Origin of the sequence: Lysinibacillus sp. SGAir0095, assembly GCF_005491425.1 — a bacterium.
Taxonomy (GTDB): domain Bacteria; phylum Bacillota; class Bacilli; order Bacillales_A; family Planococcaceae; genus Ureibacillus.
Map to the genome: position 1 here is coordinate 1,564,389 of NZ_CP028083.1, position 57,671 is coordinate 1,622,059.

The window sequence follows — 57,671 nt, forward strand, 5'->3', positions numbered from 1 at the left end:
ATCTTTTATGTAAATTTGGACGATATTTCTTGTAACGAATATGGGAGATTAAAATAATGCTCCATACCCAGATGAAGCAGATCGCACTAATCGTTGTCACTATACTGAAAGCAGAGTCAGGAATCGCATAGCTTAGCAATGCACCGATTGATACTACTATTGTAGAAACAAAAAGGGCATTTGCCGGAACTGCATTTTTATTTAATTTCCCAAATGATTTTGCACCTTGCTTATTTTTACTTAAGTTGAACATAATTCGACTCGTCGAAAATAAACCGCTATTACCAGCTGAGGCTGCTGAGGTTAACACAACAAAGTTAATGATTCCCGCGGCAATTGGAATACCAACAAGTGCAAATACCTGTACAAATGGACTGTTTTCTGCGCTTAAAACTGTCCATGGATTAATACATAAAATGACAAATAAAGCACCAACGTAGAACAGTAAAATTCGCACAGGAATCTTATTGATGGCAGATGGAATATTTTTTCTTGGATTAGCGGTTTCAGCAGCTGATACACCGACTAATTCAACTCCTACAAAGGAAAAGACGACCATTTGGAAGGAGAATAAAAATCCTGATATGCCGTTAGGGAAGATGCCACCATATTCCCATAGGTTTCTTACCGACACAACGCCGGACTCTGTTTCAAATCCAATCATTAATAGAACAATCCCGATGACGATAAGAGCGATAATGGTGATGATTTTTATTAAGGCAAACCAAAATTCTAATTCACCAAAAAGCTTTACAGTTAATAAATTCAAACCTAGTAAAATAACTAAACATGCTATAGCTGGCATCCACTGAGGAATATCAAACCAATATTTTACATAGTGGCCAACAGCTATAATGTCGGCCATGGCCGTCATAATCCAACAGAACCAGTAAGTCCAACCAGTTACATAACCAGCCCAAGGACCAACATAGTCTGATGCAAAATCAGTAAAAGACTGATAGCCTGAGTTTGAGAGAAGTAACTCTCCAAGAGCTCGCATGACGAAAAATACTGCCGTTCCGATAATCAAGTAAACAAACAGTATGGAAGGTCCAGCTTTTTCTATCGCCGCACCAGATCCTAAGAATAGTCCAGTACCAATCGTTCCACCGATGGCAATTAATTGAACGTGCCGGTTTTTTAAGTCTCTTTTTAATTCACGATGTTCCATATATATGCCCCCTGATAGTAAGCGGCCTGCTTTTGTTTTAAGTTGGGAGGGGATACGAGGCTATAAACTAGTATAATGCTGACACTTTTGAGTTTATTCCCGACACTTTAGTAAAAAATCTCGACAGTATCAGCAATATTCTCGGACAGAATTTAATAGACCGACTTTTTCCATATTATCTGTCAATCCGATAAACCATTTGTTGAATTGTAGCCTAAATCCGCCTAACCAATTATTAAAACTAGCAACAATACCTGAAAATAAAAAATGAGATAGGAAGCATTCCTATCTCATGACGTAAAAAATAACAAAAAGAAAATAGCAAAAACTATGATTCCATTAATGACTATATGACAAAAAATAGAATGATCTGTTTTTCTAAGTTGAAGTTGTTACTTTTCTGTACTTTTGCCTGAGATTGTGAACCCTTCGGCGTCGCAAACAGCGATCTCTCCAGAAATTGCTCCTGCTATAGTCATCCCATAGCAATCACCGCTATAAAATTTTTCACTTTAGAACACTTTTCTCATAAAAGTAAAAAAACGTTCTTTAAATAAGTGACCAGCAGTTAATCGGATTTTGCGTCTGTTAATCTGCTAATATGTGTCATTATATCAAAAAAATGATTCAAGTCTATGGATTTATGAAAAATAAAATTGTTATGAAAAATGACAGAAAATGATAGTGATCAAAAAAGAGAACATAACATCGAAATGTTACATTCTCTATTCACTCGCACTATTTGGACTTAATGAGGGTCTTCTTATTTTTTGATAGAGAACAAATCCAATCTTAAAGACAATGATAAAAGTGATTGCTCCTGATGTATCAAGGATGACATCATCAAAAATACCCGTTCTGCCAACAACAAAGGTTTGACGAAATTCATCTAGTGAAGCTACCACAAAAGTCGTAAGGATTGCAAAGACAACAGCAAACTTTACTTTAAACTTGCGATACATCAAGTAAAACAAAATTGCAATGAATCCATAGCCGACAAAATGCAATCCTTTTCGAACTAAGAATTCAATGAAATAATAATAGCCGCGAGTTTCGACTGAGATGGTTTGCCCCCAATAAGTTACTTCAATTTTGCTTAATAAGTTATAGAAAGGTTGATCTCCCAACGTTTCCTTTAATGTAGGTACAATTGTTTGCTGTTCGTAGGTCATACTTGAAACACAAAATAATAAAACTAAAACGGTAATGAGCAAGAAAATATATTTTTTCATCGGTGCTCGGTATAAATTTCTTTCTTCGTAATTTGTTCGATTGGTGTGAAGTCATGAATAGCTTGTGATTTTTCGTATGCCTTTAAATTTTCTAGTAATTGTTGCATTGAGCTTGCTCCAATAACAGTGGAGGCAATAACTGGATGACTTAAATTATACGCAAGGCTTAAAGCGTGAATATCCTCATAGCAAATCTGCAGGCTATTGAGTGTTTCTATTAATTGTTCTTTTGAATAAGTTAAGTAGCCATTCGAACTTTCTACACGTTTTTGCCATTCGTTTGTTAAAAGTCCTTTAGCAATGGAGCCACGTGTGACCACGGAAGCATTCGTGTCTGAAATTTCATCAAACCATTCTTCTGAGCGTCGGTCTAATAGACTGTATTGCATCATATTGGAGATACCATGACTTCGTTCTAAAAAGGATCTAAATACATTGGGTCTAATAGACGAAATGCCGTATTCTCGAATATAGCCTTCTTTTTTCAACTGTTCAAAGGTTGAAATAATTTCATCCCAAGGATCATCAATAGTCCCGCCATGTAGTTGATAGACATCGATATAATCCGTTTGGAGACGCTTTAAGCTCATCTTAAGAGCATTTTCGATGTGTGATGGGGAAGGGTCCCAATGCCAGCCATCTTCACCAGGCTCCCAACGGTTTCCAACTTTCGTAGCAAGGACTATATCGTGTCGATGCGGTTTTAATAGTTCTCCCACGATTTCTTCATTTATCCCTTTATCGTAAAGGTCTGCTGTATCAAAATAGTTAACCCCAGACTCAAGAGCTGTTTCAACAATTGGTTTTGCATCCGTTAATGATGTTGGAAGAGACATGCAGCCTAAACTAATCTCCGAAATTTCAATTTCGCTTTTTCCAAGTTTTCTTTTTTTCATTTCACAACCCTCTTTCCTTCAAAGCAATTCATCATTAATGGTACAATGAAAACAATAAATACGACAAGTGAGGGCATTTGAAATGAATAAATTTGAGGAAAAATCACTACGTTCTAATCCGATATATAAGGGTAAAGTTATTTCATTGAAGGTTGATGATGTATTGTTGCCGAATGGGAAAGAATCGAAAAGGGAAATTGTTAACCATCCTGGAGCAGTTGCCATCATTTCTATTACAGCTGAGGGTAAGCTTATTCTTGTTGAACAATATCGAAAAGCTCTTGAAAGATCGATTATTGAAATTCCAGCTGGGAAATTAGAGCCCGGTGAGAGTCCAGCGCTTACTGCAAGACGAGAATTAGAAGAAGAAACAGGCTATGGATGTCATGAGCTTCAATATTTACAAACCTTCGCAACATCTCCCGGTTTTGCAGATGAAGTGATTCATTTGTTTGTTGCGAAAGATTTATATAAAATAGAGGAAAAAGCTGATCTCGATGAGGATGAATTTGTAGAACTATTAGAAGTGACTATAGAAGCAGCAGAAGAAATGGTAAAAGAGCAAAGAATTTTTGATGCAAAAACAGCTTTTGCTGTACTTTGGTTAAAAGCCAATCAGTAAAAAATTGATTTTTTATAACCATAAGGAAATATAAGATTTACGGCAAAAAATGATAGATTTTACGAAAAATCTGAACTAGTTTAAGAGTAATAATGATAGAGAACGAGCATAAGATGTATCATCGAAAGGAGAATGCTTATGTTTCGTTCGGTCTTATTTATCCAATATGCTATTATTCTTGCAATTAGCTTTGTCAGTGGTGTTATCTGTTTTCAAGTTTTTCCATTGGACAAGTCCATGAAATTAATAAGCTATATTGATCCAAGAGTGCTTGATATTACAGATATTTCAGTTTGGGGAACAATTCTTCCGCTAATTGCTTGGATGGTCTTGGTGTTGTTTTTTGCAACCCATCCTTATTTACACGTGTTAGCGAAGTTAGTTGTTGGTATAAAAATTACATTCTTTGGCTTTAGTTCCGTGTTTCTGTTAACGCAACAAGAATCTTTGCTTGTTTATAGTGTCTGGTGGTTTCCATTTCAATTAATTTATTGTTTCCTTCTTTTTATGCTTTGTTCTGTTTACTCAGCAAAAAAAGTCGGTCCCAATAAGAAATTCGTCTTTTCTCAAAGACTATTTGTAACACTTTTGATTGCATTATCTGTCATTTGTGTGGGTGAAATTGTGTCAATTTCGTATATTCTGCCTCGACTTTAACGTGTACCATAAGCCATTTTCTAGTATTTATTATCATATATGGATGCTTTTAGTGAACGAAAATGCTCGTTAGTGTATTTCGATGAATAATTCATCCCTCTCTTGTAATAGCTTTTACTCATTTGTTATAATAGAATGAGTTTAGGAGGGCGTCGTATGGAAAGCCGTATTGATCGTATAAAAAAGCAATTGCATAGTGCTGGCTATAAACTGACGCCACAGCGTGAAGCGACAGTTGCAGTGCTATTAGAACATGAAGAAGACCATTTAAGTGCTGAAGATGTCTATTTATTAGTAAAAGATAAAGCACCAGAAATCGGGCTGGCAACAGTTTATCGAACTTTGGAATTATTAACTGAGTTGAAGATTGTCGATAAAATTAATTTTGGCGATGGCGTATCCCGTTATGACCTTCGACAAGAAGGGGCAAAGCACTTCCATCATCACCTAGTCTGTATTGAATGTGGAGCAGTAGACGAAATTCAAGAGGATCTGCTTGAAGATGTAGAAGGTATTGTCGAAAAACGTTGGAACTTTATAATCAAAGACCACCGTCTGACATTCCATGGCATTTGCCACAGATGTCATGATAAAACAGAAGAAAACTGATAAAAGGATGTACAATTCGTATCTATGAGCCGAATGTACATCCTTTTATTTTGTGTGAATTGTGTGTGTACCAGGTACACACACAATTCACATTATTCGTACTATTCAAAATCGTTCCTGTACCTGGTCCCGATGAACGATTGCTTGTAGACGATTCCAAAAAAAATTATAGTAAAGGTAGAAGGATAGGTGATTGTTATGAAAGATGCAAAAGAAGCGATTTTAGATTATCTTCATTTTTTACAGGTAGAACGTCAGTTGTCAACAAACACGTTATCATCTTATCGCCGTGATCTTGAAGGTTATATCGAGCATTTACATAAAGAGCTAGGTTTATCAACTTTAAAAGAAATTGAACGTACACATATTTTACTTCGTCTTGAGGCATTAAGAACTGGAGGGATATCTGCTAGAACGATTGCCCGTCATATTTCCTCGATTCGGTCTTTCCACCAATTTTTATTGCGTGAAAAACTAACAGATACTGATCCAACCATCCATTTGGAGATGCCCCAAATCGAACAAAAGCTGCCAAAGGTATTATCTATCGAAGAAATTGATTTGTTAATTGCAGCACCCAATCGCAATAAGCCACAGGGTGTGAGGGATGTAGCGATGCTGGAACTGTTATACGGTACAGGTATGCGCATCAGCGAGCTCATCGGACTAAATCTTGAGGATGTTCATTTAACAATGGGATTTGTTCGCATATTCGGTAAAGGTGGGAAGGAACGAATTGTTCCACTAGGAAAAAGTGCGGTTTTGGCAATAGATGCCTATTTACAAAATGCGCGCTCAAAACTACAGGGAACTTACCCAAAATCGGAAGCTTTTTTTATTAATCAGCGAGGAAAACGTTTAACAAGACAGGGATGTTGGAAATTATTAAAAGAGCATGCTGCAAAAGCGGAAATTAAAAAAGAAATTACTCCACATACATTAAGACATAGTTTTGCGACACATTTGATTGAAAATGGTGCAGATTTACGTGCTGTACAGGAAATGCTAGGGCATGCGGATATTTCGACAACTCAAATCTATACACATATTAGTAAATCGAGGCTTTCAGAAGTTTATAAGCAATTTCATCCTAGGGCTTAAAAAAGGAAGTCAAGCTTATTCAATTGTTTAGGTAATTGGATTTTAGCAAAATGGAAAAATATATTTGTAAGATGTCTGACCTTTGTTTAATATATAAGGTGTGGAAATTTAATTGAAGACGTTCATAAGAAGCTTTTATTTAATGAATAGTTGTTGAACTGAACTTATTGGGGATAGGAGTTGGCAAAATACTCCCCATCCCTTTAGGCCTGAGTTAGTTGAAAGAGGAGGACATATTTATGAAACCGTTTAAAAAAATACATGTAGTTGTAATGGACTCTGTTGGTATTGGTGAAGCCCCTGATGCTCAAAAATTTGGAGACGAAGGTGCAGATACTCTTGGTCACATTGCTGAAGAAATGAAAGGGCTAACAATGCCAAATATGGGGTCTTTAGGACTTTCAAATATTCGTGAATTAAAGGGCATTGAAAAAGCCACTCAACCAATAGGCTACTACGGCATGATGCAAGAAGCTTCTGTTGGGAAGGATACGATGACGGGTCATTGGGAAATCATGGGCTTAAATATCGACAAACCATTTAAAGTATATCCAGAGGGATTCCCAGCTGAACTAATAGAAAAGTTAGAAGAAAAAATCGGACGTAAAGTGATTGGAAATATCCCGGCAAGCGGTACAGGAATAATTGATGAATTAGGACCGGAGCACATGGAAACAGGGGCAATTATCGTATACACATCTGCTGATCCAGTGCTTCAAATTGCAGCACATGAAGAAATCATACCGCTGGAAGAGCTATACAAAATTTGTGAAATTGCACGTGAACTTACCCTTGAACCTGAATTCTTGGTAGGTCGAGTTATTGCCCGCCCATTTGTTGGAACACCGGGTAACTTTACTCGTACTTCGAACCGTCATGACTACGCACTTAAGCCATTTGGTCGTACAACAATGAACGAATTACAGGATGCCAACCTTGATGTGATTGCTATTGGGAAAATTTCAGATATTTTCAACGGTGAAGGGGTTACAGAAAGTATCCGTACGAAAGATAATACAGATGGAATGGATAAATTAGCACAAGTAGTTCGACGCGATTTCCAGGGTATCAGTTTCTTAAATCTTGTAGATTTTGATGCAAACTTTGGGCACCGCCGTGATCCACTTGGCTACGGGGAAGCTTTAGAGGAGTTTGACCGTCGTTTGCCTGAAGTATTAAATGCTTTAAATGAAGATGATTTATTAATCATTACAGCGGACCACGGAAATGATCCGACTTTCCCTGGAACAGATCATACACGTGAATATGTACCGTTAATTGTATATTCACCTCGATTCGAAATGGTGAGCGAGCTGCCTTTACGTAAAACTTTTGCAGATATCGCCGCTACAATTGCTGACAACTTTAAAGTCGAAGCACCACAATTTGGCACAAGTTTCTTATCAAATTTAAAGTAGGGGGCACATTCAAATGAGAATGGTCGATATTATTGAAAAAAAACGTAATGGGGAAGAGCTAACAACTGAAGAAATTGGGTTCTTTATTCAAGGCTATACGGAAGGCTCAATTCCTGATTATCAAGTAAGCAGCTTAATGATGGCTATTTATTTCCAGGATATGAACAATCGTGAAAGAGCAGATCTAACAATGGCAATGGTCGAGTCAGGCGATCAAATCGATTTATCTGGAATTGAAGGCATTAAAGTAGATAAACACTCTACTGGCGGTGTTGGCGATACAACTACTCTTTCTTTAGCAGCGATGGTTGCGGCATGTGGTGTACCAGTTGCTAAAATGAGTGGGCGCGGACTTGGCCATACAGGTGGAACGATCGATAAGTTGGAAGCTATTCAGGGCTTCCATGTGGAATTAACGACTGAACAATTTATGAAACAGGTAAATGATATCGGTACAGCCGTTGTCGGTCAAAGTGGTAATCTAACACCAGCTGATAAGAAGCTATATGCTTTACGTGATGTTACTGGAACTGTAGCGAGTATTCCATTGATCGCAAGTTCGATTATGTCTAAAAAAATTGCAGCTGGAGCAGATGCAATCGTACTGGATGTGAAAACGGGCGATGGTGCATTTATGAAATCTTTTGAAGATGCACAAAGCTTGGCTCATGCAATGGTTCAGATTGGAAACAATGTAGGAAGAAATACAATGGCCATTATCTCAGATATGAGTCAGCCACTAGGCTTTGCAATTGGGAACGCTTTAGAGGTAAAAGAAGCGATTGATACTTTAAATGGTCAAGGCCCTGAAGATTTAATGGAATTATGTTATACGCTTGGATCTCAAATGGTCGTACTTGGTGGTAAAGCAAATACGATTGAAGAAGCACGAAAACTGCTTCAAGAAGTGATTGCAAACGGCCAAGCACTAGAAGTATTTAAGAAATTCATCGTAGCGCAAGGAGGAGATGCTTCAGTTGTTGATAACCCATCTTTATTGCCTAAAGCAAAATATCAAATTGAACTGCCAGCACTCGAATCGGGGTATGTTGCAAAGATAGAAGCCGATGATGTAGGTGTTGCCGCAATGCTGTTGGGTGCAGGACGTGCAACGAAAGAATCAACAATTGACTTATCAGTTGGTCTTGTCCTACAGAAAAAAGTAGGGGATCAAATTGAAGAGGGTGAATCTCTCGTAACGATTCACACAAATACCGAAGATATCTCAGAAGTAAAAGAAAAGTTATATCAACATATTTTAATTTCAAAAGAAAAAGTAGAAGCGCCATCATTAATCAAACAAGTCATCACAAATTAATGATTTGATCTACAAATGAAGGCTAACTCCTTTGGGAAGAAAGTTAGTAGCATAACTGTGCTGCTAACTTTTTTTGGTTGTGATGCTTTTTTATTCATTGATGTTCTTGGATTGTAGGTGGTGTCTCAAAACTAGTTCTATTTGCATTAAAGTGCCTCATCACCCTATGGATATCACAACTATCAACCCGCCTCCCCAAATCACATTATCCTTCGAATAAATATGAAAATAATCTCAAAAGACACTTCTTCCTCCTGAGAGGACTACATAATTCAAGTAATACAATCACCCAAACTGAGCATCCACTTAAATGTATAATTCTTCATTCATTTGGCCAAATTGGCTTCATGTGATTTTTATGCCTGTATTAGAAGAAATCGTATTGAATCGGCAACTGTCATAGCATCAAAAAGCCACAATAAGGATTTGCTGTAACAAAAGATGGGGTCGCAGCCAATTTTTACGTTTAAAAAGCAATTTTTTTAACCATACTTAATTTTGGTAGAGCAATGCTTTTTTGAAAAAGAAAAAGTAATGCTTTCTTATTTACGTTGAAGCAGCTGAGGCTAATTGTTACAAAATCAGACAATCAGCTAAGTTCCTTTAAATTTATTAGTACAACACCTTGAATTCCACTGAAAGCTTGCGAGATATACCTCCATTTAGCATCTAGAAAGAGCGTACTTATTAGCCGAACGAAGCCGATTGTAACATCTGGTGAAAAAGATTAATCAAATATCAATCGATACTGCTTTTCAATTTTGTCGTATTTTCGCTAGTTTCAGCGAAATTCTTCTAGTCTTGTCAATGAAGAAGGAGATGACAAGGAAATGTGGAATTTAGCTTTCTTAAGAGGAGGCGAATTAACAATATGAACTACGAAATTAATATGCACTTAAATGATATTGCAGTCATCAGACTCTTTGGTGAACTGGATCACCATGAAACAGAAAAAATTCGCACGCATATTTCTAAGACGATTTTACAGGGAAATTTGAGTACGATTATTTGGAATCTAGAAAGACTGAACTTTATGGATAGCTCCGGGATAGGGTTAATATTAGGGCGTATGCGGGAGTTAAGTACAGTTAATGGACAAACCATTATCTTGAATCCATCAAATACAATGAAAAAAATCTTTCAATTTTCGGGGCTCGCTTCTTTCATGATGGAGGGAACAGAAGCAGATGCAATTTTACACGCAAGGGGGATTGTGAATGGATAACGAAATGACACTTTCATTTGTAGCAGTAAGTGAAAATGAAAGTTTGGCGAGAATGGCAATTACTAGTTTTGTTGCTCAACTTGACCCAACCATTGACGAGCTTTCAGAATTTAAAACAATCGTTTCAGAAGCTGTATCCAATGCAATTATTCACGGATATGACGAAGATGGTAAAGGAATCGTTACTGTTCATGCAGTGAGAGATGGAGATTTAGTATCAGTCGCTGTGAAAGACAACGGAAAAGGTATTTTTGATGTAAAAAAAGCGATGGAGCCATTATTTACATCAAAGGCTGAAATGGAACGTTCCGGGATGGGCTTTACGATTATGGAAAGCTTTGCAGACAATCTGCAAGTTGAATCAGAGCCAAATGTTGGAACTGTGATTACCTTTTCAAAAAAATTTTATTCGGTAAAGATGCCTCAAATCTCATAGTGTAGCTTTTTAACTAAGCAAATAGTCGTCACTTAAATGGTGTATAACAGCTTATTGGTTTAAACAATTGCAATGAACTATCAATTTTATGTGGACGCAAATACGGTGGTATTTGATAGAAGTTAGGGGGATGAGGACAATCGAACAGCCGTCCAATAATGTTTTGTTGACACAAGAGGAAATGCGCGGGCTGATTGAAAAAGCGCAAATAGGTGATGTAGAAGCTAGAAAACAAATGATTGAAGGTAATACTCGGCTCGTTTGGTCCATTGTTCAACGCTTTGCTTCTCGTGGAGTAGAGCTTGAGGATTTGTTTCAAATTGGTTGTATCGGATTGATGAAATCTGTAGATAAATTCGATTTATCGTATGATGTAAAATTTTCAACCTACGCTGTTCCGATGATTATTGGAGAAATTCAACGATTTCTAAGAGATGACGGCATGGTGAAGGTGAGCAGATCAATCCGCGAGCTAAATTATAAAATTCGTCATGCAACAGACGAATTTTTAAAGACCAATGAAAAGCCGCCTTCCATTTCAGAATTAGCTGACATCTTAGGTGTAACTCCGGATGAAGTGCTCGTAGCGACAGATGCAATGCGGGATCCAGCCTCTTTACACGAACAGCTTTTTGAGAGTGAAGGCGACTCCATCACACTAATGGATCAAATGAAGGATGAAAAATCAGAGCTTCCATTTCAATATATTCCACTAAAGGAAGTTCTGACGAAGTTGGACAAGCGAGAACAAGCAATCATTTATTTAAGGTATTACTTAGATTTAACTCAAACCGATATTGCAGAAAGGTTAGGGATATCCCAAGTTCAAGTTTCGCGGTTAGAAAAGAAGATTTTAGCGCAACTTAAGTCTTGGATGGAAACCAATTCATCACGAACTACTAAAAAGACGGTGAGTAAATGAGTAATCAAGTTTTTTCATCAATTGATGAAGCAAAAGATTTTCTGTACAGTAAATTTGGAAAAGACGAATCCTTTGATGTATGTATCAAGGATCTACATGTCAAAAGCTTACCAGTACTTGGTGTTTATATAAGTGGGCTCGTGGATGCAGCTACACTTACGGTTCAATTGACGCCTCTCTTCACTCATACTTATGATGATGAAAAGCATCATGAAATTGAGATTAAAGATGAGGCTAAATATTTTGATGACCATTTTAATTTTTATGGGAAGTCTGAGCCTAAGGACAGAGATGAATTTATCTTAGGTGTGCTGAGTGGCCAGGTTGGCTTCATCACAGCACACGGCTTTGGCTATTTACTGGAGCTTCGTAGCTATCCTGGTCGTCAGCCTGATGAACCGGATAACGAAAAAGTAATTCGAGGATCACGTGATGGATTTGCAGAAAACATTATGTTAAATACTGCATTAATTCGACGTCGTATCCGTGATCCCCAATTACGATTTGAGCTACGTAAGATAACGACGCTTGGACGGACCGACATTGCCGTCACTTATATGAAGGATCTTGTGAATCCAAAGCATTTAGACTGGTTGAATAAAAGACTGAAGGAAATAAAGCATGACGGTCTAACGATGGCGGATAAATCCCTGGAGGAATGGATTTTTAAACAGAAATTTCACCCTCTTCCTTTTGTTCGTTACTCGGAAAGACCTGATATTGTTGCGGCACATTTACTTGAAGGCCATATCGCCATTGTGGTGGATACCTCTCCCTCAGTTATGATTATGCCCATTTCCATGTTCCATTTATTACAACATGCTGAAGAGTATCGTCAAGCACCACTAATTGGTACAACCTACCGATTTTTAAGATATTTTGCAGCGTTTTTCAGTCTTGCATTATTACCTATTTGGTATTTATTAGCCACACATGAACAATATTTACCTGAAGCACTGGACTTTATAGGTGCGAAAGAGGAGTCAACTATTCCTCTTTATTTACAAATCATCATTGCCCATTTAGGGTTAGAATATTTGCGAATAGCAGCAATCCATACGCCGACGCCACTATCGACCGCCATGGGGTTGGTTGCCGGGATCATTATCGGACAAATCGCAATTGACGTAGGATTATTCTCTCCGGAAGTTGTCCTCTACTCTGCTGTAACAGCGATTTTCTCATTCTCTATCCCAACCTTCGAGCTAAGTACAGCAGTGAAATATTTCCAATTCTTCATCCTGCTTGCAACAGTAGCTGCCGGGCCTAGCGGATTCTTTATATCGATATGGATCATATTCTCCTACTTGTGTGCACTAAAGCCAATGACTGTTCCTTACATGTGGCCACTTGTACCATTCTTCCCAAAAGCATTTGCTCGTATATTTATTCGTTTCCCAATGGCTGATGATGCAATTAGACCGTATATTGTTGGCTCAAAGCAACGAAAACGTGCATAAAAGTGCCGTTGCGTTAAAATTGTACCTATGATAAAGTTCATCATAAGGTATATATCATAGCGGAAATAGGGAGATTCCCTCTTTTCGAACGCAACGAAAGGTGTGGAAAGATGCATTTATTTGGAACACAAACAGTAAATGAAAATGGTCACTTAACGATTGGTGGAGTGGATTCTGTAGAGCTTGCTAAAGAGTACGGCACTCCACTTTTCGTTTATGATCTGGAGCTAATCAGAGAGCGTGCCCGCGGATTTATCGAAACATTTCATAAATTAGGGGTCAAAGCTGAAGTAGCCTATGCTTCAAAAGCTTTTTCATGTATTGCGATTTATCAGCTTGCTAAAGAAGAAAACCTTTCATTGGACGTAGTTTCTGGTGGAGAGTTATATACAGCTATCCAGGCTGGTTTCCCTTCCGAAAGAATTCATTTTCACGGGAATAATAAATCTTATTTTGAATTAGAGCTTGCCTTTGATTCAAAAGTAGGTTGCATTGTTGTAGATAATTTTCATGAGATCAACCTCTTAAAAGAGATTTCTGAAGCAAAACAACAACCAATGCGCATTTTACTACGAGTAACACCTGGAGTAGAAGCACATACACATGACTTTATTACAACAGGGCAGGCAGATTCAAAATTTGGATTTGATCTTAACAATGGACAAGCTGATGAAGCGTTTCTAAAAGTAAAAGACCATGAATATCTAAATCTTCTTGGTTTACATTGTCATATTGGTTCCCAGATTTTTGAAACAGATGGGTTTAGTTTAGCTGCTGAAAAGTTAATGAAAAAAATTAGTGAGTGGAAGGCGCAATTTGATTTCCGTTGTACGGTATTAAACTTAGGTGGCGGATTCGGAATTCGATATACGGAAGAGGACAAACCTCTTGAACCGCAAGAATATGTCAAAGAGATGATTGAAACAGTTCAGGCTTTTGCTGGTAAGTTAAACTTAAATCTGCCAGAGATCTGGATTGAACCAGGACGCTCGCTTGTTGGTGATGCTGGGACATCTCTATATACAGTTGGTTCACAAAAAAACGTTCCGAATATTCGCGAATACATAGCAGTGGATGGCGGAATGAGTGATAATATCCGTCCAGCACTTTATGATGCAAAATATGAGGCGGTTGTCGCTAATAAGGCAAATGAAGAAAGATCGAATACTTACACAGTTGCTGGAAAACTTTGTGAATCCGGTGATAAATTAATTATTGACGCGTTATTGCAAAATACGGAACCTGGAGATATTTTGGCTGTTTTCTGTACAGGTGCATATGGATATTCAATGGCTTCTAACTATAATCGTATCCCAAGACCAGCAGTAGTATTTGTAGAGGAAGGTCAACATCAATTGGCAATTAATAGAGAAAGCTACGAAAATATTATTCAAAACGATCTCCCGCTATCTCTAAAAAGAGGGTGAGTTAGTTTATGAAAATATCAAAATGGAAGCTTCTTGGAATCTTAATAGTTCTAAGTATAATTTGGGCACTGATCTATCTTTTTATCTTAATTCCATATGTATTTGTTGATTAATAATTTATCGCAAATGAAGTTTTTGTTAATAAATGGTAATAAAGTTGCTTCCTTTCTTCAAATCATGTAGTATATTTAAAGATGTTGTACTGATAGAAAACGAGGGAATGTTATTCATGTTAATACGCTATAAAAAATCTTTTGAAAAAATAGCAATGGGCTTGCTTTCGTTTATGCCTTCTGAGAAGGACGTAAAGCATTTAATGGAAACAATTCATTCATATGAAGAAAAAGACAATTGGCATTTATTTTTATGGAAAAAAGATGAAGAATATATTGGCATTGTAGGAGTACGGGAAGAGGATTCAGTTGCTACAATTCAACACATTACTGTTGTTCCTTCTTATAGAGGAGAAGGGATAGCCATTACAATGCTGAAGGAATTATTAAATACAGGGCAATTCAAAGAGATTAATGCAAGTGAAGATACAAAACCTTTTATAGAAAAATGTTTACCCATAGTAGAAGAGGCGGACGATTCTAAGTAACGTCAGCCTCTTTTTCTTGTTTTTTTTCCTGGACATCAAATCTAAGGCTTCTTATTATTTCTTTTTTGTGCTAAAGCAAGTTTACGATTGTTGCGTGTTTCAAGAATATCTGTACGATCGCGCAGCATATGTTTATGAAGGAGAAAGTCTTTGGGCAACGGTGGGAGCTCTTTAATTTTCTTTTTTACTAATGAATCTAGTGTTTCATTCGTCAACACGAGCTGAAACGCTTTAAAGTGTTCGCTATTCTCAATAGCTTTCAAGCTAATCTCACAGTTTTTACATAATTTATCGTAATCAATGTATTCAAAAAAGGGTGATGTTTGATTCTCAGTAAAGTTTTTCATGGCCTTTTTTAATATTTTCATAGCACCAATCGTATTGTTGCGTCTCCAATGATACATGCCAGTTGCAAGTTGGACATATCCTACCAATGGATGATTTTTATCGCCGGGTGCGTACATTTTCCAAAATTCCTCTAATGCTTCGTGACATTCAAAATAATCTTGATTACCGTTAAAATATGTACAAAAATCTACATATAATGGATGAAACAATGGATGCATAACAATCCTCTTTCCTTATTACTAAAATTTGATTTAAAATACATAAGGTACACATACTCTATAATATAAAAGAAAACGAACAAACGTCAGGTGGTTGACACATGTATGAAGTAAAATTAGAAGCCTTTACAGGACCTCTTGATTTATTATTGCACTTAATTCATCGTTTGGAAATTGATATATATGATATTCCAATGGCAGAACTAACATCACAATATATTGATCATATTCACGCTATGAAAGAATTAGAGTTAAACGAAGCTAGTGAGTATTTGGTGATGGCTGCAACACTACTAGCTATCAAAAGTCGTATGCTTCTCCCAATACATGAAGGTGAAATGGAAGAGACAGAATTTGAAGTAGATGGACCAGACCCTCGTGAAGAGCTCGTAACAAAATTAATCGAATATAAAAAGTATAAAGAAGCAGCCGTAGAATTTAAGGAGCTCGAAGAAAATCGTGCCCAAGTGTTTACAAGACCACCTAGTGATTTGTCTGGCTTTGTTCCAGATGAACAGCTTGCACTCTTTGATATGAATGTCAACGTATACGATATGTTAAGTGCTCTTCAGAAGCTACTGCGTCGTAAACAACTAAAAAAGCCATTATCTACAAGAGTAGCAAGACAAGAAATTTCTGTGAAAGACCAAATGATTGCTGTAATTGATTCATTGAAACTCAATGGTGGTAAATCTAAATTTTCCGATCTATTCCCATATGAAGATAAGTCTACAATAATTGTAACTTTTTTATCGCTACTCGAGCTAATGAAGCGCCATGTCGTTTTTGTAGAGCAGGAAAATAACTTCGAAGATTTAACAGTGACTTTACAAAAGGAGGATGTTGGCGATGAACTTGAACAGTTTGATGAGTAAAATTGAGGCACTACTTTTCGTAGTTGGAGATGAAGGAATGACCGCAAAGCAACTTTCCCAATTGTTGGAAGTGGATTTGATGGAAATCGAAGCAGCCTTAAGTGAGCTCGAAACAAATTACAGCCAAGCAGAAGAACGAGGTGTGACCTTGAAAACTCTTGCGGGTACGTACCAGCTGACAACGAAGCAAGAATTGGCAGATACGATTAAAAAGCTAGTGGAAAATCCCAATAGCCAGGTGTTATCTACTGCTTCACTTGAAGTGTTGGCAATAATTGCGTACAAGCAGCCAATTACTAGAACAGAGATTGAAGATTTAAGAGGCGTAAAGAGTGAAAGGCCAATTCAAACCCTTGTATCTAGAGCGCTTGTGCAAGAAGTCGGAAGAGCAGAAGGGACTGGGCGAGCGATTCTTTATGGAACAACAAAGGAATTTTTAAATTATTTTGGTTTGAAGGATTTAACCGAGCTTCCTCCATTACCAGAAGCAAACACAGTGGATGAAAATGAAGAAACGGATTTATTTATGACCAAGTTCCAAGAAGCGTTCAAATCCCAGGAATAATTATCTCCAATCATCAGGATTATTAGGATGTCTGGATGAAATCATGTAATTTTGATTTAAAAAAGGAGTGGCTTGTTGAAAAAAATTGCAAAAGTCTTTTTTGCGTTTATGTGTATGATGGTCGTATTCTTCTCTGTTACTCAAGCAGCAAGTGCTTCCTATGCTGTTATTGATGCAGAAACAGGAAGGTTGTTAGAAGGAAGTAACCCAAATGGGCGTATGCCAATTGCCAGTTTGACAAAAATTTGGACAGCTCTTATAGCGATTGAAAACAGTGAATTGGATGATGAAGTAACTATTTCTCAAAAAGCAGCCCTAAGTGAGGGTTCATCTATCTATCTAGAGCCTGGAGAGAAAATACCTGTTGAAAGTTTACTTTATGGGCTAATGCTTAGATCGGGTAATGATGCTGCCTTTGCGTTAGCCGAACATGCTGGAGGGTCAATTGAGGGATTTGTTGATTTGATGAATGAAAAAGCGGATTTATATGGTTTAAATAATACTGATTTTACAAATCCATCTGGTTTGCATAACGATATCCATCTATCTTCTGCCTATGATACGGCACAAATGCTAAGAATTGCCATGCAAAATGAAACGTTTAAAAAGATTTCTTCAACAATTAACTATAAAGAGCCATCAAAAGGCGTAACTTGGCAAAATAAACACCGATTACTACGTCAGCAGGTTGGGGCAGTATCCGGGAAAACGGGCTTTACTAAAGTTGCTGGAAGAACATTGGCAACGTATTTTGAACAGGATAACAAAAAGGTGATTGTCGTTACCTTAAGTGAATCAAATGATTGGCAAGTACATAAAGGGCTTGCAAATAAAGTTTTTGATAATTATGAGTATGTCACAGTTGCAGATAAAGGAAAATATCAGGCAACTAACGATAAAGCGGTTGAACTAACGCAGCCAATTTCCATCCTTTTGAATAAACAAGAAGCGAAAGAAGTACGAAATGTCCTACATTTATCAAGAAAACAAGGACAATTTGGAATTTGGCATGTTATGTTAAATGATGAAAGCATATATGCAACAAGGGTAAATGTAAAATAATTTTGAAGTACTATTAAATCTGGCTAAGTTTTAGGACTGCGTTTAGAGCAGTCTTATTTTTTGTATACTTAGAGAAAATTGTCGAAAAATGAAAGGGATTAAGTTAAATAATTGGGTTGAGTGTTTCACAAAACTCTTTCAAAATTATTAAACAACTTTTGGAATAAGCTGTTTTTCTTTAATAATACGGTAGAATATGACATAATTTTTAGGCAGACTTTAATGTGCTTACACGGATGAATGAGGTGGAACAATGGAAAGATTACAAAAAGTAATAGCTTATGCTGGAGTTGCTTCAAGGCGTAAAGCAGAACAATTAATTCAAGAAGGCAAAGTGAGAGTAAATGGTAAAGTGGTAAAAGAACTTGGTACGAAGGTTTCGAACTCGGACACAATTGAAGTAAATGGCGTCAAGCTTGAAAAAGAAGATAAAGTATACTTCTTACTATATAAACCAAGAGGAATTATCTCTGCTGTTACAGATGACAAAGGAAGAAAAACGGTAACGGATATCTTTAAAAAACATGTGCACCAACGTATTTTCCCAGTTGGACGACTAGATTATGATACATCTGGATTATTGCTATTAACCAATGATGGTGAATTCTCCTATCAAATGACGCATCCTAAATTTAAAATCGACAAAACGTATATAGCTCGTGTAAAAGGTGTGCCTACAATTGATGGACTGAAAAAGCTGCAACGTGGTATCAAACTAGAGGACGGAAAAACTGCACCTGCTAAAGTGAGTATGACATCTTTTGATGAAAAAGCTGGAAAAGCCATTTGTGAGATTACAATCCATGAGGGTAGAAATCGCCAGGTGCGCCGTATGTTTGAAGCGATTGGGACACCAGTTGTGAAATTAAAACGTGAACGTTTTGCTTTCCTTGATTTAGCTGGGTTAATGCCAGGTGAATATCGTGAGTTAACAAAACATGAAGTGAAATTGCTTCGTGTACTTTCTGATACGGGGAAGATCGAATAATTAGAGGCCGTGAAAACGTTCATAAATCAGTCAAAAACAATAGCAAATGAGTTTTTTTAGTTTGCTATAATAAAAAAGATTGTATAGTTTTCGGGGAGGAAACACAAATGGATAAAAAAAAGAAACGTTCGATAACTCGTGGTGTTATTCTCGTTGTTCTTTTAGCAGCAATCGTATATACAGTCTATACTTCTGCGACTAATGACAAGGTGAAGGTGCTGCAAGTTGGCGACAAAGCACCCGAATTTGAACTAGTGGATTTATATGAAAGCGGTTTAAAACATCGCCTTTCGGATTATGAGGGCAAAGGAGTCTTCTTAAATTTCTGGGGAACTTGGTGTGAACCATGTAAAAAAGAAATGCCGGCAATGTCCCGTCAATATGCCAATTATAAAGAGCAAGGTGTTGAAGTGTTAACAGTCAATATTGCTCAAACAGAATTTGAAGTGAAGAAATTTCTTGAAAGCTTAGATGTTCACTTCCCAGCTGCTATTGATAAAACAAAAGCTGTTATGACGGCATACAATGTTGATTTATTACCAGCAACAATCCTAATCAATCCTGAGGGTAAAGTTGAAAAAATCATTACTGGTGAAATGAGCGAAAAGCAGATCGCCTCATATATGGAATCAATTAAGCCAGAACAGGAGTAATTTATATGGAAAAAATTATTTGTGTTTGTGGTCATGAAAATCCATCAGGTACCAAGCTTTGTGGAAAGTGTGGTCGACCACTGACAGAAGAAGCTAAGATGAGTAAAATCCTCGATATGAAATACGATGGTGCGGCCATTCGTTCAAAAACGCGCAATAAATCGATTGTTGATAAGATATGGAATTTCTTCTCGAGTGTAAAAGTAGGAATATCGTTAATTATCATTAATCTGGTCGCAGCATCTATCGGGACGATTTTCCCTCAAGAGTTTTATATTAGTGTTTCAACTGAAGCAGAAAAAGCAATCTACTATGAAGAAACATACGGTTCTTTAGGGAAGCTATACTATGAACTTGGACTTTCTAACGTGTATAGTTCTTGGTGGTTCCAAATATTGGTTGGGATGCTAGCGATTTCAATTATCGTTGCAAGTATTGACCGAGGAATACCATTACATCGTTCTCTTAAAAATCAGCGTGTAAAACGTCATGCAAGCTTTATGAAACGTCAACGTGTTATTTCAGAAGGACCAATTACAGATGGTGATTCTGCCAGAACGTTGAATGTAGTTGAAGAAAACATGAAAAAGCTAAAATACAAAGTTCGACGTGATGGCAATGCACTTCTTGCTGAGCGTGGCCGCTTTTCTCGTTATGGCCCATACATAAATCACGTTGGTTTAATTATCTTCCTAACTGCTGTCATGCTACGCCTTGTACCTGGATTCTATGTAGATGAAGCAATGTGGGTTAGGGAAGGTGAAATGCGTGCAGTACCTGGCATGGAAGGCTACTTTATAGAGAATGAAGAGTTTATCTTGGAATTGCATGATAATGAGGCGACGGAAAATCAAGAGCTACAAGGAGTTAACGTCGTAGCAAAAAACTATCAAACTAATGCTAAGTTATATAAACAAGCTGAAGATGCTGTTCCGGGTAAGGCAGATAATCTAGAGTTAGTGAAAGAATATTCGATTCGAGTGAATCATCCATTGCAACATGAAGGCTATTCATTCTACCAAATGGATTTCCGTTTAAATGAGATCAAAACAATGAATTTTGAACTCACAAATAAAGAAACAGGGGAGTCACTTGGTGCGGTTAGTGTGGACTTAGCGAACCCACAAGATGAATATGTCATTAACGAACAGACTAAAGTTCAATTATTAGGCTATTATCCTGACTTCTCTGGATTTGAGGATGGTGAACCGCAGACAGCAACACCAACACCAAACAATCCAGCATTTATCTTTAAGATGACGACACCTGAAAAACCTGAGGGTGAAGTAAGTTTTGTAGCTATTCAGCAAACAATTGAGCCAAACGGTGATAATGCCTATAAAATGGCATTTAACAGCGTTGAAACAAGAAATATGTCTGGTCTGACAGTTCATAAAGACAGTTCAATTCCATTTTTAGCAATCGGTGGAGCAATCTTCATGATTGGGGTAGCAATCGGTTCATATTGGAATCACCGTCGTATATGGGTGGAACAATTAGAAGATGGCACAATTCGTCTAGCCGCACATACAAACAAAAACTGGTTTGGTATTAAGAAAGATTTAGATGCACTAACAGCATCTGCTCATCTCCCTAAATACATTGACCAGTCAGAAGATGATCTCGACGATGAAAAAGAAAAGGAAGGTGACAGCACCTTATGAGTTTAATTAGTTTAAGTGGCAACTTACTTTTTGTAGCTTTTATTGCCTACTTGGTTGGGACATTACTATTTGGTGGAGCTATTAAAGGTACTAAGCCAGACGGAGCAGAAAAGCGTGCAGACAAATGGGGGAAATTAGCCTTAATCGTTACGATTATTGGATTCTTGGCTCATTTAGGCTACTTTATTACTCGCTGGATTTACAAAGGACATGCTCCTGTAAGTAATATGTTTGAATTTACAACTGCATTCGGTATGTTCATTATTGCAGCGTTTATATTAATTTACTATATGTATCGTTTAACTGCGCTTGGTCTTGTTGCACTACCGGTTGCTATATTAATTATTGGTTATGCCGCGATGTTCCCAAATGATGTGGATCCACTTGTTCCATCGCTTCAAAGCTATTGGTTAACAATCCACGTTATTACAGCAGCAATGGGCCAATCGATTCTCGCAATTAGTGCTGTGGCAGGATTAGTCTATTTGTTAAAATCAGTTAATCCGAAAAAGAAGTCTAAAAGTCGTTTTTGGATGGAAGCAGTATTATACTTTGGTGTTTTAGTAGTAGGGTTTATTCTTGCAACGGTTATCTTTAAAGGGATTGGCTATGAAGCAAGCTTTACTTATATTGATACGCAAGATAGTGAAAAAGAAATCACATACTATATGCCGGCTGTATTTGGTATGAATGACTATACGTTATTAACAGAAAATACAATGGATCCAATTTTTGAAATGCCGGCTGTTATCAATGCTAAAAAATTAACTACAGTGTTCTGGGCATTTGTAATTGGAACAGTGCTGTATTTAATCATTCGGTTAGTTACTCGAAGAAGCATTCTTGATATGCTGCATCCTTTAGTGCAGAGAGTTAATTTAAACTTATTAGACGAAGTGGGCTATCGTTCAGTATTGATCGGGTTCCCTGTATTTACATTAGGGGCACTTGTATTTGCGATGATTTGGGCACAGGAAGCATGGGGCCGTTACTGGGGCTGGGATCCAAAAGAGGTTTGGGCTCTTATTACATGGTTATTCTATGCTGCTTACCTACATTTACGTCTCTCAAAAGGTTGGGAAGGGAAAAAATCAGCATGGCTTGCGGTTATCGGCTTTGCAATTATTCTCTTTAACTTAATCGTTGTAAACTTAGTTATTGCAGGTTTACACTCTTACGCAGCGTAAAATTATGAACGAAAGTTCTTCTCATATATGGGGAGAACTTTCTTTTTAGGCAAAAAGAATGTATAAAACTTTCTTATCCATATTAGTGCAACTAAATCTAATCGCTAAAGGTATAGCGATTAGCCAAGTACTCTAAAAATACTATTAACACTTGGTGTCAAGTTAAGTTTTCTAATATATTCTTTAAATTTTATACGTGAAATTGTACAATAGGAAAGAGAAAGAATGAGAGGGGTAAAACCTATGTCTGAAAATATTTCTGTGTTAGTAGTAGATGATGAGGATCGTATTCGCCGCTTATTAAAAATGTACCTTGAACGTGAAGGATACGAAGTAGATGAAGCTGAAAATGGTGAAATGGCTCTCACAATGGCGTTAGAAAAAGAATATCATTGTATTCTATTAGATATTATGATGCCTGAAAAAGATGGTCTGCAAGTATGTGAGGAACTGCGTGAAAAGAAAACAACACCAATCATATTATTGACTGCAAAGGGTGAGGAAGCAAACCGTGTACAAGGGTTTGAACTTGGAGCAGATGATTATATAGTAAAACCATTTAGTCCTCGTGAAGTGATTTTACGTGTGAAAGCTATTTTACGTCGATCTTCGGCATTTTCACCCGTTTCAAGTCCGTCTACTTCAAAAGATTTAGTGGTATTCCCACATTTAACAATCGATCATGATGCTCATCGTGTGTCTGCGGACGGTACAGAAGTTAACTTAACGCCAAAAGAATATGAACTACTGTACTTCTTGGCAAAAGCACCAGATAAAGTTTTCGACCGCGAGCAATTATTAAAGGAAGTATGGCATTATGATTTCTTCGGTGATTTACGTACAGTTGATACACATGTGAAACGATTACGTGAAAAGCTAAACCGTGTATCAGAAGATGCTGCAAAAATGATTGTTACAGTTTGGGGCGTAGGCTATAAATTTGAGGTTGTGAATGAATAGGATATGGAGCAGTATCGTCGGGAAGCTATGGTTAACCATATTGCTTCTCGTTTCGTTTGTGTTGTTCGTCTTTACAGTTCTCATGCTGGAATTTTTAGAAGATTATCATCAGGAGCAAGCTGATATATCCTTAAGACAAACCGCCTCAACTATCGCGAGTATCGTTGATAATTATGACCTGGAACAGTTAACTGACGAGATTATTAATGAAATGATTACGGAAGATACAAATGCCTTTATTGTTTCCCAGGAGAAAGAAGTAGTATCTGCTTTTCAGACGGGTCTTAATAGTACTGAAATACAAAATAGTATATTAAAAAATAAGAATTTTAATGAAATTTTTGAGTCTACTGAACCAATATTAGATCGCATGATTTTACCCTCCCAAATAGAAGAAGGTAAAATGGAAACATATATTGTTTTAAGCTATCCGCTAAAAAGTGATGATAAGTTTCATGGTGCTATTTTTATCTATCAAAATCCAACTGCACTTCATAAAACATCCCAAGAAACAACAAAAATTGTCTTTCTTTCAGCTTTTATCGCCTTTGTGCTAACAACATTTTTCGCCTTTTTCCTTTCTTCCCGAATTACATGGCCACTACGTAAAATGCGGGAGCATGCCTTTGAGCTAGCAAAAGGGAAATTCGATGAAACCCTGCCAACAACGCAAAATGACGAAATCGGGCAATTAGCTGTAGCCTTTAACCAGATGGGGCGACAATTAAAGCATCATTTAGAAGTAATCAATCAGGAAAAAGAACAATTAGCAAGTGTGTTAACATCCATGACGGATAGTGTGATTACCTTTAATCGAGATAAAACCATACTTCTCAGCAATCCTCCGGCAGAAAAATTACTTCAAAAATGGTTTATCAGAAAGAAAAATGAAACGGATCACCCAATGCCTCAGGAAGTCTTTGAAATGCTGGAGCATGTATTAAGCTTTGAAGATAAACTAGAGGAAGATATTGAAATTGATGGTTCCTATTATCGAATTACGATTAGCCCGTTGAAAAACAGTGAACAATCCATTCGCGGTGCGATTGCTGTTATTCGAGATATGACGGAGCGTTTACGTTTGGAAAAATTACGTTCAGATTTTATTGCCAATGTATCACATGAACTTCGTACACCTATTGCTATGCTTCAAGGCTATTCGGAGGCCTTACTGGATGATGTTGTATCCGATGAGGAAGAACGAAATGAAATCACTCGTATTATCTATGATGAATCACAGCGAATGGGTCGCCTTGTAAATGATTTACTTGATTTAGCTCGAATGGAAAATGGACATACGACGCTTTTCAAAGATGAAGTTGAGGTAGTTCATGTGATTGAACGTATTACGCAAAAATTTACTCAAGTGGCGAAGGAAAAGAAAGTTCAATTGCAATTCAAAACTGGTCTTGATGAAAATGTTCTGATTAGTATTGATGAAGACCGTATTGAACAAGTCCTTACTAACTTGATAGATAATGCTATACGACACACACCTACTGAAGGCAGTGTTACCGTATCGCTGGTACAAGAACTTTCCTATGCGAAAATTCAAATTGCAGACACTGGGGAAGGGATTCCTCAGGAAGATTTACCTTATGTATTTGAACGTTTCTATAAAGCAGATAAAGCAAGGACTCGTTCAAAGGGCGGCACAGGCTTAGGGCTTGCCATTGCCAAAAATATTGTAGAGGCTCATAAAGGTAATATACGTGTCGATAGCGAGGTTGGAAAAGGAACAACCTTTACTTTCTACTTACCTTTATAAGAAAAACAATTTTCAAGGAGTCTTTTGCAGGAAGTTTGAAGTAGCGCTTTAGCAGTTTAAGAATTGATTTTGTACATTCTAAGCTGTCGTCTAGGGTATCTCTAAAGTATGTGAATAAAACTTTAGGGATACCCTTTTTATATAGGACGGGTAGGAACTTCTTACTTGCAAAAATGGCTAATTATTTTATTATTACTGAAACTTTATTACTTCTTATACGACAAATTTATTAAGAACGGGGGTGGCATGGGTGAAAGAATCCATATTCCATCGTTTGTATGATCTATATCATAAGGATGTCTTTCAATTTTTAATTTATCTGGTTAAAAATCGATCGGTTGCTGAAGATTTATCCCATGAGGTTTATGTAAGAGTATTAAAATCTTATGAGCGATTTCAAGGAAGAAGCTCGGAAAAAACATGGCTATTTGCGATTGCTAAAAATGTGGCGATCGATTATTTCAGAAAAAATGCGGTACGTTCTTCACATGCTTTCGACGCATTCAATTGGGAAACAGAAAGTTTAGTCTCACCTATGAAGTCTCCGGAAGTTCTAACGGAGCTGAATGATGAAATGCGAGAATTATTAGATGCACTTGAAAAGTGTACGGGTGATCAAAAAATGGTCATTGTTATGCGCTATTTTCAGGAATTATCGATTGCTGAAACAGCCGCGATCCTTAATTGGACAGATGGCAAGGTTAAAACTACCCAGCATCGAGCGATAAATAAGCTCCGTGAAATATTGACAAATACGACTGAAGCGAAGGAGGCAAATCACAATGAGTCATGATAAATGGGAAGACAAAAAAATAGAAGACTTGCTTGAGAAAGTACCAAAGATTCATGATCAACGTTCAAAACAAGACGTATTCAATCGTCTTAAAGAAGACGGTCTTTTTGATGATGAGCCTTTAAGTACCAATAATCATAATACAGGTCAAAGTAGAAAGTTTAAGTGGGTTCCAATTGCTGTTTCAATCGCTGCAGTCTTTTTACTGGCGATATTAATACCGTCCTTTATAAATCAATATTCTTCAACGGATTCTGTAGAGGAAAGTGCAAGTACGGAAGTAAGTGAAGCAAGGGATATGGAGCAAGAGATGAAAAGTTCGGAATCGAGTGCTGAAGAATCTAGCGCTGATATGGCTATATTCAACGCAGAGAGTGGGGACCTTCGTACGGCAGTTTACCCAGAAGAGCTTGTGGGAAATACGGTGTTTAAGTTGGGATTAGCTAGTGATGCAGCAGATAGCTTACCTGTTACGGTATTAATTCCGAATGATAGAATTCAACAGGATTTTGGAGATATTACACCAACTGGGGTAGAACTATATAATCATTATGCACCACTCTTTATGGAAAGTGCGATAGGCTTTAGCGAATATCATCCATATGCTGGAACGATTACTGAGTTAGGTGATCAAGTGATTCACACATTACCGAACGATCAACCTTACGATATAGCTCCAGCTTCCCTGACAACTTATTTTGCTACTCTAATTGATACATTTGGCGATTCTTACGAGGAAGCAGCACTATTAAATCAAGAAGGCTCTGCTTTTGAATTTAGTGAAGTTGGGGAGCCAAGTACACCAATTGCATTAGTGGGTGAATCAACTCAGTATAATTACTTTAGACATACCCAAACGGATGGAACAACATATTTAGCGCCAAATTTTAGAGAAGCTTTTTCAACAGTAGAAGAAGCGATTACGGCTATGAAAGAAGAGACGAATGATATATATCAGTCTGTAATATTACCGAATATTGATTTTGAAATAACTGCAAAAGGTCAAATTGCAACCGTAAGATTTACTGAGGAAATCGATTTAGATGCTTTCGATCAAGTTCAAGCGATGCAAATGATTGAGGGGATTTTGTTAACAGCTGCGAATTTCGATATGCAGGTTCAATTTGAAAATATTGTTCAAACAGAGTGGCAAGGATTTAGCTTTACAGAGCCACTTCCGATGCCTGTTGGAGCAAATGAGGTCTCATATTGGACGGTTATTCAACAATAAATGACGAAAAATGTATAGTAATTGAGTAGGTTTTCATCGCTTTTACATCTTTACATCATCTCAAACTCGAGATATAATGAGACTGTAACAACAAATTAAATATTGATTCATCTTCGGGGCAGGGTGTAATTCCCGACCGGCGGTGATAGAAATTGCAACTTCCGACCATTTACTTGGAGGATGTTGCCTATAGTTTCTTCAGCCCGCGAGCTTGATTTTGAGCAGGATTTGGTGCGATTCCAAAGCCGACAGTATAGTCTGGATGGGAGAAGGTGAAGGTACGGTCTTTTTTCGTTATTCGAAGGGAAACTGTATGTTAAGGTAACGCTCTTGCGAAAAATTCGTAATTGCTTTACTGTTTTTTGAGTATCTTTTTTATCTTACATGAGATACTTGATTTAACGTACAATTTTTCTTGTTTTCAATGTGCCTATTTTCTCCCTTATGCAACTTGCGTAAGGGATTTTATTTTTTCATTGAAGGAATAATCGAAAGGCTGTCCTTTCTTCTAGCTAAGTTGAATCAGCAAAGAGGAGAGATTGATTATGTTTAATCAAAAGCTTAAGTTACGTTCGTTCGTAACAATCGCAATGTTAAGTAGTATCTCATTTATCTTAATGCTACTAAACTTTCCATTGCCATGGTTCCCAGTATTTTTACAGATTGATTTCAGTGATGTACCTGCATTGATTGCAGCAATCACAATGGGACCGGTTGCGGGTATTTTAGTAGAATTATTTAAAAACATTTTAGACTGGATTTTCTCGGGTACGCCAACAGGAGTTCCTGTGGGGCACATGGCAAACTTTGCAACGGGCCTTTTATTCATTTTACCTGTCTACTACATTTATAAAAAATTCCCATCAATTAAAGGGTTAAGCTTTGGTTTAGTTGCCGGCACAATCATCATGTCAGTTGGTATGAGCCTATTAAACTATCTAGCATTTTTGCCTATGTACACTTACTTCCTTGGTTGGGGTGAGTTCGACATGAAAGAAACAATTATTTTAGGTATCCTACCGTTTAACGTTGTAAAAGGTATTATGCTTATGGTTATTATAATCTTACTGTTCCGTACAATGAAAGTATGGATCGATAATCAAAGAGCACAATATTTATTATAAATAGAGTATTTCAAAGCTGTTCGTTAAGTCGCTTGTATGACTTAATGAGCAGCTTTTTTAGTTGTTGACACCAATTTATTAATGAGGTGGAATTTCTGGAAAGTGAAGACAATAGGGAAAGAAGAGGCTGAATTGCTGACAAGAAAAGCTTGAAAGTGGTAGTCCGGGAGTAGGGGGCTTGTGACAAAGTTAAAAGCGGAGGAGTAACTAGTCCGTGAGAAAATGTGTCGAGGACAATAGACAGGTGAAAGAGGAGTTCGTTGTCTTTGATAAGCGGTGTCATGGACAATAGACGTGTGGAAGAGGAGCTAATAGTCCGCGAGATGGTGAGTCGTGGACAATAAAAGGGAGAAAGAGGAGTTCGTTGTCCTTGATAAGCAGTGTCATGGACAATAGACGTGTGGAAGAGGAGCTAATAGTCTGCGAGATGGTGAGTCGTGGACAATAAACGGGAGAAAGAGGAGTTAATGGTCCGCGAGAAGGCGAGTCGAGGACAATAGACAGGAGGAAGAGGAGTTCGTTGTCCTTGATAAGCGGTGTCGTGGACAATAAACATGAGGAAGAGGAGTTAATAGTCCTCGAGAAACAGTGTCGTGGACAATAGAAAGAAATAAAAGGAGTTAATAGTCTGCCAGCAGCCTGTTCAGTCACCCAATTCCCTAAATATGATAAAGCTGGTCAACGAAAAGGCTACATTATGCCAAGGAATGAAAAAAGGAAAAACAAGTCAATGAGAACCGACCCAGCCCCCGCCTTTGCAAATCAAAAGTGAAAACGGTAAACGAGCAGCATGATCATCCTCTCTAAAATGGTAAAGCACTCCATTTAGTTTTAGAAAAACGCTGCCGTGTCACTAGTTTTCCCAAGGTAAGAATCAATTCCTAACACCAAATGAAACCAGTTTGCTGTTATAAATCAATTGAAATAACTGCTTAAAATAGTTCATTATAAGCAATCAAAGACAGGGGAATCCAAGTGGCTGTAGGTTTTTCGTTTCATCTAGAAATTAGATGAAAAAAATCTAATTTTTGTATGTTATTTTTTCTAACATGGTATTGCTATTATAAGTTACATAGTTTAGAATAAACGTATGAAAGGGAGGAGATGTGGATGAGTCGAGAGTTTCGAAGAGCAATGCCGTTACTCCCTATAAGCATGGTAATGCAATTAACGGAGTTAACTGCGAGACAAATTCGATATTACGAAGAACATAAACTAATTGAACCTGCAAGATCAGAGGGCAATCGTAGAATGTTCTCACTTGACGATGTAGATGCATTGTTAGAAATTCGTGAACTTCTTGACCAGGGAATTAATATGGCAGGAATTAAAAAAGTATTCGATATGAGAAAAAACAACAACAATGTAAAATCTTCTAACAAAATGACAATTTCTGATTCAGAACTTCGAGCAATTTTACGTGAAGAAATGCAGCAAGCACAAATCATGCAAAAAGCTTCATTAAGGCAAGGAGATTTATCTCGCTTCTTCCAAGCGAAGGGTGAGTAGATTATATTTTAAATTTTTTAATAATTTCAAATATTAGGAGAGTGGATTAAATGGTTAAGTACACAAAAGAAGATATTAAACAAATCGTGAAAGATGAAGGCGTAAAATACATTCGTCTACAATTTACTGACATTCTAGGTACTATTAAAAATGTAGAAATTCCATTAAGCCAATTAGATAAAGCGCTAGATGACAAAATGATGTTCGATGGATCATCAATAGAAGGGTTCGTACGCATTGAAGAATCTGACATGTATTTGAAACCAGATTTAGATACATTTGTCATCTTCCCATGGACTGCGGAAAAAGGTAAAGTAGCACGACTAATCTGTGATATTACAAACCCAGATGGTACACCATTTGCTGGTGATCCACGTGCAAACTTGAAGCGTGTATTAGCTAACATGGAAGAGCTAGGTTTCACAAGCTTTAACTTAGGACCAGAGCCAGAATTCTTCTTATTTAAATTAGATGAAAAAGGTGAACCAACATTAGAATTAAATGATGATGGTGGTTACTTCGACTTAGCACCAACGGATCTTGGGGAAAACTGCCGTCGTGATATCGTGTTAGAACTTGAAGAAATGGGCTTTGAAATCGAAGCTTCTCACCATGAGGTTGCTCCTGGTCAACACGAAATTGATTTTAAATATGCAAACGCAGTTGAAGCTTGCGACAACATTCAAACATTCAAGTTAGTTGTTAAAACAATTGCACGTAAACATGGGTTACATGCAACATTCATGCCAAAACCATTATTCGGTGTGAACGGATCTGGGATGCACGCAAACCTTTCATTATTTAGCGGTGACAAAAACGTGTTCTTCGATGAAAATGCAGATTTGCAATTATCCGATACGGCACGCTCATTCATGGCTGGTATCATGAAACATGCAAAAGGATTCACAGCGGTAACTAACCCATTAGTAAACTCTTACAAACGTTTAGTTCCAGGATATGAAGCACCATGTTACATTGCTTGGTCAGCTCGTAACCGTTCACCATTAATTCGTATCCCTGCGTCTCGCGGTCTATCTACTCGTGTTGAATTACGTTCAGTTGATCCATCAGCTAACCCATATTTAGCATTAGCTGTTCTACTAGAAGCAGGTTTGGATGGTATCCGTAACGGTTTAACACCACCAGCGCCAGTTGATCGCAACATCTATGTTATGAATTCTGCTGAGTTAAAAGAAAACGGAATTGAGAGTTTACCAGGTTCTCTACTTGAAGCTCTTTCTTACTTAGAACAAGATGAAGTAATCAAATCAGCACTTGGTGAACACATCTATTCTAACTTCAAAGAAGCAAAAGAAATTGAATATGATATGTTCCGTACAGCTGTTCACCCATGGGAACGTGATCAATATTTAAAAATGTACTAATCTTATAGATGAAGTAAACCGTCTCGATTTTGAGACGGTTTTTTCTATATATAGAATGATCAAATTCATTCTTTTCTTAACTATGAAGACAGGTAAAATCAAATTAGTCAATCGTTTGCTTCAACTCATTTTACTAGATTTCACTCATATACTTGTAAAAGAATAAGTTTGAAAGTAAGGTGAAGGTTTGCCGAAGAAAATTGTCTCTATTTGCTTAACATTACTCATTTTAGCTGCGTTGATTAATACAATATCGAAAAATCTTTTTACGAATGAACAAGATCAATTGGAGGTTGTATTTGATGAAGAGGATTCAACATCCTTGAATCAAGCAGTTGATCAAGAGCCTGAGGTTGAAGAAGGTGAACAACAGGTTGAGTACCGATCGATTGATGAACCAGAAATTTATCATGATCATGAGGAAGGAGGGCATAATCATGATGACCACGAACAAGAAACAGAGGTACGAGCACTCAATGTGAAAGCACCGAATTTTGAATTAAAGACTTTAACCGGTGAAACTGTTCGATTGTCAGATTTAGAGGGGAAAAAGGTGTTTATTAATTTTTGGGCAACCTGGTGTGCGCCTTGTGTTGAGGAGATGCCTGCTATACAACGTTTCTACGAAGAACATGCCAATAGGGAGAACCTCGTAATTCTTGCAGTAAATGCAACCGACTTAGAATTGAACATGGATAAAGTAAAAAAGTTTGCCTATGAATATGGAATTAGTTTCCCGATTTTATTGGATGAAAAGGGGGACGTTTCGATTAATTACGAAATTCTGACTATACCAACAAGTATGATAATAAATGAAGAAGGTATGGTTGTTGAGCAGATTATAGGGCCAGTTACTGAGGAAATGTTAGAGGAGAAGTTAATAGATTAATAAGAAGGAAATTTCCACTTATTTCTAAAATAGGTATGAAAGCACTATGATTTGTTCTTGAACAAGCTAATAGTTAAGATTATACTCAATTGTAAGTGAATAGAATTGCAGGATAAAGGTGCTAATCATGTAGCTTAATAGGGAATTCGGTAAAATGCCGAAGCTGTTTCCGCAACTGTAAGTGCAGATGAAATAAGAAGATGCCACTGTCAAACGAAGAAAAAAGCTTCTAGTAGATGGGAAGGTTCTTAGAGTAAAAGGATGCACAAGCCAGGAGACCTACCTTTCTCTGATCGTATCAAATCTCTTCGGAATTTAGGAGAATGTACGGCAAATAGACCAATGGGTATATGGATAGGTACTTTATATGCTTTTTTCTATTTTCCGCTATTTCTCAATTTGAGAGCTAGCGGTTTTTTATTTTGTCATTTTATCTTGCATGCAATTCACTAAAAAAAGAAACAAGGGGGTTTTGGTAAGTGGATCTATTTAAAAAAGGCTTGAATGTATTTCTAACATTTTTGTTAACGCTTTCATTATTTTCGCCGGTAACAGTAAACGCTGATGAGCTGACAGATAGTTCAACTGTACAGGTTCGAATTGAGGGGCTAAATGAAACAATTGTTCCACTAACAGCGGTTGATGTAAATGCTAATGAAATTTATTCAGAATACGGTAGTCTACTAGATTCGATGGATGAAGGTGATTCTACTGTTTATGCCATTCATGCAATTATTAAAGCATTGGATCAAGCAGGTTATGATGTCGAAAACTCCAGTGAGTTTGATTTTGGCGGAGGCATGTATATATCAAATATTGCAGGCTTAGAGACATTTAGTACCGGTAGCCAGGACGGTTGGATGTATACGCATAATCATGTTATATCCAATTATGGCGTAAGCCAGCAAGAAGTTAAAGATGGCGATATGATTGTTATGTATTTTACAACTAATTGGGAGAACAATCCATATACATTTTTTGAACACCCAGGTTATTCATCTGAAATTAATGAAAATATTACATTGAATTTACAAGGGGCATTTAAAAATGAGGATTGGCAGGATTATCATGCACCTATTGAAAATGCAGAGCTTGTCATCAATGGCGAAAAATCTCTATATATAACAGATACAGAAGGTAATGTCACACTTCAATTTTCTGAACCAGGTGAGTATGAAATTACCGCAGTTCGAGGTGAAGGAAAGTATAGTAATATTAACCGTCCATTTACCAAGATAACTGTACATCCAGTAAATAGTGAAGGATCAAAAACCAGCAGTCCGGTTGATAATGATGATGATCAAGCGATAGCAAATGTTATCTCACTTATATCTTCGCTTCCAACGATTGAAGAAATTAGTGAAAGAAACCAATTAGCGATTCAAAATGCCCGTCAAGCTTACGAAGCTTTGAATATAGAACAAAAAGCACTTGTAACAAACTTAGAAATACTTGTTCAAAAAGAAAATGCCTATAATTCATTAGTTCGTGTTCATGATGTTATTTCTCAAATTGATACATTGCCACAGGTCGATATGGTTAATGCAACACATGAAGAATCAATTGTACAAGCAACAAATGAATACGAAAAATTAAGTGACTCTGAAAAAATAGCGGTTACTAATTTTGTAAAATTACAAGAATTGCAAAATCGATTAATAGAACTCAAAAAAATATTAATAACAAAAATTACATTAACTGAAAAGAACATTTCATTACCTAAGGTTGGAGATACTGCTTCTATTAAAGTTACATTAAAACCAACAAATGCAACAGAGCGAGTGATCTGGTCAAGTAGTGATGAAAAAGTTGTTACAGTTGTAGATGGCGTTATTCGGGCCATTGGTAAAGGAAAAGCAACCATCACTGCTGCTTCAGAAAGTGGAGATGTCAAAGCATCCACTAGTATAGTAGTTTCTCCAACTATAGAAGAAGCTTTATTATCCTCAAATGCTTATTTACTATCAATAACACCAACTCCAAAATTTGGCAATGAATGGAATGTTTTTGCCTTAGCTCGAGGAGGATATGAAGTTCCAGAGGGTTACTTTGAAACTTATTACAATAATGTAGCTGCCCATCTTCAAGATAAAGAAGGTGTTTTGAGCGGGAATAATACGGAATATTCGCGTTTAATTATTGCACTTTCAGCAATCGGAAAAGACGCTAGAGATGTTGGTGGCTATAACTTAGTAGAGAACTTAGCAGATCTTGATAAAGTGGTAAGACAAGGAATAAATGGTGCAATTTTCGCTCTAATTGCATTGGATACTCAAAATTATGAGATTCCTGATATTGTTACAGAAAATAGAACAACTCGTAACAAGTTAATCGAGTTTATATTGCAAAAAGAAATATCGGGTGGAGGCTTTGCATTAAGTGGCACGAATCCAGATCCTGATATGACGGGAATGGTGATTCAAGCATTAGCACCATACCAAAGCAAACAAGAAGTCAAAGAAGCGATTGACCGTGCTGTTGCAAAATTAGCAACGATGCAAACCGAGAATGGTGGCTATAAATCGTGGGGTTCTGAAAATGTTCAAAGTGCCGATCAAGTATTAGTAGCACTATCAACACTCGGAATTGATGGATTAAATGATGAAAGATTTCTTAAAGAGAATGGGTCATCAATTTTAACAAATATATTGTCGTACTACACAATAGACGGTGGTTTTGCTCATCCGAAAAATGGGTTAACTAATATCATGGCAACGCAACAAACAGCCTATGCCTTGGCTGCGTACGATAGATTATTAAATAATCAAACGCCGTTATACGATATGTCCGATGTTCCATTGACGTCTCCAGAAGATGATGATGATGATGATGATGAGGATCAAGATACTAATAATCCTGGTGGGGAAGGGAACACAGGGAATCCAAGTAACCCGGGAAATCCAGGGGGAGATACAGGGAACCCGGATAACTCAGAAAAAATTGAGAGTGCTTCTATTTCAATTGTGATATCCAACACTGAAAAACCACTTCCAGTAACTCAAATTGACTTGGTGGATGGTGACACGGTTATCGACGTTTTAACTCGCGCAACTTCGAAATATAACATTGCCTTAAGTACCCGGAACACGGAATATGGAGTCTATGTAGAAGGAATTAATGGCTTGTTTGAATTCGACAGAGGACCACTTAGTGGATGGATGTATCGAGTGAATGGAGTATTTCCTAGCTATAGTGCAGGCTATTATACAGTTAAACCTGGAGATAAGATTGAGTGGCTATACACTACCGATCTAGGTAATGATATTGGTGGTAATTTTGAAGATGGAGAGGATACGCCTACTACAGGTACTAATCCAGAGGATGGGAAAACAGAATCAAAGGAATCAACCATTTCCGTAGAGAATAGAGAAGGTGAAATAAGAGCAGAGATTTCTTCAAAAGATTTAATTGAAATTCTAAAAGATAAGAAGAGCAATGTACTTGTTATAAAGGATAATCAAGGGACAAAAATGGAAGTTCCTAAATCAAGTTTAAATATCCCTAACATATCTGATGAAAAAATTATTTTAGTAGCAAAGATGATTGAATCAGAAGGTAAGCAGGCTTTCCAAGTACAGTTCGAAATTGAAAAAAATGATGGTACAACTCAAACTATTAAAACAGGTAAAGAATACGTTAAGATAACAGCTCCAGTAAAAGATATTCCAAAGGATGCTGTTTTCCTGCAATTTTTAGATGGTCAATATAAAGCAATACCACATACGGTGAAGGATGGACAAGTTACTATTAGAACTAAATCGAGCGGATTATTTGTTATCAGTACTCAAAATAATTCCTTCAAGGATATTTCCAACACAATTTATAAAGAAGAAATAGAATATTTATCAAAACGCGGAGTTGTTGCAGGACATGAAGATGGTACATTTGCACCGAATAAGTCAATTTCTCGTGCTCATTTTGCTGCACTAATCGCAAATGCATTAGGTTTACAGCCAGAAGAAGAAGGTCAGTTTAAGGATACTGACGGACAATGGTATGAAACACATATTCAAGCATTGTACGAGGCAGGTATTACTTCTGGTACTTCTACAACAACATTTAACCCAAATGCCAACATAACTAGACAACAGGCAGCTGCTATGATGGCACGTATTTTAGAATACGTATCCAAAAAGGCAGAACAAACTAGTGAACTATCATTTAAAGATAGTGAGCAAATTAATAAACAATTTGCAGAAAGTATCGCAATCGTAAACAGTATGGGGATTATGAATGGAAAAGAAGACGGTACTTTTGATCCGAATGGAAATTTAACACGGGGTCAAATGGCAATTATTTTAACTCGCACGTTAAATATTACTGACATGATGTAAATCAGGGATGATAGTTTGCTAGACTTTATTTTCCCCAACAAACTCTAAGAATTTTATCAGTTAACAAGGGATCGAAAGGAAATGAGATAGAATCGATCCCTTTCTCTATTCATAAAGGAGTGAGTATATTTGCATGTTTTGAAGTATAGGATAATTCGATTTTTTCTGTTAATTTCATTGATTTTTAGTATTTCTGTAACCCAAGCCGATGCTGCCAATATTACATCTGAAAACGCATATGATAGTGCAGCAAAATATATGGTAAAGACACTACCGGATCCAACGTTTGGGAATGAATGGTTTATTCTTGCTTTGGCAAGAGGTGATTATCAAGTTCCATCCAATTACTATGATACGTACTACAATAATTTAGTCCATGACATTAAAGCGATGAAGGGTGTGCTTCATAGCCGAAAATATACAGAGTATTCTCGGGTTATTTTAGCCTTATCTGCTATAGGTAAAGATGCGCAAAATGTAGGTGGCTATAACTTAGTCGAGAAATTATATGATTTTGATAATGTCGTTTGGCAAGGAATTAATGGACCCGTTTTTGCCTTAATAGCCCTTGATAGTTGGGGGTATTCAATTCCTGAAACAGCTTCGAATAGTAGAGAAAAGATGATTGATTATATTTTAAGTAAACAATTGGATGATGGCGGTTTTGCTTTATCGGGTACTTCTTCAGACCCAGATATAACAGCCATGGTGATACAGGCGTTATCAACATATAGAGATCAACCAAGAATAAAGCAAGTAGTAGATGAAGCAATTCAAACACTTGCTAATATACAGGGCGCAGATGGCAGTTATGAAAGCTGGGAAGTGAAGAATTCCGAAAGTGTGGCACAAGTCCTTGTTGCATTAACGAGTATGGGGATAAATCCAGATGGGGATGAACGGTTTAAAAAAATCATTACTCAACTTTTAAACTTTTATAATGGAACGGACGGAGGCTTTAAACATGTTTTAGATAAATCTTCAGATGGTATGGCTACGGAACAGGCAAGTTATGCTTTAGCCTCTTACCATCGACTATTATCAAAGAAAACGAAATTATACGATATGTCGGATACGAAACAAAGCAGTACTAAGCGTTTTATAGATACCAAAAACCATTGGGCTCGAAGTTTTATAGATGAAGCATCAACTATTGGCTTAATTAGTGGTTATCCAGATAATACGTTCAAACCGAATAATACGATTACTCGGCTTCAAGCAATCTCCATAATCTCACGTATCATAGGCCTGGAAGGTACAAAAGTAGGACCTTATAATGATACGACTAAATTAGATTTAGCAACTCAAAAAAGAATTGGGGCAGCTTATGAAGCTGGTATTATTACAAGCTCTCAAAATGGCCAGTTAAGACCGAATGAAAAATTAACAAGAGTTGAGTTGGCGCAAATGTTAGGTAGAGCATTTAAATACGAAAAGGGCTTCGCATATAACCCTGAGAAACTGGCTCCATACAATGATATTCAAAGATTTAATGAGGAAACAAAAAATGCGATTACCTTACTATATGATTATAAAATTGCCACTGGTTCAAATGGTTCCTTTAATCCTTCCCAATATACTACACGTGGTCAAGCTTGTGTAATATTCGTCAATTTTTATAAACAGTTTAATAGATAGGAGGGACATTTCGAATGGGGCGCAAAGGTTTTTTGTTTGTAATTATATTTCTCTTTAGTTATTTGTTGGCTGCATGCAATATAGAGACGGTTAGTGAGCACGAAAAACTTGAGGTAGATGAACAAAGTATACAAAATGAGCAGGAAGAAAAGAGTAATAAAATTGAACGGCAAAAGAACCTTGAAATCGCACAGGGTGAAAAAGAGCTCACTAAAGAAAATTTAATTGAAAATACCGTTGTAGAAACTACTGCACCAGTTGAACAAAATAAAGAAACGAAAACGGAAGAGAAATCAAAAACTACTTCTACAACTCAAAAATTAAAAGAGCAAAATCCGTCGAAATCAGAATCGAAACATCCTGAAAAAACTGTCGGAACAAAAGAAGATAGCAAAACTGCAACCCAAACCGAAAAACCGAATACCAATCAACCATCTACCCAACCTAAACCAAAACCAAATGAAGAGATAGAGTCTAGTCCTAAACGGTATGTAACTATTGGCATCTATGTAAAAACATTATTAAATAATTGGGAATTACTAGAGGCGCCGTTACAAAGTGAAAAATACGTCCCAAGTAATGGAGTGATTTTGAAAGCTTCGAAGTATGAATTGCTTAGTGAAAAGGAAACGGTTTGGGATGTGCTACTTCGAGCTACGAAGGAACATAGCATTCAACTAGAGTATCAGGGTGCCAACGAAAATATTTACAACAGTGTATACGTTGAAGGTATTAACCATCTTTACGAATTTAGTGCAGGTGAACTAAGTGGATGGATGTATAGTGTTAATGGTGTCTTTCCGAACTTTGGCTGCAGCCAATATGTGCTGAAGGATGGCGATGTCATTGAATGGCACTATACGGTGGATTTAGGCAGGGATTTAGGACATGACTGGAATGGTAGCAAATGAAGGCATTTGAATCCTATCATCCTAGTGTAATTTTTTATTATTTTGTAGTGGTCATTTGCATGACGATGTTTTTTATGCATCCAGTCTATTTGGTTTGTACTTTTTTAGCTGCGTTGTGTTTAAGAGCGCTGTGGTTTAAAGGACATTTTTTGCGATCTAGTTGGTATTTTATTCCTTTATTTTTCGCCATGGCTATTGTAAATCCTCTTATTAGCCATAATGGTCAGTTAGTGATTTTATATGTTAATAACAATCCAATTACTATAGAAGCAATTGCCTATGGGATTGCGATAGCATTGATGATTGTAGCTGTTTTATTTTGGTTTAGTTGCTATAACGAAGCTATGACCTCCGATAAGTTTTTATATTTATTTGCAAAGATATCACCGGTTTTCGCTTTAACTATTTCTATTACAATGCGGTTAATACCGCGATTTAAGCATCAATTACGAGTTATTGCACAAGCACAAAAAACAATTGGAATGGACTATACGGTCGGTACACCGTGGCATCGTGTAAAAGTCGTTATAAGAATTCTTTCTATATTAGTAACATGGGCATTGGAAAATTCAATAGAGACTGCAGATTCTATGAAGGCAAGAGGCTATGGTTTGAAGAATCGTACTACATTTTCCATATTCATACTAGAAAAGCGAGATTTATTTATGATTGGTTGGCTGACGATATTATTGATAATTTGTGTGTATGGCGTATTAAGAGGCTATACAATGTTTTATTACTATCCTACTTTTACAGAAATCAGTTGGTCTGCTGATTACATTTTCTTTTACTCTGTATATGCAATCCTATTGTCCATACCAATCGTAACGAATGTGAAAGGGGACATCAAATGGCACTACTTACAATCAAGAATTTAAGCTTTCGTTATCCAGGAGAAGAGAATGACGCTCTTCAATCTATTAATTTAGAGATTGAAGAAGGAGAATTGGTCGTACTTATTGGTCAATCTGGGTGTGGTAAAAGTACATTAATCAAACAACTAAAGCGAGAGATAGCACCACATGGAAATTTGACTGGTGATCTTCTATACAAGAATAGATCTATGGATGAATTAGACCAGCGCGTAACAGCTTCAGAAATTGGTTATGTATCACAAAACCCAGATAATCAAATTGTGACAGATAAAGTATGGCATGAGCTTGCATTCGGGTTGGAGAATATTGGTTTGGATAAATCTACTATTCGCAGACGAGTGGCTGAAATGGCGAATTTTTTAGGGATTCAAACATGGTACCGCCAAAAAACAGTCAATCTTTCAGGCGGTCAAAAACAGCTGCTAAATTTAGCCGCTATAACGGTGATGCAACCAAAAGTCTTATTACTTGATGAACCGACATCCCAATTAGATCCGATAGCTGCCAGTGAATTTCTGGGAATGCTTAGAAAATTGAATGAAGAGCTGGGATTAACAATTATCTTAGTAGAGCATCGTTTAGAGGATGTACTTCCAATTGCAAGTAGAGTAGTTGTTATGGATGAAGGCTCAATAATCTACAATGGCGCACCAATAAATTTATTAGATGGTTTACCTACTTACCATCCGATGTTGTCAGCCCTGCCTTCTGCCATGCGAATTTTTTCTGCCATGGGTCAGAAAGGAGCTGCCCCTTTGACCATTCGAGAAGGGCGACGTTGGCTTTTAAACCAAGGTTTTCAGAATGGAGAGCTAGAAGAAAATGAGAGCGCGCAAAATAAAAAAGTGTTGTTAGAAGCGAAAGATGTAGCCTTTCGCTATCAAAAAGATGGCGAGGATATATTGCATTACTTTAATTTGCAAGTGTTTACTGGTGAATTTATGTCAGTTATCGGCGGTAATGGAACAGGGAAGTCGACTGCATTGAAGGTGTTGTCGAGTTTATTAAAACCATATCAAGGACAAGTATTTCTTAGAGGCAAAAAAATTGCAAAATTTTCAAATGTAGAATTGTACAGAAATCAATTGGCTGTATTACCGCAAAATCCTGTTGTATTGTTCGTAGAAAAAACGGTCAAAAAAGAGTTGCAGGTAATGGCGGATGTTACTAAAACAAGCTCAAAATTGGATGCTATCATAAATTTATTTGAATTAGATAAACTTCTACACCGCCATCCATATGATTTGAGTGGAGGAGAGCAGCAAAAAGTGGCTTTAGCAAAGCTACTATTATTAGAACCGCAAATGTTAATGTTGGATGAACCAACGAAAGGATTGGATGCACATGCCAAAGAGTCTTTAGGAAGTACGCTACAAGCATTGCAACAAAAAGGAATAACTATATTAATGGTGACACATGATATTGAATTTTCAGCTAAGTTCAGTGATCGTTGTTCATTATTGTTTGATGGACAAATAATAACCACCGATATACCAAGAAAGTTCTATAGCGGGAATAGTTTCTATACTACAGCAGCTCACCGGTTATCCAAAAACTTGTTTCGAAATGCGATTACTTGTGAGGATGTGGTGAAGTTATGCAATCAAACAAGCGTTATGACCTAAGAAAAATATGTAATATCATTATAATTTTCATTATTATGCCATTAGTAATTTATAGTGGAGTAACTTTTTTAGGAGATAGGAAATATTATTTTATATCAATCATCTTGGCGATGCTTTCGTGCTTGCCGTTTTTCCTTCGCTATGAGAAGAAAAAGCCTCAGCCTCGTGAAATCATGACAATTGCAGTAATGGCAGCGATATCAGTGGCGGGTCGTATTCTATTTGCTGTGATTCCTGGTTTTAAGCCAGTTGCAGCTATTACAGCAATTACAGGAATTTATTTGGGAGCGGAAGCAGGTTTTTTAACAGGTGCTTTATCGGCTATTGTATCGAATATATTTTTTGGACAAGGACCATGGACTCCATTTCAAATGTTTATATGGGGTCTTATTGGTTATGTAGCCGGGTTATTGGGTAAAACAGGAAAAATGGAAAGTAAACTATCATTAACTATATTTGGAGTGATAGCTGGCATCCTTTATTCTTTTGGAATGGATGTGTGGAGTGTCATTTCAATATCAGGGTTATTTTCAATTGAAGCCTATGTTACTGCCTTGAGCACGGCAATTCCATTTACGATAATGTATGCCATCTCGAATGTGATATTTTTACTTTTACTTACCAAACCAATAGGCGAGAAGTTGAAGAGAATTAAGGTAAAATACAATATATTGAATAACTAAAGCAAGACGACAGTTAAGTAGCATAACAGATAAAAAAACAGGACTTACCTAAGTGCTCTTAGGTGTCCTGTTTTACTATTTGCAGTTAAAAAGAATTAACCAATAATATTATAACCGCAATCCACATAGATAGTTTCGCCAGTTACACCACGAGATAGAGCGCTTAGCATTACGAGAGTCATATCTGCTACTTCATCTTGGTTTGTATTGCGTTTTAATGGTGATTGTTCTTCAATTTTATGAAGGATTTGGTTGAAGCTTGGTACACCCTTTGCCGCTAAAGTTCGGATTGCCCCTGCTGAAATCGCATTTACACGAATTCCTTCAGCACCTAAATCTGCTGCTAGGTAGCGCATTGCCGCTTCAAGAGCTGCTTTTGCAACACCCATCACATTATATCCGTCAAGGACACGTTGGCCGCCTAAGTAACTCATTGTGACAATCGAGCCACCTTCTGTCATAAATGGACGAGCTGCATTGGCAACAGCAACTAATGAGTAAGCACTTGTATCCTGAGCAAATGCATAGCCTTCTCGAGTTGTTTCCACAAAGCGATTTTTTAAGTCTTCTGCGTGAGCAAATGCAACAGAGTGCACAATTCCGTGAATAACACCAAACTGTTCACCGATTTGTGCGAATGCTGTTGCGATACTTTCATCACTATTAACGTCACATTCGATAACAGCAGTTTTATAGTCTGTATAATTTTCAAGTACTTTTTCAATTTTTCCTTTGGAACGTTCTTTTCGGTAAGTGAAGATTACGTTAGCACCAACCTCTAAAAGTTTTTTTGCAATTCCCCATGCAATGCTTCGTTCATTGGCAACGCCCATTACAACAATATTTTTGTCCTTCATTTGTAATAAATCCAATCCGATGATCCCCTTTGCTTAATAAATTTTACATCAGTTATTAGTACCAACTACTAATATTAAGTTTAACAGTTCATCGTAAGAAAATCAATAAGAGAGTGGTAACTTGTAATGCAAAATAGTTGACAGCTATTTTGCATTGCAATATACTAAAGGTAACTACTTTATATAGCAAGGTAGAGCGTGGTTAGGTATCTTGTATAATAAGATAGAGAGGTGAATGAATTGTCCATTCGAAGCCAGCTATTAAAAGGAATATTAGATGGATGTGTCTTAGCAATTATTGAAAAAGAAGAGATTTATGGGTATGAGTTATCACAGAAATTACAGCAATATGGCTTAAAGGATATTAGTGAAGGAACGATATACCCCGTCCTATTACGCTTACAAAAAAGCAATTGGATTGTAGGAACAATGCGGCCGTCCGATAGTGGACCTAACAGAAAATATTATTCCTTAACCAAAGAGGGGAAAGACAATTTGGATTTAATAAGACAGGAATGGGATTCATTGAGCACGCCAATTACAAATATATTAAGAGGTGATGAGGATGCAAATGACAGTTAAGGAACTAGTTAGGCAAAATAATGATAAGAGGAAAAGCCTAACCCCAGAAAATCAAGAGTATTACGAGAATATGCTTGTTTATATTCGGACAAATGCATTAAAAAGTGAACGAGCGGTAGAGGAAGTACTACTTGAAATGTTGGATCATTTATTAGAGGCGCAAAGAGAAGGGAAAAAAGCAGAGGATGTCTTTGGTAAATCACCAAAAGAATTGGCAGAAGAGATTATTCAAACTCTTCCAAAAGAATCATTTAAAGAAACAGTTGATTTTGTACTTGAAATGGTATTTACATTATTCGGTTGGTACTTAGTTGTTGGTGGAATCATCCCATTAATATCAGGGGAGGATCAAACCATCCATCTTGGATCATTACTGCTGTCGGGCATCCTACTAATCGCTAGTGTTGTGACATTGCTATTCTTTTTATTTGGTATCCTTAAAAAAACTGCGTTTGAGGATAAAAAAGGGAAAAGTAAGGTTAATTGGTATCTTGGATTCCTCTTTGTTCTTTTTTTCATAGGAGGAGTTGGTGCAAATTTTGTTTTAGAGCCATTTGGTCCAGCTTTTACAATTTCCTACCTACTTCAGTTCGGTCTGGGCTGCTTCTTTATACTCGCTGCCTTTTTGTTTAAAAAATTAAGAGAATCGAAGTAAAAGTAGAAAAGACAAAACCTCAACTAATTAGGTCGAGGTTTTGTCTTTATTTATACTGGTATCCTTGAAAACTATCATTTTTCTATCCACTAAAAAGAGGTTGGGCTTCGAGCCAACCTCTTTTAATTATTCATATTTTAAAGGGTCACCCTCAAATGATTCCTCTGCTACTTTGATCGAATCTGTTGGGCAGCCTTCAAATGCATCCTGCATGTCTTCTAGTAAATCTTCTGGTACTTCAGCAGTACCCATGTTATCATCAATAATAACGAAGGCAATACCTTCATCATCATAATCATAAATATCTGGGGCTGCAGCACCACAAGCGCCACAAGCAATACATGTATCTTTATCTACAATTGTAAATTTTGGCATGTTTTTCTCTCCTTTTTCACGTGCGCTTCCAATTAAAGCTTCTTTTCTATTCTAAATCTGTTTAATTTACTTTTCAACCTAATAGTTCGAAATGGAGGATTGATTTTGATTTTCCAACAGATTCTTATACAAATATTCCACAAATTTAACCAAGAACGTACAATATCCGCACCGTTTCATCTACTTAGAGGGAAACGTTCAGGTCAAACCATGCAGGATGTTGGAATTTATCAATTACATAACTATTTTGGAATACTGCCAAAATTATCAAGATATAAGTATGATGATGAAGTCTCGGCATTAATCGAAGAACAATTGCTCATTGTTAAAGAAGATGGATTTTATGAATTAACGAGAAAAGCACACGAACTGCTAACAGACGTTCAGAGCTTTCCATTTGATGGCTGGCATTATCGAGGAAATGAGCATGTATTCTTTGCTAGGCTATCACTAGTTATCCAGTCACTATCCCATCATCTAGCAGGAGAGATGTCTTTTATTCCGCTTCAAAAAGACGAACAGGTTCAGCAATGGGTAAAAAATTTCCTACGAACTAATCAATATCAGGATGGACTATTGCAGCAAAGTTTATTAGAGGAAATTGTGAATAGTCTTGAAAAAACAGCTTTAGAAGAGCAAGCAAAAAATACGCTTATTCTTCGTTTATCGGGTTATAATATGGCTGGACTAACTTGGCAACAAATTAGTTTTCAAGAAGATATGAAAGAAATGGATTTACAATTGATTTATATTTTTTCGTTACATAATTGGTTAAGCGAGATTTTACTTCAAAGCGAAGAATACCCATTGTTATTTCAATTGGTTGAGAATATCCGAATCAAAAATCCTTTAACTGGGTCTGCTTATCAGTCGGCAGAGCTTTTTAATAACGGCTATTCGATTGAACAGATAAGCAGAATTCGTGGATTGAAAATGAGTACAATAGAAGATCATATTGTGGAATTAGCTATGAACGAACCGCAATTCAAAGTCCATCAATTTGTCTCTAATGAGGATATAAAAGCTGTTCTGACAGCAATAGATGATTATAGTACACGTAAATTGAAGGTTTTGCACGAGGTTCTACCTCATCTTTCTTATTTTCAATTAAGACTGGTACTTGCAAGAGGTGAGCATGTTGAAGCTTGAAGAAATCCTTAAAAAATATTTCGGTTATTCTGATTTTCGACCTGGTCAAAAAGAAGTGATTGAAAGGGTGCTTGTTGGTCAAGACGTGATTGCGTTACTCCCTACTGGAATGGGAAAATCCCTTTGCTATCAGCTTCCAGGGTATATTTTTAATAAGCCTGTTTTGATTATCTCACCATTACTTTCTTTAATGCAGGACCAAGTGGATCAAATGAAGCAATTTAAAGAAAAGCGTGTTGTGGCACTCAATTCATTTTTAAATCCAACACAAAAAAGGGCGACAATTCAATATTTACATGACTACCGATTTATTTTCATTTCTCCTGAGATGCTACTTCAAGAGCAAGTTCAACAAAAATTGAATTCGATGGAGCTTTCTTTAATAGTAGTCGATGAAGCTCATTGTATATCACAGTGGGGTTTTGATTTTAGACCAGATTATTTACGGATTGGACAAGCAATTGGGAGAGGAAATCGCCCTCCGATATTGGCTTTATCTGCAACAGCAACGGAAAAAGTGATTGGTGATATTGAAAGCTATTTGAATATGAACAAGCCATATAAATTTATTCATTCCGTAGATCGATCGAATATTCGCCTTGGTAAACAACAATTTCAAGGTAGAGAAGATAAAATTGATTGGATACTCGATCATGTAACGAAATCAGCAGGACCAGGAATCATTTACACGCAGTCCCGGTCAAAAACAGAAAGTCTTAGTCAAAGATTGCTTCAATCAGGAATAGCTAGTGCTGCTTATCATGGGGGTATGGACCCGTTGGATAGACAATTTATACAGCAGCAGTTCATCGATGGAGCTCTTGAGTGGATCGTTGCAACGAACGCTTTTGGGATGGGTGTACATAAGCAAAATGTTCGTCAGGTAATCCACGAATCTATCCCGTCAAATATGGCCAATTACATGCAGGAAATTGGTCGTGCTGGAAGAGATGGAAAAGATTCGCTTGCCATTTTGTTATATGCAGAGGGTGATGAAGAACTTGCAAAATATGTCGGAATTGATGATTATCCAGTAGATGCCCATGTTGATAGCTATGTGAATTATCGGCTAAAGAATGAACTGCCAACCTCAATGATTCATAATGGAGAAATTTCGGAAACAGCTTTTCGTGTGTTGGATTACTGGATGCACCAGCTTCAGCCGGCTGAGGTTAAACAGCGATTAAATTCTATGAAATATGAGAAAATGAGAGCTGTTGAAGAAGTAAAGGAATTAGTGGATACAACTGAATGCGTAAGGGAAAAACTTGTGGGCTATTTTGGTCAAACACTAGAAAGAACACCCGATGATTGTTGTCAGTGCTGTGGTTTAGACTATAAAAATATCATTTCAAAGCGTGAAATTGAAAATACAACTCTTATAGAATGGAATTGGAAGAAAAGAATCGAGAAGTTACTGTTGGGGAGTTCTTAAATTTTAATAGAAAAGCTTTCAGTATATCGAATAGAATTCCATATTCTGTTGATTTTATTAATTAATCGACATAAAACTCTTAAAATTTCCAATCCTATCATTTACTTTTTAGAGAAATTTCGTCATAATTAGAGAAAGATAGTGTTGGAGGTGGTACTCATGAGTAATGGAGATTACAGAGAGAAAATTGAAGAGCATCGTCAATCAATTGAATTAGAAGAACAACAAGGCTCTAGAATGTCACGCTCACGTCAAATAGGTAAAAAGAAAAAGAAAAATAGAAAAAATCCATTATTAAATATTCTTTTATTTGTACTGCTTGGGATACCTTTTTCGTTATTAATTTATGTCTCATTCTTCTATAATCCAACAGTGACTGAAACAGCAGAAGTCGAAGAGAATGGTTCGGTAGTAGAGGTTCAGAAGAATAATACGGTCTCTTCTAGTGGTAAACAAAAAGAAGAACCTATAATAGAAGAAACTGATAGTGAAACTGCAACGAATAGTGAAGTAAGTACTGAAGATAAAAATGACGAAGAAACGCAAGCCGAAATAGAAGCAGCAAAAAAAGCGGAGCAAGCTAAGCTTGAAGAACAAGAGAAACTTGCTAAGCAACAAGAAGAGCAAAAACTAAAGGACCAACAGGCTAGTAGTAAAACGCACACGGTGCAAGCAAACGAAAACTTATTCCGTATTGCGTTGAAGTATTACAATGATGCAAGTGGTGTAGACAAAATTAGGGAAGCTAATAACTTATCATCAAACAGCATTTCTGTTGGACAAACACTAATCATCCCATAACATGAGCAAAAAATTAATTCTAGAGTAGACTAAATGGAAGGTGTAAACCGTTCCTTTAGTCTTTTTTTTCTTAGTGAAATTAATGATGTTGGTATATAAGATATTTTACTGGTGGAATATGATAAAATATTGTGGAGAAAAATCAATAGATGCTGATGTCACAACGATTTCTTCATTTTAAATTCAGTGATTTGTTCTTTGAAGAAAGGGGGAGCTCGAGTGTTTGAGCTATTCATTATTGTGTTTGTCATTTTACTTGGATTTTTACTTTTTATGCTCAAGCAGGCTTCAGAAAACAATGTTCTGTACCATGATGTTCCCATAGATGGGGAGAGGGAACGGGCAACTCTATTTTTCATTTCAGACGTTCATTTAAGAAAAATCAGTAAAAAAATGATCCACGACATAGATGGAAAAATCGATGCGGTCATTATTGGTGGAGATTTTTGTGACAAACGTACACCGATTTCTCGAATTTATGACAATATTAAGCTGCTGCAAAAATTAGGGCCAGTTTATTTTGTATGGGGGAATAATGACCGGGAAGTTGGCGAGTCAAAATTACGGGGAATTTTCAAAGAAACGAATGTAACAATCATAGAAAATGATGCCACATTGATTCCAAATCTTAGAAATCGGTGTTACTTAAGTGCCATCGATGATACATCCTCAAAAAATGTTCAGTACGAACAAGCTTTTGAAAAATCTAGAGAAGGAGATCATGTTATTTTTATCTCCCATAATCCAGAAGTTTTTCCATCTGTACGTCAGAGATATCACGCGGATCTGATGATGGGCGGACATTTGCATGGTGGGCAAATTCGATTTGGACCTTACGGGATTCATCCACATGGGTCGTTCTCTATGAGGGAAGCCGTAGCCACACTTATTAGTAATGGCTATGGAACAACGATGCTTCCTTTAAGATTTGGAGCAAAGCCGCAATGTCATGTCATTCATTTGCATTTTAAAAGAAAAATAGCCAAAACAACAAATAAATAATAGCAGTATACTAATAATAGGATTATTATTGTTAGCAATAAATTTGCTAGCGGATGAATCACTTTTCTATTTGTGATGAGTGAGGTTTTCTAAAGGAGATGTAAGTTATGCAAAATGTTGATGCCATCATCGTAGGGGGAGGTCCTTGTGGATTATCTGCTGCGATTGAATTAACGAATATTGGTTTAAAACCGATTGTGATTGAAAAAGGGAATATTGTAAATGCGATATATAATTATCCCACCCATCAAACTTTTTTTAGTTCAAGTGAAAAATTATCCATTGGGGATGTTCCATTTCTTATAGAAGAACGTAAACCACGTAGAAATCAAGCGCTTGTTTATTACCGTGAAGTAGTGAACATGAAGAATATTCAGGTGAACCGTTTTGAAAAGGTAGAGTCTGTTGAAAAAGACTCAAAGGGTTGTTTTACTGTAAAGACTAATAAAGAAGTTTATGAAACACCTTATGTTATACTGGCAACAGGTTATTATGATCAACCGAACTATATGAATATACCGGGCGAGGATTTGCCAAAGGTCCATCATTATTTTAAAGAAGCACACCCATACTTTGATACAGATGTGTTAGTAATTGGTGGTAAGAACTCAGCAGTCGATGCGGCTCTGGAACTACATAAAGCAAAAGCTCGTATTACTGTCGCTTACCGTGGCAGCGACTATTCTCCATCGGTAAAACCGTGGATTTTACCTGAATTTGCTTCTCTAGTAAAAAATGAAGAAATTACCATGCATTTTAAGACGTCTGTTAAAGAAATTCGGGAAAATGAAGTCGTTTTAATGGTGGACGGACAAGAAAAAGTGATTGCAAATGATTTTGTATTTGCTATGACAGGCTATCACCCAGATCATCAGTTTATTCGTGAAATAGGTGTAAACATTGACGATGAAACTGGAAGACCATTTTATAATCCAGAAACTATGGAAACAAATGTAGAAAATCTCTTTATAGCGGGCGTATTAGCTGCAGGTAATAATGCCAACGAGATTTTTATTGAAAACGGAAGATTCCATGGTGGTTTTATTGCGAAGCATATAATATCAACGAAAAATTAAATAGTTCATCTAATCTAAACAATGAAAACAAGGCAGAAAATTGCTTTAATTTCATTGTTTTTTTTATTCCCAAATAGGTTGGAAACAAAGTCACTACGAAAACGAATGTGATGATAATTAGCCAATTTTGATGAAATTGTAATATTTTATTGAAAAGTTTTTTCTGTTCTAGTTCATATTTCAGTATAGTATATCTCTTCTTCTTTATTTTCTAGTTAATTATATTATGGATAATATCTTGGATTGATTAATCTTCATGGAATAAGTGAATTTAGCTGTGAATGAGGCTAGTAGTATTTTTCTTTATAAAATAAATGGAATTGGCTAGCTGAAAATTTTATGCCATCTTATATAAAGTAAATTTGTATACAATTTTATTATCATTAATTTTGTTTATTCAAAAAATTCAAAAACATAATTGACTTTGGTATAACAATATTATAATATTTCATTACATCGAAAGTGTTTGCACAAAGTAGCGTTTTTGTTATATAAAACAGTAAAATAATTCAGTTTCGACAAAAGAGCGTGTTTGATAATGATCCTAATCTTTCTGATGAAAGTATGAAAAGTGAAAATTCCAACAACACAAAATGACAAAATGATTAATTTTTTACTCATTTATATAACAAGATTATGAGAGTAAAACTATTAAGCTATTAAATGATAGGAGGTAGTACAATGCAAGAAAATGTAAAAAATGCAGGTGTTGCTCTTACTGTTCTTGGTCCAGTACCAGCTCAAGAATTAGGGATTGTGCTAATTCATGAATCCCTACTTTCTGTATATCCGGGTGCACAGTTTGCTCCAGAAATCATTATGGATAAAAGTGAGATTTTTGAAATTCTAAAACGACAATTAATCGACTATCGCAGAATTGGTGGAAAAACGATAGTGGAACAAAGTGGTATGTTCCATGGACGTGATGTAGAACTATACCGGACACTTTCAAGAACTACTGGTGTACATATTATTGCTTCAACTGGCTTAGGACCTGAGTCTATGTTAGGTGGATACTTTATGACCCCACAAAAAAATCCGCCGACTCCTTGGTCTAGTGAGCAGTTTTCTGGATTGTTTACTAAAGAAGTAACGGAAGGGATTGTTATACCTCGTGTTGAGCGATCAAGTTCAGCTGGTCTTGTGACTTCAATTGCAACTAAAACAGGGATTACACAAGTAGAAACTGGACTTTTCCGAGGGTCAGCACAAACAGCACTGGCAACAGGAGTACCTGTATCTGTTCAATACGGTTCAGATGCAGTTAGCGAGTTGGAGATTTTATTGGCTGAAGGAATAGCACCTGATCGTGTAGTGATAGGTGGATTAGACCGCATAGAAGCAGTAGAAAATAATGTGATTTTAGATATTGCAGAGCGTGAAGTCTATGTGGCAATCGACCATGTTGGATGGTCAACAAATGATGGCTTTATAAATGATGCAGATCGTGTGAATTTAATAGTTGATTTATTTGCATCAGGTCACGGAGAACGTGTATTAATTTCTAGCAGCCATGTTGGGGTAGCAAAGGGTCATGAAGCGAAAAATATCGGTTTCGACTACATGTTCACTACATTTGTACCGATGTTGCGTAAAGCAGGAGTAACTGAGGAGCAAATTCGTCAGTTGCTTGAATTGAACCCACAAAAGGTGTTAACAGTTGATGCCGATGTAGAACAAAAGATTTCTGGCTGGAACTATGATTGGAATCATTTATACCATCCTGTAACTTATTAACATTGAATGTAAATTGAATTTTGGCATAGAGCCTATAACTTTTAATGATTTTAAAAGACTTAAAAAGAGTAAAAGTAAGGAGTGAAAAAGATGGGGAAAGTGAATACAGTATTAGGACCGATACCAACAGAAGATTTGGGGATTACAGCAATGCACGAGCATATTGGATTTGGATTACCGGGTTGTGATTTAGATACACAATGGTGGAAAAAACCTGAAGAAGCGTTTGAGGTGACATTACAAAAGCTGCGTCGTTTCCGTGAGCATGGCGGAAAAACTTTTGTAGACTGTACGGGAATTGGAAATGGCCGTGATGTAGAATATTTCCAGGTACTTTCGCGAAGAACGGGCGTCCATATTGTAGCTGTTACTGGATTTGTAGCAGCTGACTCAGCATTGCCTTATTTCAGAAATAAATCTATCGAATATTTGACAGATTTATTTGTGCATGAAATTACGGTTGGTATTGACGGGACAGACGCGAAAGCCGGCGCTATTAAAGTTGGTGTTAGCCGTGGTGGAAAATTAAATGAGCTTGATAAGAAAATCTATCGTGCAGCTGCAAGGGCCTCATTAAAAACAGGCGCGCCTATTATTACCCATTTATGTGTTGATGCAGATACTGCCATTGAAATTTTCGAAGAAGAAGGCCTACCGTTAGAGCGAATCCTATTTGGCCACGCTGACGATGGTGGGTATCTTGATGAAAAACGTGATTCGAAAATTGCTCAGCTAGGTGGTTATGTTGGATTCGACACAATTGGCTATGACAGTGAGGTAGAAGGTGCCCCCTATTGGTCTCGTCCACGACAAGATCGTGTTGAGCATTTTCTGCGGTTCCTAGATAAAGGATATTTAGATCGAGCGGTTATCTCTGCGGATGCAAACTGTTGTGCACTAGGATGGCCAGGTTTAAAAGGACACACTGTAAATTATCTCTTCGAAGAGTTTATTCCGGATTTGCGTAAAGCAGGTGTTGGTGAAGAAGTATTTGAGCAGCTTTTGATTCACACTCCTGCTAATATCTTGACATTGCAAGAACCAAGAGAGGTTCACTCCAAATTATCAGCAATTAAATAATGTACATGTAGACTTCAGAATCTAGAAATCTACAATCATATTCAAAATTTTATAGCTTGTTCCTCAAAGAATTCAGAAAGTGGGTTAGAAAGTCATGAGTATTAAAGGAGCAGCTTATATTGCTGGAGCATTTGAGCATCCACTCCGCAAGGCACCAAACTCATCCGTTGCTGCTTTACATGCAGAATGTGCTAGAGGTGCATTAGATGATGCTGGATTAACTTTTGCAGATGTAGACGGTTATTTCTGTGCTGGCGACGCACCGGGTGGAGTGTTGTCAATGGTTGAATACCTTGGTCTTAAGGTACGTCATATTGATGGTACTGATATAGGGGGAGCTTCTTATATTGCCCATGTTTCTCATGCTGCAGAAGCGATTGCAGCAGGCAAGTGCAAGGTTGCTTTAATCACGATGGCAGGTCGCCCACGTTCAGAAGGGCGTAGTGGCTTGAAACAGAAAATTATTGGGGCTAATGTACCGGATACACCATTTGAGCTACCGTATGGACCGACTGCGGTTAACGAATATGCTATGGCAGCAATGCGTCATATGCATGAATTTGGTACAACAAGTGAGCAATTGGCTTGGGTCAAAGTTGCAGCATCCCACCATGCCCAATATAATCCGAATGCAATGCTAAGGGATGTGGTTACGGTTGAGGAGGTTCTTGCATCACCGATGATTGCCGATCCATTGCATCGATTAGATTGCTGTGTAGTAAGTGATGGAGGAGGAGCCCTGGTTGTTGTCCATCCTGATATTGCAAAAGCTTTAAATCGTCCACTTGTTCGTGTGATGGGGGCTGGTGAAGCACCTAAAGGCTTGCAGGGTGGTAAAACAAATCTTACATATTCGGGGGCTGTTTGGTCAGGACCGCAAGCTTTCGAAGAAGCGAGAGTTACACCTCATGATATTAAATATGCTTCAATTTATGACAGTTTTACCATTACAGTGTTAATGCAGCTGGAAGACCTAGGATTTTGTGCAAAAGGTGAAGGCGGTAAATTCGTTTCTGACGGGAACCTTATTTCAGGTGTTGGCAAATTACCGATAAATACAGATGGTGGGGGTCTAAATAATAATCATCCAGCCAGTCGTGGAGGGATTGTAAAGGTGATTGAGGCAGTACGTCAATTGCGTGGTGAGGCATATCCACAAGTTCAGGTGAAAAATTGTGATCTTGCATTAGTGCATGGGACTGGAGGCGGTCTTGCAAGCCGTCATGGTAGTGCCACACTTATCTTAGAAAGGGTGTAAATCATGGGGACAATGTACCAAGCTAGAGCAATGTCTATCCCAGAATTCCATCCAGAGCATAAGGAATATTGGGAAGCTGCTGAACAAGGAAAGTTGCTTATTAAGAAGTGCGATACCTGTTCACAGTGTCATTATTATCCACGTGAAATTTGCCCGTATTGCCAAAGTAGTCAAACAAGCTGGATGGAAGCGAACGGAAAAGGAAGTATATACACATATAGTGTCATGCGTCATGGCACACCGTATGCCATAGCATTTGTTGAACTTGAAGAAGGTCCAAGATTGATGACAAATATAGTAGATTGCGACTTGGATACAGTGCATATTAATCAACGGGTAAAAGTGGTATTTAAACAATCAGGAGCAGAAGACAATCCAGGACCATATATTCCTTGCTTTACTCCGGTTGAGGATTGATAGGGAAGCTTTGTTGGATTTAATAGCACACTTACTATTAATAGACTGAAAATTATCTATATTGCAACTCGATTAATTCTCGTAACTATTATTTAGTTTTATAGAACCTATAAGTTCAGAAAAAGGACATAAAAACAGGAGTGAACAGATTTGATCATCACAAAAGACGCACGTATTAAAATGCGTGATGGCGTCCATATCGCTGCAGATATTTATAGGCCGCAATCGACAGAAAAAGTACCAGCATTACTAGCACTTAGTCCATACGGTAAAGAACTTCAAGCTCAAAGCTTAACACTGCCCCCACAAGCACGTCCAAGTCATCTTTGGAACGGGGCTATCGAAGCAGGGGATATTAATGAGGTTGTATCAAGAGGCTACGCACATGTTATTGCGGATGTACGTGGTACGGGCACTTCAGAAGGACAAATGGTCGGTAATTATAACTCAGGTGGTCATGGAGATGGAAAAGATATCTATGATTTAGTAGAGTGGCTGGCAGAACAAGATTGGTGTGATGGAAATATCGGAATGATTGGTATTTCTTACTTTGCTTCAGTTCAAATTTTAGGTGCAGCTGAACAACCACCTCATCTAAAAGCAATTTTTGTAAATGGTGGTCACTTTGATCTTTATGAGCTATGTTATCACGGAGGTATTATGTGGTTAATGCCACGTGCTTCACGTGAAGGACGTGGTGGCGATAGTGGTAATGCCTTTAATAATGTAGCAAGTAAGAGCTCAAAAGTATTTACAACGGCAGAGTTGAAAGAAAAAACTTTAGAACGTTTAAATGACCCAGATATAGCGCATTGGTCAGATTTCGTACATTTACTGCATTATCAAGACCGACACGAATTATGGATGGATTATTTATTAAATCCCCTGGATGGACCATTCTGGCAAGAAGGCCATGCAATGGAGGTCGCACATAAAGTAACGATTCCAACATATTTACAAGCCAAATGGGGCCGTGGATGGAATGTGGAAGGGACAATCGAAATGTTCCATAAAGTTTCGGGTATTAAGAAGATGGATATTCATGCATTACCTCCAATGCTGGAGCGACCTTTCCATGAATGTCATGACGAAATGTTCCGTTGGTATGATTACTGGTTAAAAGGGATTGATAACGGCATTATGGAAGAACCAGCTGTACAATTCTCGGTAGAAGGTTCCTATGAAGTGCGTCAAGAAGATCGCTGGCCATTGGCATTTGAAACGAAGAAGGAGTTCTACTTGCGTCCACGCCATAAAATTAGTGAGAACCCAGAGCCTTTAAGTACAGAATACGCGCATCCAGATGGTTTCTATCAAGCACCGCTAACGGTAACAACAACTTCGGAAAAATTAAAATGGTCAACCGATAAATTCCGTGAGCCAGTTGAATTCACCGGCACGGGTGCATTAAACATATTCGCTGAAATCGATACAGATGATACAAACTTCATAGCAAAACTGTATGATATAGCACCCAATGGTAGTCGTACTCTAATGACTTCTGGATACTTGAAGGCTTCCCATCGCGAATTAAATGAAGTGAAATCGACTCATGGTGAGCCATGGCATCCACATAATCGCGTCATTCCAGTAACACCTGGAGAAATAAATGAGTATGCCATTCGTTTGTATCCATTCTCATTCCTCATAAAACCGGGACACCGTATTGAATTAGAGCTTTCATGTAATGAACCTCTGGATGGAGAAGATGCAAAACTATTACCGCCAGATAGCTACCACTTACCAAGTGGCCGTGCAACTATGCACAAAATTTATCGGGATAAGAATCATCCATCACGTTTGATCTTACCCATGATTCCGAAAGAACATAATGTTTTAAATAAAATAATATAAATGTCGAGTTTGTGAACCACTTCAAGATTACGGCTTATCAACAAGGCTTGGTGCTTTCTTAGTAACTTAAAAGGAGTGAGACCAATGGAAAAATCTGTACGTATCATCCCTATTGAATGCAAATTTGGACCAGTAACTGCTTTTGCCTATTATGTGGATGCTCCTGAGCCTGCAATCATAGACACAGGAGTCAATACTTCTGCTATTCATGATATTGAACCAACATTAGCCGAACATGGTATCAATATTGAAGATATTCGTTGGATCTTGTTGACACATGGCCATGTTGATCATCTTGGCGGTGTTTCGGAATTGTGGGAAAAGACCGGAAGACGTGCAAAAGTAGTCATTTCAAAAAAAGAAGCTCGACTCTTGCGTGATCGCAACGAACATATTGTTGATTATAAGGCGCTGCAAGGGAAGTACATTAAAGATCCAGCAATTCAAATAAAGCATATTGAGATGCTAAAAACTGATATTGGTGCCAATATTGAACCTGATTTAGAAGTGGTTGAAGGTGACCATATTAGTCTTGGTGGAGATATTACTCTAACAGTTATTGAAACACCTGGACACTCTATTGGTTCTCTCACCTTTTTAATAGATGGTTTAGATTGGGCGTTTGCTGCAGATGCAGTTCAAATGTATGGGGGCCTAGGAGGCTTACCTACAATTGAAACTCCAACACAATATCGTGCAAGCCTACATCGCTTGTTAGAAGAGGTTCAACCGAAACGATTGTATCTGGGGCATCCTTTCCGTAATGTTAATGGTGAATTGCAAAATGCACAAATCGAAGGGGAACAAATAAAAGCTGTCTTACAAGCAAGTCTAGAAATGGACGCAAAATTAGCTGAAATTGTAAAAAGTCATTTAAGTAATAGATCTCTTACTGATCATCATGAATTGTATGGACCTTACGGAAAGATTGCTGAAGAAATTGGATATACAGGAGATCCAAGGAACCTACCATGTGCGTTTTTTGTTACAATAAATGGATATAAAGAAGAATT

The 57,671-nt window shown here is 37.2% G+C and carries 52 protein-coding genes and 3 riboswitches (2 of these 55 cut by a window edge); of the genes, 46 read left to right on the top strand and 6 right to left on the bottom strand.

Going from position 1 to position 57,671, the window contains the following annotated elements:
* From C1N55_RS07715 to C1N55_RS07725, 3 genes are all read right to left on the bottom strand, one after another.
* A protein-coding gene (locus tag C1N55_RS07715) for an amino acid permease (protein ID WP_137728279.1) crosses the window boundary here: on the bottom strand, positions 1 to 1,171 show its 5' portion. 170 nt of this gene lie to the left of the window's left edge; the window shows 1,171 of its 1,341 coding nt (coding positions 1–1,171); the start codon lies at positions 1,169 to 1,171; its stop codon lies beyond the left edge, outside the window.
* A 390-nt stretch (positions 1,172 to 1,561) separates the two neighbouring features.
* Positions 1,562 to 1,638, bottom strand: a riboswitch (glycine riboswitch).
* A 258-nt stretch (positions 1,639 to 1,896) separates the two neighbouring features.
* Complete coding sequence (locus C1N55_RS07720) at positions 1,897 to 2,403, bottom strand: VanZ family protein (RefSeq protein WP_255502498.1); 507 nt, start codon at positions 2,401 to 2,403, stop codon at positions 1,897 to 1,899.
* Positions 2,400 to 3,299, bottom strand: a complete 900-nt coding sequence (locus C1N55_RS07725) for an aldo/keto reductase (protein ID WP_137728280.1) — start codon at positions 3,297 to 3,299, stop codon at positions 2,400 to 2,402. The genes C1N55_RS07720 and C1N55_RS07725 overlap by 4 nt, the downstream gene beginning before the upstream one ends.
* An 82-nt stretch (positions 3,300 to 3,381) precedes the next feature.
* On the opposite strand from C1N55_RS07725, the gene C1N55_RS07730 reads away from it, so the two are divergent.
* The 12 genes from C1N55_RS07730 (at position 3,382) to C1N55_RS07785 (ending at position 15,095) form a co-directional block, all read left to right on the top strand.
* Positions 3,382 to 3,921 carry an NUDIX domain-containing protein gene (locus tag C1N55_RS07730; protein ID WP_137728281.1) on the top strand — a complete coding sequence of 180 codons (540 nt, stop codon included), beginning with the start codon at positions 3,382 to 3,384 and terminating at the stop codon, positions 3,919 to 3,921.
* Between the two features lie 138 nt (positions 3,922 to 4,059).
* Entirely contained in the window at positions 4,060 to 4,578 is a 519-nt protein-coding gene (locus C1N55_RS07735; protein ID WP_137728282.1) for a hypothetical protein, read from the top strand.
* Between the two features lie 156 nt (positions 4,579 to 4,734).
* On the top strand, positions 4,735 to 5,187 hold the full coding sequence (locus tag C1N55_RS07740) for a ferric iron uptake transcriptional regulator (protein WP_137728283.1): 453 nt from the start codon (positions 4,735 to 4,737) through the stop codon (positions 5,185 to 5,187).
* A gap of 198 nt (positions 5,188 to 5,385) precedes the next feature.
* On the top strand, positions 5,386 to 6,288 hold the full coding sequence (gene xerD / locus C1N55_RS07745) for a site-specific tyrosine recombinase XerD (RefSeq protein ID WP_137728284.1): 903 nt from the start codon (positions 5,386 to 5,388) through the stop codon (positions 6,286 to 6,288).
* Between the two features lie 239 nt (positions 6,289 to 6,527).
* Entirely contained in the window at positions 6,528 to 7,706 is a 1,179-nt protein-coding gene (deoB, locus tag C1N55_RS07750; protein ID WP_137728285.1) for a phosphopentomutase, read from the top strand.
* Positions 7,707 to 7,719: 13 nt separating this feature from the next.
* On the top strand, positions 7,720 to 9,024 hold the full coding sequence (locus tag C1N55_RS07755; RefSeq protein ID WP_137728286.1) for a pyrimidine-nucleoside phosphorylase: 1,305 nt from the start codon (positions 7,720 to 7,722) through the stop codon (positions 9,022 to 9,024).
* Positions 9,025 to 9,895: 871 nt separating this feature from the next.
* Positions 9,896 to 10,249: an STAS domain-containing protein gene (locus tag C1N55_RS07760; protein WP_137728287.1), complete on the top strand. Its 354-nt coding sequence runs from the start codon at positions 9,896 to 9,898 to the stop codon at positions 10,247 to 10,249.
* On the top strand, positions 10,242 to 10,685 hold the full coding sequence (gene spoIIAB, locus C1N55_RS07765) for an anti-sigma F factor (RefSeq protein ID WP_137728288.1): 444 nt from the start codon (positions 10,242 to 10,244) through the stop codon (positions 10,683 to 10,685). Before C1N55_RS07760 ends, spoIIAB begins: the two co-directional genes overlap by 8 nt.
* A 130-nt stretch (positions 10,686 to 10,815) precedes the next feature.
* A complete protein-coding gene (locus C1N55_RS07770; protein ID WP_137728289.1) occupies positions 10,816 to 11,607 on the top strand; it encodes a SigF/SigG family RNA polymerase sporulation sigma factor in 792 nt (263 codons plus the stop codon).
* Complete coding sequence (locus C1N55_RS07775; RefSeq protein ID WP_137728290.1) at positions 11,604 to 13,067, top strand: spore germination protein; 1,464 nt, start codon at positions 11,604 to 11,606, stop codon at positions 13,065 to 13,067. The genes C1N55_RS07770 and C1N55_RS07775 overlap by 4 nt, the downstream gene beginning before the upstream one ends.
* Positions 13,068 to 13,177: 110 nt before the next feature.
* Entirely contained in the window at positions 13,178 to 14,494 is a 1,317-nt protein-coding gene (lysA, locus tag C1N55_RS07780) for a diaminopimelate decarboxylase (RefSeq protein WP_137728291.1), read from the top strand.
* A gap of 229 nt (positions 14,495 to 14,723) precedes the next feature.
* Positions 14,724 to 15,095 carry a GNAT family N-acetyltransferase gene (locus C1N55_RS07785; RefSeq protein ID WP_137728292.1) on the top strand — a complete coding sequence of 124 codons (372 nt, stop codon included), beginning with the start codon at positions 14,724 to 14,726 and terminating at the stop codon, positions 15,093 to 15,095.
* Positions 15,096 to 15,136: 41 nt separating this feature from the next.
* Here the strand turns inward: C1N55_RS07785 and C1N55_RS07790 are convergent, their stop codons facing one another.
* Positions 15,137 to 15,661 (bottom strand): DUF309 domain-containing protein, encoded by a 525-nt coding sequence (locus C1N55_RS07790; protein WP_137728293.1) that lies wholly within the window; start codon positions 15,659 to 15,661, stop codon positions 15,137 to 15,139.
* A gap of 101 nt (positions 15,662 to 15,762) precedes the next feature.
* Here C1N55_RS07790 and C1N55_RS07795 point away from each other — a divergent pair, with 101 nt between their 5' ends.
* The 21 genes from C1N55_RS07795 (at position 15,763) to C1N55_RS07895 (ending at position 42,380) form a co-directional block, all read left to right on the top strand.
* The gene (locus C1N55_RS07795; RefSeq protein ID WP_137728294.1) at positions 15,763 to 16,536 is read left to right on the top strand and encodes a segregation/condensation protein A; all 774 of its coding nucleotides are present in this window, start codon (positions 15,763 to 15,765) and stop codon (positions 16,534 to 16,536) included.
* A complete protein-coding gene (scpB, locus tag C1N55_RS07800; RefSeq protein WP_137728295.1) occupies positions 16,511 to 17,101 on the top strand; it encodes an SMC-Scp complex subunit ScpB in 591 nt (196 codons plus the stop codon). Before C1N55_RS07795 ends, scpB begins: the two co-directional genes overlap by 26 nt.
* Before the next feature lie 108 nt (positions 17,102 to 17,209).
* Positions 17,210 to 18,163, top strand: a complete 954-nt coding sequence (locus C1N55_RS07805; protein WP_137730581.1) for a D-alanyl-D-alanine carboxypeptidase family protein — start codon at positions 17,210 to 17,212, stop codon at positions 18,161 to 18,163.
* Between the two features lie 253 nt (positions 18,164 to 18,416).
* Complete coding sequence (locus C1N55_RS07810; protein WP_137728296.1) at positions 18,417 to 19,151, top strand: pseudouridine synthase; 735 nt, start codon at positions 18,417 to 18,419, stop codon at positions 19,149 to 19,151.
* 107 nt (positions 19,152 to 19,258) lie between these two features.
* Positions 19,259 to 19,804, top strand: coding sequence for a thiol-disulfide oxidoreductase ResA (gene resA, locus C1N55_RS07815; RefSeq protein WP_137728297.1), 546 nt, complete (start codon positions 19,259 to 19,261; stop codon positions 19,802 to 19,804).
* A gap of 5 nt (positions 19,805 to 19,809) precedes the next feature.
* Complete coding sequence (locus tag C1N55_RS07820) at positions 19,810 to 21,468, top strand: cytochrome c biogenesis ResB family protein (protein ID WP_137728298.1); 1,659 nt, start codon at positions 19,810 to 19,812, stop codon at positions 21,466 to 21,468.
* Positions 21,465 to 22,655: a c-type cytochrome biogenesis protein CcsB gene (ccsB, locus tag C1N55_RS07825; RefSeq protein ID WP_137728299.1), complete on the top strand. Its 1,191-nt coding sequence runs from the start codon at positions 21,465 to 21,467 to the stop codon at positions 22,653 to 22,655. The genes C1N55_RS07820 and ccsB overlap by 4 nt, the downstream gene beginning before the upstream one ends.
* Before the next feature lie 243 nt (positions 22,656 to 22,898).
* Positions 22,899 to 23,615 (top strand): response regulator transcription factor, encoded by a 717-nt coding sequence (locus C1N55_RS07830; RefSeq protein ID WP_137728300.1) that lies wholly within the window; start codon positions 22,899 to 22,901, stop codon positions 23,613 to 23,615.
* On the top strand, positions 23,608 to 25,383 hold the full coding sequence (locus tag C1N55_RS07835) for an ATP-binding protein (RefSeq protein WP_137728301.1): 1,776 nt from the start codon (positions 23,608 to 23,610) through the stop codon (positions 25,381 to 25,383). The genes C1N55_RS07830 and C1N55_RS07835 overlap by 8 nt, the downstream gene beginning before the upstream one ends.
* A 250-nt stretch (positions 25,384 to 25,633) precedes the next feature.
* Positions 25,634 to 26,176, top strand: coding sequence for an RNA polymerase sigma factor SigX (locus C1N55_RS07840; protein ID WP_137728302.1), 543 nt, complete (start codon positions 25,634 to 25,636; stop codon positions 26,174 to 26,176).
* Positions 26,166 to 27,407: a hypothetical protein gene (locus C1N55_RS07845; RefSeq protein ID WP_137728303.1), complete on the top strand. Its 1,242-nt coding sequence runs from the start codon at positions 26,166 to 26,168 to the stop codon at positions 27,405 to 27,407. Before C1N55_RS07840 ends, C1N55_RS07845 begins: the two co-directional genes overlap by 11 nt.
* A gap of 105 nt (positions 27,408 to 27,512) precedes the next feature.
* Positions 27,513 to 27,685, top strand: a riboswitch (FMN riboswitch).
* 267 nt (positions 27,686 to 27,952) lie between these two features.
* A complete protein-coding gene (locus C1N55_RS07850; protein WP_137728304.1) occupies positions 27,953 to 28,531 on the top strand; it encodes an ECF transporter S component in 579 nt (192 codons plus the stop codon).
* Positions 28,532 to 29,641: 1,110 nt separating this feature from the next.
* The gene (locus C1N55_RS07855; RefSeq protein ID WP_137728305.1) at positions 29,642 to 30,040 is read left to right on the top strand and encodes a MerR family transcriptional regulator; all 399 of its coding nucleotides are present in this window, start codon (positions 29,642 to 29,644) and stop codon (positions 30,038 to 30,040) included.
* Positions 30,041 to 30,090: 50 nt separating this feature from the next.
* Entirely contained in the window at positions 30,091 to 31,425 is a 1,335-nt protein-coding gene (glnA, locus tag C1N55_RS07860) for a type I glutamate--ammonia ligase (RefSeq protein ID WP_137728306.1), read from the top strand.
* A 187-nt stretch (positions 31,426 to 31,612) separates the two neighbouring features.
* On the top strand, positions 31,613 to 32,314 hold the full coding sequence (locus tag C1N55_RS07865) for a TlpA family protein disulfide reductase (RefSeq protein ID WP_137728307.1): 702 nt from the start codon (positions 31,613 to 31,615) through the stop codon (positions 32,312 to 32,314).
* Positions 32,315 to 32,413: 99 nt separating this feature from the next.
* Positions 32,414 to 32,616: riboswitch (cobalamin riboswitch) on the top strand.
* Positions 32,617 to 32,793: 177 nt separating this feature from the next.
* Entirely contained in the window at positions 32,794 to 36,648 is a 3,855-nt protein-coding gene (locus C1N55_RS20665) for an S-layer homology domain-containing protein (RefSeq protein ID WP_137728308.1), read from the top strand.
* Positions 36,649 to 36,777: 129 nt separating this feature from the next.
* Positions 36,778 to 38,286 carry an S-layer homology domain-containing protein gene (locus tag C1N55_RS07875; protein WP_168193821.1) on the top strand — a complete coding sequence of 503 codons (1,509 nt, stop codon included), beginning with the start codon at positions 36,778 to 36,780 and terminating at the stop codon, positions 38,284 to 38,286.
* 14 nt (positions 38,287 to 38,300) lie between these two features.
* A complete protein-coding gene (locus C1N55_RS07880) occupies positions 38,301 to 39,197 on the top strand; it encodes a DUF4430 domain-containing protein (protein ID WP_137728310.1) in 897 nt (298 codons plus the stop codon).
* Positions 39,194 to 40,075 (top strand): energy-coupling factor transporter transmembrane component T, encoded by an 882-nt coding sequence (locus C1N55_RS07885; RefSeq protein ID WP_137728311.1) that lies wholly within the window; start codon positions 39,194 to 39,196, stop codon positions 40,073 to 40,075. The genes C1N55_RS07880 and C1N55_RS07885 overlap by 4 nt, the downstream gene beginning before the upstream one ends.
* Complete coding sequence (locus C1N55_RS07890) at positions 40,048 to 41,697, top strand: ABC transporter ATP-binding protein (protein ID WP_137728312.1); 1,650 nt, start codon at positions 40,048 to 40,050, stop codon at positions 41,695 to 41,697. Before C1N55_RS07885 ends, C1N55_RS07890 begins: the two co-directional genes overlap by 28 nt.
* On the top strand, positions 41,670 to 42,380 hold the full coding sequence (locus C1N55_RS07895; RefSeq protein WP_205758524.1) for an ECF transporter S component: 711 nt from the start codon (positions 41,670 to 41,672) through the stop codon (positions 42,378 to 42,380). Before C1N55_RS07890 ends, C1N55_RS07895 begins: the two co-directional genes overlap by 28 nt.
* A 95-nt stretch (positions 42,381 to 42,475) precedes the next feature.
* On the opposite strand, the gene C1N55_RS07900 is transcribed toward C1N55_RS07895, so the two are convergent.
* A complete protein-coding gene (locus C1N55_RS07900) occupies positions 42,476 to 43,237 on the bottom strand; it encodes an enoyl-ACP reductase FabI (RefSeq protein ID WP_370452615.1) in 762 nt (253 codons plus the stop codon).
* A 240-nt stretch (positions 43,238 to 43,477) separates the two neighbouring features.
* On the opposite strand from C1N55_RS07900, the gene C1N55_RS07905 reads away from it, so the two are divergent.
* Together C1N55_RS07905 and C1N55_RS07910 are read left to right on the top strand one after the other, a co-directional pair.
* A complete protein-coding gene (locus tag C1N55_RS07905; protein WP_137728315.1) occupies positions 43,478 to 43,819 on the top strand; it encodes a PadR family transcriptional regulator in 342 nt (113 codons plus the stop codon).
* The gene (locus C1N55_RS07910) at positions 43,803 to 44,474 is read left to right on the top strand and encodes a DUF1129 family protein (RefSeq protein WP_168193822.1); all 672 of its coding nucleotides are present in this window, start codon (positions 43,803 to 43,805) and stop codon (positions 44,472 to 44,474) included. The genes C1N55_RS07905 and C1N55_RS07910 overlap by 17 nt, the downstream gene beginning before the upstream one ends.
* A 126-nt stretch (positions 44,475 to 44,600) precedes the next feature.
* Here the strand turns inward: C1N55_RS07910 and C1N55_RS07915 are convergent, their stop codons facing one another.
* Positions 44,601 to 44,849, bottom strand: a complete 249-nt coding sequence (locus C1N55_RS07915) for a ferredoxin (RefSeq protein ID WP_137728317.1) — start codon at positions 44,847 to 44,849, stop codon at positions 44,601 to 44,603.
* Positions 44,850 to 44,954: 105 nt separating this feature from the next.
* Between C1N55_RS07915 and C1N55_RS07920 the strand changes: the two genes are divergently transcribed.
* From C1N55_RS07920 to C1N55_RS07970, 11 genes are all read left to right on the top strand, one after another.
* The gene (locus C1N55_RS07920) at positions 44,955 to 45,998 is read left to right on the top strand and encodes a YpbB family protein (protein ID WP_137728318.1); all 1,044 of its coding nucleotides are present in this window, start codon (positions 44,955 to 44,957) and stop codon (positions 45,996 to 45,998) included.
* Positions 45,985 to 47,433 carry a RecQ family ATP-dependent DNA helicase gene (locus C1N55_RS07925; RefSeq protein WP_370452602.1) on the top strand — a complete coding sequence of 483 codons (1,449 nt, stop codon included), beginning with the start codon at positions 45,985 to 45,987 and terminating at the stop codon, positions 47,431 to 47,433. The genes C1N55_RS07920 and C1N55_RS07925 overlap by 14 nt, the downstream gene beginning before the upstream one ends.
* A 159-nt stretch (positions 47,434 to 47,592) precedes the next feature.
* Positions 47,593 to 48,234, top strand: coding sequence for a LysM peptidoglycan-binding domain-containing protein (locus C1N55_RS07930; RefSeq protein ID WP_137728319.1), 642 nt, complete (start codon positions 47,593 to 47,595; stop codon positions 48,232 to 48,234).
* A 219-nt stretch (positions 48,235 to 48,453) separates the two neighbouring features.
* Positions 48,454 to 49,236: a metallophosphoesterase gene (locus C1N55_RS07935; RefSeq protein ID WP_240758407.1), complete on the top strand. Its 783-nt coding sequence runs from the start codon at positions 48,454 to 48,456 to the stop codon at positions 49,234 to 49,236.
* Between the two features lie 107 nt (positions 49,237 to 49,343).
* Positions 49,344 to 50,312, top strand: coding sequence for a YpdA family putative bacillithiol disulfide reductase (locus tag C1N55_RS07940; protein WP_137728320.1), 969 nt, complete (start codon positions 49,344 to 49,346; stop codon positions 50,310 to 50,312).
* 681 nt (positions 50,313 to 50,993) lie between these two features.
* On the top strand, positions 50,994 to 52,049 hold the full coding sequence (locus C1N55_RS07945; RefSeq protein ID WP_137728321.1) for a phosphotriesterase family protein: 1,056 nt from the start codon (positions 50,994 to 50,996) through the stop codon (positions 52,047 to 52,049).
* 90 nt (positions 52,050 to 52,139) lie between these two features.
* The gene (locus C1N55_RS07950; RefSeq protein WP_137728322.1) at positions 52,140 to 53,129 is read left to right on the top strand and encodes a phosphotriesterase family protein; all 990 of its coding nucleotides are present in this window, start codon (positions 52,140 to 52,142) and stop codon (positions 53,127 to 53,129) included.
* Between the two features lie 94 nt (positions 53,130 to 53,223).
* Entirely contained in the window at positions 53,224 to 54,387 is a 1,164-nt protein-coding gene (locus C1N55_RS07955) for a thiolase domain-containing protein (protein WP_137728323.1), read from the top strand.
* A gap of 3 nt (positions 54,388 to 54,390) precedes the next feature.
* A complete protein-coding gene (locus C1N55_RS07960) occupies positions 54,391 to 54,804 on the top strand; it encodes a Zn-ribbon domain-containing OB-fold protein (protein ID WP_137728324.1) in 414 nt (137 codons plus the stop codon).
* A gap of 150 nt (positions 54,805 to 54,954) precedes the next feature.
* Positions 54,955 to 56,658: a CocE/NonD family hydrolase gene (locus tag C1N55_RS07965; protein ID WP_205758525.1), complete on the top strand. Its 1,704-nt coding sequence runs from the start codon at positions 54,955 to 54,957 to the stop codon at positions 56,656 to 56,658.
* Between the two features lie 84 nt (positions 56,659 to 56,742).
* Positions 56,743 to 57,671, top strand: the 5' portion of a protein-coding gene (locus C1N55_RS07970; protein ID WP_137728325.1) for an MBL fold metallo-hydrolase. 19 nt of this gene lie beyond the right edge of the window; the window shows 929 of its 948 coding nt (coding positions 1–929); its start codon is at positions 56,743 to 56,745; its stop codon lies beyond the right edge, outside the window.

What these genes read in the sequence shown, in the direction of transcription:
- C1N55_RS07760 (WP_137728287.1), top strand. Translation starts at nt 9,896, where the DNA reads ATGAACTACGAAATTAATATGCACTTAAATGATATTGCAGTCATCAGA.
- C1N55_RS07835 (WP_137728301.1), top strand. Translation starts at nt 23,608, where the DNA reads ATGAATAGGATATGGAGCAGTATCGTCGGGAAGCTATGGTTAACCATA.
- C1N55_RS07895 (WP_205758524.1), top strand. Translation starts at nt 41,670, where the DNA reads ATGCAATCAAACAAGCGTTATGACCTAAGAAAAATATGTAATATCATT.
- C1N55_RS07885 (WP_137728311.1), top strand. Translation starts at nt 39,194, where the DNA reads ATGAAGGCATTTGAATCCTATCATCCTAGTGTAATTTTTTATTATTTT.
- C1N55_RS07805 (WP_137730581.1), top strand. Translation starts at nt 17,210, where the DNA reads ATGTGTATGATGGTCGTATTCTTCTCTGTTACTCAAGCAGCAAGTGCT.
- C1N55_RS07930 (WP_137728319.1), top strand. Translation starts at nt 47,593, where the DNA reads ATGAGTAATGGAGATTACAGAGAGAAAATTGAAGAGCATCGTCAATCA.
- C1N55_RS07845 (WP_137728303.1), top strand. Translation starts at nt 26,166, where the DNA reads ATGAGTCATGATAAATGGGAAGACAAAAAAATAGAAGACTTGCTTGAG.
- xerD (WP_137728284.1), top strand. Translation starts at nt 5,386, where the DNA reads ATGAAAGATGCAAAAGAAGCGATTTTAGATTATCTTCATTTTTTACAG.
- C1N55_RS07950 (WP_137728322.1), top strand. Translation starts at nt 52,140, where the DNA reads ATGGGGAAAGTGAATACAGTATTAGGACCGATACCAACAGAAGATTTG.
- C1N55_RS07900 (WP_370452615.1), bottom strand. Translation starts at nt 43,237, where the DNA reads ATGAAGGACAAAAATATTGTTGTAATGGGCGTTGCCAATGAACGAAGC.
- C1N55_RS07735 (WP_137728282.1), top strand. Translation starts at nt 4,060, where the DNA reads ATGTTTCGTTCGGTCTTATTTATCCAATATGCTATTATTCTTGCAATT.
- C1N55_RS07785 (WP_137728292.1), top strand. Translation starts at nt 14,724, where the DNA reads ATGTTAATACGCTATAAAAAATCTTTTGAAAAAATAGCAATGGGCTTG.
- C1N55_RS07820 (WP_137728298.1), top strand. Translation starts at nt 19,810, where the DNA reads ATGGAAAAAATTATTTGTGTTTGTGGTCATGAAAATCCATCAGGTACC.
- C1N55_RS07830 (WP_137728300.1), top strand. Translation starts at nt 22,899, where the DNA reads ATGTCTGAAAATATTTCTGTGTTAGTAGTAGATGATGAGGATCGTATT.
- C1N55_RS07945 (WP_137728321.1), top strand. Translation starts at nt 50,994, where the DNA reads ATGCAAGAAAATGTAAAAAATGCAGGTGTTGCTCTTACTGTTCTTGGT.
- C1N55_RS07775 (WP_137728290.1), top strand. Translation starts at nt 11,604, where the DNA reads ATGAGTAATCAAGTTTTTTCATCAATTGATGAAGCAAAAGATTTTCTG.
- C1N55_RS07890 (WP_137728312.1), top strand. Translation starts at nt 40,048, where the DNA reads ATGGCACTACTTACAATCAAGAATTTAAGCTTTCGTTATCCAGGAGAA.
- C1N55_RS07960 (WP_137728324.1), top strand. Translation starts at nt 54,391, where the DNA reads ATGGGGACAATGTACCAAGCTAGAGCAATGTCTATCCCAGAATTCCAT.
- C1N55_RS07915 (WP_137728317.1), bottom strand. Translation starts at nt 44,849, where the DNA reads ATGCCAAAATTTACAATTGTAGATAAAGATACATGTATTGCTTGTGGC.
- C1N55_RS07955 (WP_137728323.1), top strand. Translation starts at nt 53,224, where the DNA reads ATGAGTATTAAAGGAGCAGCTTATATTGCTGGAGCATTTGAGCATCCA.
- C1N55_RS07810 (WP_137728296.1), top strand. Translation starts at nt 18,417, where the DNA reads ATGGAAAGATTACAAAAAGTAATAGCTTATGCTGGAGTTGCTTCAAGG.
- C1N55_RS07880 (WP_137728310.1), top strand. Translation starts at nt 38,301, where the DNA reads ATGGGGCGCAAAGGTTTTTTGTTTGTAATTATATTTCTCTTTAGTTAT.
- C1N55_RS07940 (WP_137728320.1), top strand. Translation starts at nt 49,344, where the DNA reads ATGCAAAATGTTGATGCCATCATCGTAGGGGGAGGTCCTTGTGGATTA.
- ccsB (WP_137728299.1), top strand. Translation starts at nt 21,465, where the DNA reads ATGAGTTTAATTAGTTTAAGTGGCAACTTACTTTTTGTAGCTTTTATT.
- C1N55_RS07720 (WP_255502498.1), bottom strand. Translation starts at nt 2,403, where the DNA reads ATGAAAAAATATATTTTCTTGCTCATTACCGTTTTAGTTTTATTATTT.
- C1N55_RS07725 (WP_137728280.1), bottom strand. Translation starts at nt 3,299, where the DNA reads ATGAAAAAAAGAAAACTTGGAAAAAGCGAAATTGAAATTTCGGAGATT.
- C1N55_RS07755 (WP_137728286.1), top strand. Translation starts at nt 7,720, where the DNA reads ATGAGAATGGTCGATATTATTGAAAAAAAACGTAATGGGGAAGAGCTA.
- glnA (WP_137728306.1), top strand. Translation starts at nt 30,091, where the DNA reads ATGGTTAAGTACACAAAAGAAGATATTAAACAAATCGTGAAAGATGAA.
- deoB (WP_137728285.1), top strand. Translation starts at nt 6,528, where the DNA reads ATGAAACCGTTTAAAAAAATACATGTAGTTGTAATGGACTCTGTTGGT.
- C1N55_RS07730 (WP_137728281.1), top strand. Translation starts at nt 3,382, where the DNA reads ATGAATAAATTTGAGGAAAAATCACTACGTTCTAATCCGATATATAAG.
- C1N55_RS07795 (WP_137728294.1), top strand. Translation starts at nt 15,763, where the DNA reads ATGTATGAAGTAAAATTAGAAGCCTTTACAGGACCTCTTGATTTATTA.
- resA (WP_137728297.1), top strand. Translation starts at nt 19,259, where the DNA reads ATGGATAAAAAAAAGAAACGTTCGATAACTCGTGGTGTTATTCTCGTT.
- C1N55_RS07770 (WP_137728289.1), top strand. Translation starts at nt 10,816, where the DNA reads ATGAGGACAATCGAACAGCCGTCCAATAATGTTTTGTTGACACAAGAG.
- C1N55_RS07850 (WP_137728304.1), top strand. Translation starts at nt 27,953, where the DNA reads ATGTTTAATCAAAAGCTTAAGTTACGTTCGTTCGTAACAATCGCAATG.
- C1N55_RS07925 (WP_370452602.1), top strand. Translation starts at nt 45,985, where the DNA reads ATGTTGAAGCTTGAAGAAATCCTTAAAAAATATTTCGGTTATTCTGAT.
- C1N55_RS07790 (WP_137728293.1), bottom strand. Translation starts at nt 15,661, where the DNA reads ATGCATCCATTGTTTCATCCATTATATGTAGATTTTTGTACATATTTT.
- spoIIAB (WP_137728288.1), top strand. Translation starts at nt 10,242, where the DNA reads ATGGATAACGAAATGACACTTTCATTTGTAGCAGTAAGTGAAAATGAA.
- C1N55_RS07910 (WP_168193822.1), top strand. Translation starts at nt 43,803, where the DNA reads ATGCAAATGACAGTTAAGGAACTAGTTAGGCAAAATAATGATAAGAGG.
- lysA (WP_137728291.1), top strand. Translation starts at nt 13,178, where the DNA reads ATGCATTTATTTGGAACACAAACAGTAAATGAAAATGGTCACTTAACG.
- scpB (WP_137728295.1), top strand. Translation starts at nt 16,511, where the DNA reads ATGAACTTGAACAGTTTGATGAGTAAAATTGAGGCACTACTTTTCGTA.
- C1N55_RS07740 (WP_137728283.1), top strand. Translation starts at nt 4,735, where the DNA reads ATGGAAAGCCGTATTGATCGTATAAAAAAGCAATTGCATAGTGCTGGC.
- C1N55_RS07855 (WP_137728305.1), top strand. Translation starts at nt 29,642, where the DNA reads ATGAGTCGAGAGTTTCGAAGAGCAATGCCGTTACTCCCTATAAGCATG.